General features: G+C 40.5%; 53 protein-coding genes and 1 riboswitch (1 of these 54 running past the window's edge). Of the genes, 32 read left to right on the forward strand and 21 right to left on the reverse strand.

Annotated elements, in window-relative coordinates:
* The first annotated feature begins 92 nt into the window (after positions 1 to 92).
* Positions 93 to 1,331, forward strand: a complete 1,239-nt coding sequence (locus ACNQGS_RS15230) for a serpin family protein (protein WP_491488061.1) — start codon at positions 93 to 95, stop codon at positions 1,329 to 1,331.
* Positions 1,332 to 1,420: 89 nt separating this feature from the next.
* On the opposite strand, the gene ACNQGS_RS15235 is transcribed toward ACNQGS_RS15230, so the two are convergent.
* The gene (locus ACNQGS_RS15235; protein ID WP_491488062.1) at positions 1,421 to 1,642 is read right to left on the reverse strand and encodes a hypothetical protein; all 222 of its coding nucleotides are present in this window, start codon (positions 1,640 to 1,642) and stop codon (positions 1,421 to 1,423) included.
* Positions 1,643 to 1,826: 184 nt separating this feature from the next.
* Between ACNQGS_RS15235 and ACNQGS_RS15240 the strand changes: the two genes are divergently transcribed.
* The 7 genes from ACNQGS_RS15240 (at position 1,827) to ACNQGS_RS15270 (ending at position 9,584) form a co-directional block, all read left to right on the forward strand.
* Entirely contained in the window at positions 1,827 to 2,015 is a 189-nt protein-coding gene (locus tag ACNQGS_RS15240) for a hypothetical protein (RefSeq protein ID WP_491488063.1), read from the forward strand.
* Positions 2,016 to 2,239: 224 nt separating this feature from the next.
* Complete coding sequence (locus tag ACNQGS_RS15245) at positions 2,240 to 2,524, forward strand: iron-sulfur cluster biosynthesis family protein (RefSeq protein ID WP_491488064.1); 285 nt, start codon at positions 2,240 to 2,242, stop codon at positions 2,522 to 2,524.
* A gap of 190 nt (positions 2,525 to 2,714) precedes the next feature.
* Positions 2,715 to 3,491, forward strand: a complete 777-nt coding sequence (locus ACNQGS_RS15250; protein ID WP_423801232.1) for an IclR family transcriptional regulator — start codon at positions 2,715 to 2,717, stop codon at positions 3,489 to 3,491.
* 92 nt (positions 3,492 to 3,583) lie between these two features.
* Positions 3,584 to 4,468: an acetaldehyde dehydrogenase (acetylating) gene (locus ACNQGS_RS15255; protein ID WP_491488065.1), complete on the forward strand. Its 885-nt coding sequence runs from the start codon at positions 3,584 to 3,586 to the stop codon at positions 4,466 to 4,468.
* A 19-nt stretch (positions 4,469 to 4,487) separates the two neighbouring features.
* Positions 4,488 to 5,501 carry a 4-hydroxy-2-oxovalerate aldolase gene (gene dmpG, locus ACNQGS_RS15260; RefSeq protein ID WP_423801234.1) on the forward strand — a complete coding sequence of 338 codons (1,014 nt, stop codon included), beginning with the start codon at positions 4,488 to 4,490 and terminating at the stop codon, positions 5,499 to 5,501.
* Positions 5,502 to 5,584: 83 nt separating this feature from the next.
* The gene (locus ACNQGS_RS15265) at positions 5,585 to 6,994 is read left to right on the forward strand and encodes a GntP family permease (RefSeq protein ID WP_423801235.1); all 1,410 of its coding nucleotides are present in this window, start codon (positions 5,585 to 5,587) and stop codon (positions 6,992 to 6,994) included.
* A 232-nt stretch (positions 6,995 to 7,226) separates the two neighbouring features.
* Positions 7,227 to 9,584 carry a polyprenyl synthetase family protein gene (locus tag ACNQGS_RS15270; protein ID WP_491488066.1) on the forward strand — a complete coding sequence of 786 codons (2,358 nt, stop codon included), beginning with the start codon at positions 7,227 to 7,229 and terminating at the stop codon, positions 9,582 to 9,584.
* A gap of 57 nt (positions 9,585 to 9,641) precedes the next feature.
* Here the strand turns inward: ACNQGS_RS15270 and ACNQGS_RS15275 are convergent, their stop codons facing one another.
* Positions 9,642 to 11,090 carry a L,D-transpeptidase family protein gene (locus tag ACNQGS_RS15275; protein ID WP_491488067.1) on the reverse strand — a complete coding sequence of 483 codons (1,449 nt, stop codon included), beginning with the start codon at positions 11,088 to 11,090 and terminating at the stop codon, positions 9,642 to 9,644.
* A 239-nt stretch (positions 11,091 to 11,329) separates the two neighbouring features.
* On the opposite strand from ACNQGS_RS15275, the gene ACNQGS_RS15280 reads away from it, so the two are divergent.
* Positions 11,330 to 12,793 carry a protein adenylyltransferase SelO gene (locus ACNQGS_RS15280; protein WP_491488068.1) on the forward strand — a complete coding sequence of 488 codons (1,464 nt, stop codon included), beginning with the start codon at positions 11,330 to 11,332 and terminating at the stop codon, positions 12,791 to 12,793.
* 227 nt (positions 12,794 to 13,020) lie between these two features.
* On the opposite strand, the gene ACNQGS_RS15285 is transcribed toward ACNQGS_RS15280, so the two are convergent.
* The gene (locus ACNQGS_RS15285) at positions 13,021 to 14,661 is read right to left on the reverse strand and encodes a M4 family metallopeptidase (protein WP_491488069.1); all 1,641 of its coding nucleotides are present in this window, start codon (positions 14,659 to 14,661) and stop codon (positions 13,021 to 13,023) included.
* Between the two features lie 248 nt (positions 14,662 to 14,909).
* On the opposite strand from ACNQGS_RS15285, the gene ACNQGS_RS15290 reads away from it, so the two are divergent.
* A complete protein-coding gene (locus ACNQGS_RS15290) occupies positions 14,910 to 15,233 on the forward strand; it encodes a BC1872 family protein (RefSeq protein ID WP_423801240.1) in 324 nt (107 codons plus the stop codon).
* Between the two features lie 48 nt (positions 15,234 to 15,281).
* Here the strand turns inward: ACNQGS_RS15290 and ACNQGS_RS15295 are convergent, their stop codons facing one another.
* The gene (locus ACNQGS_RS15295; RefSeq protein ID WP_491488070.1) at positions 15,282 to 15,497 is read right to left on the reverse strand and encodes a hypothetical protein; all 216 of its coding nucleotides are present in this window, start codon (positions 15,495 to 15,497) and stop codon (positions 15,282 to 15,284) included.
* A gap of 237 nt (positions 15,498 to 15,734) precedes the next feature.
* Here ACNQGS_RS15295 and mgsA point away from each other — a divergent pair, with 237 nt between their 5' ends.
* Positions 15,735 to 16,145 (forward strand): methylglyoxal synthase, encoded by a 411-nt coding sequence (gene mgsA, locus ACNQGS_RS15300; protein WP_491488071.1) that lies wholly within the window; start codon positions 15,735 to 15,737, stop codon positions 16,143 to 16,145.
* A gap of 21 nt (positions 16,146 to 16,166) precedes the next feature.
* Here mgsA and ACNQGS_RS15305 read toward each other — a convergent pair whose 3' ends face one another.
* Genes ACNQGS_RS15305 through ACNQGS_RS15315 form a run of 3 tightly spaced genes read right to left on the reverse strand, consistent with a single transcriptional unit; the run spans position 16,167 to position 19,980 of the window.
* Positions 16,167 to 17,291 carry a GerAB/ArcD/ProY family transporter gene (locus tag ACNQGS_RS15305; protein WP_491488072.1) on the reverse strand — a complete coding sequence of 375 codons (1,125 nt, stop codon included), beginning with the start codon at positions 17,289 to 17,291 and terminating at the stop codon, positions 16,167 to 16,169.
* 19 nt (positions 17,292 to 17,310) lie between these two features.
* Positions 17,311 to 18,399, reverse strand: coding sequence for a Ger(x)C family spore germination protein (locus ACNQGS_RS15310; RefSeq protein WP_491488073.1), 1,089 nt, complete (start codon positions 18,397 to 18,399; stop codon positions 17,311 to 17,313).
* A 57-nt stretch (positions 18,400 to 18,456) separates the two neighbouring features.
* The gene (locus ACNQGS_RS15315) at positions 18,457 to 19,980 is read right to left on the reverse strand and encodes a spore germination protein (RefSeq protein WP_491488074.1); all 1,524 of its coding nucleotides are present in this window, start codon (positions 19,978 to 19,980) and stop codon (positions 18,457 to 18,459) included.
* Positions 19,981 to 20,163: 183 nt separating this feature from the next.
* Between ACNQGS_RS15315 and ACNQGS_RS15320 the strand changes: the two genes are divergently transcribed.
* Positions 20,164 to 20,925, forward strand: a complete 762-nt coding sequence (locus ACNQGS_RS15320) for a TerC family protein (protein ID WP_213146645.1) — start codon at positions 20,164 to 20,166, stop codon at positions 20,923 to 20,925.
* Positions 20,926 to 20,976: 51 nt separating this feature from the next.
* Here the strand turns inward: ACNQGS_RS15320 and ACNQGS_RS15325 are convergent, their stop codons facing one another.
* On the reverse strand, positions 20,977 to 21,456 hold the full coding sequence (locus ACNQGS_RS15325; RefSeq protein ID WP_491488075.1) for a hypothetical protein: 480 nt from the start codon (positions 21,454 to 21,456) through the stop codon (positions 20,977 to 20,979).
* A gap of 95 nt (positions 21,457 to 21,551) precedes the next feature.
* Here ACNQGS_RS15325 and ACNQGS_RS15330 point away from each other — a divergent pair, with 95 nt between their 5' ends.
* From ACNQGS_RS15330 to ACNQGS_RS15355, 6 genes are all read left to right on the forward strand, one after another.
* Entirely contained in the window at positions 21,552 to 22,148 is a 597-nt protein-coding gene (locus ACNQGS_RS15330) for a vWA domain-containing protein (RefSeq protein WP_491488076.1), read from the forward strand.
* Positions 22,149 to 22,229: 81 nt separating this feature from the next.
* On the forward strand, positions 22,230 to 23,345 hold the full coding sequence (locus tag ACNQGS_RS15335) for an NAD(P)/FAD-dependent oxidoreductase (RefSeq protein WP_491488077.1): 1,116 nt from the start codon (positions 22,230 to 22,232) through the stop codon (positions 23,343 to 23,345).
* Positions 23,346 to 23,537: 192 nt separating this feature from the next.
* A riboswitch (SAM riboswitch) is annotated at positions 23,538 to 23,647 on the forward strand.
* Between the two features lie 98 nt (positions 23,648 to 23,745).
* Complete coding sequence (locus tag ACNQGS_RS15340) at positions 23,746 to 24,759, forward strand: methionine ABC transporter ATP-binding protein (RefSeq protein WP_491488078.1); 1,014 nt, start codon at positions 23,746 to 23,748, stop codon at positions 24,757 to 24,759.
* Positions 24,749 to 25,423 carry a methionine ABC transporter permease gene (locus ACNQGS_RS15345; protein WP_491488079.1) on the forward strand — a complete coding sequence of 225 codons (675 nt, stop codon included), beginning with the start codon at positions 24,749 to 24,751 and terminating at the stop codon, positions 25,421 to 25,423. The genes ACNQGS_RS15340 and ACNQGS_RS15345 overlap by 11 nt, the downstream gene beginning before the upstream one ends.
* Before the next feature lie 19 nt (positions 25,424 to 25,442).
* On the forward strand, positions 25,443 to 26,282 hold the full coding sequence (locus ACNQGS_RS15350; RefSeq protein WP_491488080.1) for a MetQ/NlpA family ABC transporter substrate-binding protein: 840 nt from the start codon (positions 25,443 to 25,445) through the stop codon (positions 26,280 to 26,282).
* A 98-nt stretch (positions 26,283 to 26,380) separates the two neighbouring features.
* Positions 26,381 to 26,599 (forward strand): hypothetical protein, encoded by a 219-nt coding sequence (locus ACNQGS_RS15355; protein WP_423801257.1) that lies wholly within the window; start codon positions 26,381 to 26,383, stop codon positions 26,597 to 26,599.
* Between the two features lie 162 nt (positions 26,600 to 26,761).
* Here ACNQGS_RS15355 and narI read toward each other — a convergent pair whose 3' ends face one another.
* From narI to ACNQGS_RS15395, 8 genes are read right to left on the reverse strand one after another with little or no spacing between them, the layout of a single operon-like run.
* Positions 26,762 to 27,457, reverse strand: a complete 696-nt coding sequence (gene narI, locus ACNQGS_RS15360; RefSeq protein WP_491488081.1) for a respiratory nitrate reductase subunit gamma — start codon at positions 27,455 to 27,457, stop codon at positions 26,762 to 26,764.
* A 14-nt stretch (positions 27,458 to 27,471) separates the two neighbouring features.
* Positions 27,472 to 28,071 carry a nitrate reductase molybdenum cofactor assembly chaperone gene (gene narJ, locus ACNQGS_RS15365; protein WP_491488082.1) on the reverse strand — a complete coding sequence of 200 codons (600 nt, stop codon included), beginning with the start codon at positions 28,069 to 28,071 and terminating at the stop codon, positions 27,472 to 27,474.
* Positions 28,071 to 29,573 (reverse strand): nitrate reductase subunit beta, encoded by a 1,503-nt coding sequence (gene narH, locus ACNQGS_RS15370; protein WP_491488083.1) that lies wholly within the window; start codon positions 29,571 to 29,573, stop codon positions 28,071 to 28,073. The genes narJ and narH overlap by 1 nt, the downstream gene beginning before the upstream one ends.
* Positions 29,563 to 33,228, reverse strand: a complete 3,666-nt coding sequence (locus ACNQGS_RS15375; protein ID WP_213146654.1) for a nitrate reductase subunit alpha — start codon at positions 33,226 to 33,228, stop codon at positions 29,563 to 29,565. Before ACNQGS_RS15375 ends, narH begins: the two co-directional genes overlap by 11 nt.
* Entirely contained in the window at positions 33,215 to 33,502 is a 288-nt protein-coding gene (locus ACNQGS_RS15380) for a hypothetical protein (protein WP_491488084.1), read from the reverse strand. Before ACNQGS_RS15380 ends, ACNQGS_RS15375 begins: the two co-directional genes overlap by 14 nt.
* A gap of 16 nt (positions 33,503 to 33,518) precedes the next feature.
* Positions 33,519 to 33,821 (reverse strand): hypothetical protein, encoded by a 303-nt coding sequence (locus ACNQGS_RS15385; RefSeq protein WP_491488085.1) that lies wholly within the window; start codon positions 33,819 to 33,821, stop codon positions 33,519 to 33,521.
* Positions 33,808 to 34,407: a hemerythrin domain-containing protein gene (locus ACNQGS_RS15390; protein WP_491488086.1), complete on the reverse strand. Its 600-nt coding sequence runs from the start codon at positions 34,405 to 34,407 to the stop codon at positions 33,808 to 33,810. The genes ACNQGS_RS15385 and ACNQGS_RS15390 overlap by 14 nt, the downstream gene beginning before the upstream one ends.
* Positions 34,408 to 34,415: 8 nt before the next feature.
* Complete coding sequence (locus ACNQGS_RS15395; RefSeq protein ID WP_491488087.1) at positions 34,416 to 35,903, reverse strand: nitrate/nitrite transporter; 1,488 nt, start codon at positions 35,901 to 35,903, stop codon at positions 34,416 to 34,418.
* Positions 35,904 to 36,706: 803 nt separating this feature from the next.
* Between ACNQGS_RS15395 and ACNQGS_RS15400 the strand changes: the two genes are divergently transcribed.
* From ACNQGS_RS15400 to ACNQGS_RS15410, 3 genes are all read left to right on the forward strand, one after another.
* The gene (locus ACNQGS_RS15400; RefSeq protein ID WP_491488088.1) at positions 36,707 to 38,248 is read left to right on the forward strand and encodes an NAD(P)H-hydrate dehydratase; all 1,542 of its coding nucleotides are present in this window, start codon (positions 36,707 to 36,709) and stop codon (positions 38,246 to 38,248) included.
* A 197-nt stretch (positions 38,249 to 38,445) separates the two neighbouring features.
* The gene (locus tag ACNQGS_RS15405; RefSeq protein WP_491488089.1) at positions 38,446 to 40,008 is read left to right on the forward strand and encodes an ATP-binding protein; all 1,563 of its coding nucleotides are present in this window, start codon (positions 38,446 to 38,448) and stop codon (positions 40,006 to 40,008) included.
* Between the two features lie 144 nt (positions 40,009 to 40,152).
* Positions 40,153 to 40,482 (forward strand): nitrous oxide-stimulated promoter family protein, encoded by a 330-nt coding sequence (locus ACNQGS_RS15410; RefSeq protein WP_491488090.1) that lies wholly within the window; start codon positions 40,153 to 40,155, stop codon positions 40,480 to 40,482.
* Between the two features lie 59 nt (positions 40,483 to 40,541).
* Here ACNQGS_RS15410 and ACNQGS_RS15415 read toward each other — a convergent pair whose 3' ends face one another.
* From ACNQGS_RS15415 to ACNQGS_RS15435, 5 genes are all read right to left on the reverse strand, one after another.
* Positions 40,542 to 41,957 (reverse strand): peptide MFS transporter, encoded by a 1,416-nt coding sequence (locus ACNQGS_RS15415; RefSeq protein WP_491488091.1) that lies wholly within the window; start codon positions 41,955 to 41,957, stop codon positions 40,542 to 40,544.
* 274 nt (positions 41,958 to 42,231) lie between these two features.
* Complete coding sequence (locus ACNQGS_RS15420; RefSeq protein ID WP_491488092.1) at positions 42,232 to 43,722, reverse strand: peptide MFS transporter; 1,491 nt, start codon at positions 43,720 to 43,722, stop codon at positions 42,232 to 42,234.
* Positions 43,723 to 43,950: 228 nt separating this feature from the next.
* Positions 43,951 to 45,021 (reverse strand): GIY-YIG nuclease family protein, encoded by a 1,071-nt coding sequence (locus tag ACNQGS_RS15425; RefSeq protein ID WP_491488093.1) that lies wholly within the window; start codon positions 45,019 to 45,021, stop codon positions 43,951 to 43,953.
* A gap of 122 nt (positions 45,022 to 45,143) precedes the next feature.
* Positions 45,144 to 45,506: a DoxX family protein gene (locus ACNQGS_RS15430; RefSeq protein WP_423801275.1), complete on the reverse strand. Its 363-nt coding sequence runs from the start codon at positions 45,504 to 45,506 to the stop codon at positions 45,144 to 45,146.
* A gap of 118 nt (positions 45,507 to 45,624) precedes the next feature.
* Complete coding sequence (locus ACNQGS_RS15435) at positions 45,625 to 45,927, reverse strand: EthD family reductase (protein WP_423801276.1); 303 nt, start codon at positions 45,925 to 45,927, stop codon at positions 45,625 to 45,627.
* 188 nt (positions 45,928 to 46,115) lie between these two features.
* Between ACNQGS_RS15435 and ACNQGS_RS15440 the strand changes: the two genes are divergently transcribed.
* The 11 genes from ACNQGS_RS15440 to argB all read left to right on the forward strand — a co-directional run.
* Positions 46,116 to 46,883, forward strand: coding sequence for a MerR family transcriptional regulator (locus ACNQGS_RS15440; protein WP_491488094.1), 768 nt, complete (start codon positions 46,116 to 46,118; stop codon positions 46,881 to 46,883).
* Between the two features lie 281 nt (positions 46,884 to 47,164).
* A complete protein-coding gene (locus tag ACNQGS_RS15445) occupies positions 47,165 to 48,178 on the forward strand; it encodes an ABC transporter ATP-binding protein (RefSeq protein ID WP_491488095.1) in 1,014 nt (337 codons plus the stop codon).
* Positions 48,159 to 49,127, forward strand: a complete 969-nt coding sequence (locus ACNQGS_RS15450) for an ABC transporter ATP-binding protein (RefSeq protein WP_491488096.1) — start codon at positions 48,159 to 48,161, stop codon at positions 49,125 to 49,127. Before ACNQGS_RS15445 ends, ACNQGS_RS15450 begins: the two co-directional genes overlap by 20 nt.
* A gap of 51 nt (positions 49,128 to 49,178) precedes the next feature.
* On the forward strand, positions 49,179 to 50,795 hold the full coding sequence (locus ACNQGS_RS15455) for an ABC transporter substrate-binding protein (protein WP_491488097.1): 1,617 nt from the start codon (positions 49,179 to 49,181) through the stop codon (positions 50,793 to 50,795).
* Positions 50,796 to 51,045: 250 nt separating this feature from the next.
* Complete coding sequence (locus ACNQGS_RS15460) at positions 51,046 to 52,053, forward strand: ABC transporter permease (RefSeq protein ID WP_491488098.1); 1,008 nt, start codon at positions 51,046 to 51,048, stop codon at positions 52,051 to 52,053.
* An 11-nt stretch (positions 52,054 to 52,064) separates the two neighbouring features.
* Complete coding sequence (gene nikC / locus ACNQGS_RS15465; protein ID WP_491488099.1) at positions 52,065 to 52,964, forward strand: nickel transporter permease; 900 nt, start codon at positions 52,065 to 52,067, stop codon at positions 52,962 to 52,964.
* 386 nt (positions 52,965 to 53,350) lie between these two features.
* Positions 53,351 to 53,869, forward strand: a complete 519-nt coding sequence (locus ACNQGS_RS15470; RefSeq protein ID WP_491488129.1) for a shikimate kinase — start codon at positions 53,351 to 53,353, stop codon at positions 53,867 to 53,869.
* Positions 53,870 to 53,872: 3 nt separating this feature from the next.
* On the forward strand, positions 53,873 to 54,625 hold the full coding sequence (aroD, locus tag ACNQGS_RS15475) for a type I 3-dehydroquinate dehydratase (RefSeq protein ID WP_491488100.1): 753 nt from the start codon (positions 53,873 to 53,875) through the stop codon (positions 54,623 to 54,625).
* A 212-nt stretch (positions 54,626 to 54,837) separates the two neighbouring features.
* The gene (argC, locus tag ACNQGS_RS15480) at positions 54,838 to 55,875 is read left to right on the forward strand and encodes an N-acetyl-gamma-glutamyl-phosphate reductase (RefSeq protein WP_491488102.1); all 1,038 of its coding nucleotides are present in this window, start codon (positions 54,838 to 54,840) and stop codon (positions 55,873 to 55,875) included.
* Between the two features lie 57 nt (positions 55,876 to 55,932).
* Entirely contained in the window at positions 55,933 to 57,168 is a 1,236-nt protein-coding gene (gene argJ, locus ACNQGS_RS15485) for a bifunctional ornithine acetyltransferase/N-acetylglutamate synthase (protein WP_491488103.1), read from the forward strand.
* 15 nt (positions 57,169 to 57,183) lie between these two features.
* Positions 57,184 to 57,671, forward strand: the 5' portion of a protein-coding gene (argB, locus tag ACNQGS_RS15490) for an acetylglutamate kinase (protein WP_491488104.1). 310 nt of this gene lie beyond the right edge of the window; only the first 488 of its 798 coding nucleotides appear in the window; it begins with the start codon at positions 57,184 to 57,186; its stop codon lies off the right edge, out of view.

The raw sequence follows: 57,671 nt of genomic DNA on the forward strand, positions 1-57,671 counted from the left end.
TGTGCTTCAATTTGAAGCACAAGAACCGTCCCTTTGCGTTGAAACTTTTATTTAAGGTAGGCAGTCTAATCTGGTAAAGGGTGGTGGTGTGGATGAAGAAATTCATTTTTCCACTTTTTCTAGTGGTTTTCTTTATTGTAATGGTGTGGGGGATGGGAACGAAACCAACCGGAAATTTGGCTCCATCCATTAACGCTATTTTTGGAAAGGAAGATTATACGAAAATTGTTTCCGCTAATAATCAATTGGGGATGACACTGTTAGCAGAGATAGGAGCAGGAAACAGCGGCAATACGTTTATTTCTCCGACAAGTTTATTCATGGCGTTGTCAATGGTCTACAACGGGACAGATGGGGTAACAAAGGAAGAGATGGCGAAGGTTTTGCAAACAGCCGGAATGGATGCCAATGAATTAAGTCAAGCGAACGCCTCAATGATGTCGATGTTACATAAGCATTCGAAGCAAATTCAGCTCAATATCGCGAATTCCATTTGGTTAAACAAAGACTTCCACTTTCAGGACGATTTTGCTAAGAACAACAGAGATTATTTTAATGCTGAAATAAAGAAGATTGATATCAATGATAGCCAATCGGTTCCATTGATTAATAACTGGGTGAAGAAATCGACGAATGGTAAGATTAAGGAAATTATCGAAGCTCCTTTAGACCCAGATTTAATTGCGGTTCTGATTAACGCGATTTATTTTAAAGGGAAATGGAAATATGAATTTGACAAAGAACAAACAGAGAAAAGAGATTTTTATTTGGCAGATGGGGTTACAAAAAAGGTGCCGCTCATGATCCTAAATGAAAAATTAGCTTATTTGCAAACCGAAGACTTTCAGGCGGTTTCGCTTCCATATGGTGATGGTCAAATGAGCATGAAGATATTTCTTCCAAGGGAAAGTTCTAATTTAGCAGCATTCCAAAAGATGCTGACAACGGAAAACTGGGAGAAGTGGAACTCTGAATTTACCGAAAAAAAAGGAACCGTTCTGCTGCCAAAATTTCAATTGGAGTATGAATTGATATTGAATGACCCATTAAAGAATATGGGGATGGAGACCGTTTTTGACAGCCGAGCTAATTTTTCAAAAATGGTTAAAGAGACGGATCCCCTTATGATCAGTGAAGTGAAACAAAAAACATTTATCGATGTGAATGAGGCCGGGACGGAAGCGGCAGCGGCAACCTCTGTCCAAATGGTAAAGGAGTCGGCCAGCCTAGATAATCCCTTCCTTATAGAAGTTAATCGGCCATTTTTCATGTCAATTACCGAAGAAGAAAGCGGAACAATTTTATTTATGGGGTTGATATCAGACCCTTAGGGTGACTCGAAAATAGCTTCATTTTTTGAATAAATAGGGACGGTTCTTATGTTTCAATTTTTGAAGCATAAGAACCGTCCCTGTGTTTCCTATCTCTTTTTCTTCTTAGAATTATCGACAACTGCCACTTTACCTTTTTTGATTTCTTCTAAAACCACTTTCACATGTATCGTTTTTTCGTCAATATGCTCGACGTTTGAAACCTTGGCTTTGCGGCCTTTAATGGTTACATCCTCTCCAACGGTTGGAATACGTTTTAACAGCTGAGTTAATAAAACATTTTTGTTTTCAAGAAAATGAACTGCAAACATGAGCTGGCCACACCTTTCATTATTAATGGGTTGTCTCTCTACAAAAGTATTTAATGAAAGGTGGTTTTAGACCAAAAACGCTTACATAAAAACTTGAAATTATAATTAAATCAACTGTTTCATTCTCCGTCTCTCTCGTATCCCGTTTATGAACATGGTATAATGTCGCCGGGAGGTGAAAAAAATGACGGATAGAGAACTTTTAGAAGGAATCTTTTCAGAGTTAAAAGAAGTTAGGAAGGATGTTGATGTGCTCAAGAAGGATGTTGACAGTATTAAGAAGGATGTTGAACGTATTGATAAAAAGTTAGAAGTACAAAACGATATCCTTAGGACGTTCAAGTATGACATAGATTTCATAACAGAAAAATAAGCAAAGCAGGAATTAAAAATAAACAGGATAAGTAAACAACTAGAAGTGTAAACACCCACATTTCATTACAATTAAGGTCTCTATAGTTGGAAGCCTCTTCTTTCAATCATTGGGTTTTCTACATACAAAATGGCCTTACTACGCTGAAAACCGCTTAAATGCCACAATCTTTATTCTACTCTTTCACAAATCAAGTAAGTTATAATCAATTAGAGAACCCTAAATTGAAAAAACGGGATGATTATATGTTTATTTTAACGGAAGCAGCAAAAACAGAATTAAAAAACCGATTGCAAAATTCAAACCAATTGATCCGCTTGCAAATGCGGAAAAGTTGTTTTATGAAAGCAAAACTGACCTTCGAAAATGCCATGCAGGCAAATGACGAAAAAATAACATTGGATGGACTGCAGTTTATCATTGATAAAGCCGAGTGCCATTATTTCAGGAGCAAAACATTGGATTTTATCCCAGACACCACTGGTTTTAAACAATTTGAGATCATCTAATTTTTCAAAGAGCCTGTTCCGTAAGGATAAGGTTCTTTTTTTGCTTTTAACCACCCATTTCAAGCAGCTTCACTTAAAATTTATGAATTCTAAAAATATTGACACAATAAAAAATGCGAGATAATATAAATTTGTAGGTTGGTATTGTCGAACGTTATTCGACATTATCGAACGTATTGGAGGATTAATAATGTCAGAACGTTTAATTCAATCGATTGAAAGAGCAGCGGATGTCCTTGAAATTTTTTTAACTACAAATTCAGAGTTAAGCGTCAAGGAAATTAGCGAGAAGGTAAATCTATCAAAAAGTACTGTCCATGGGATTATCAAGACTTTGGAACACAGAGGATATCTTCAGCAAAACCCGGATGACCTCAAATACCGTTTAGGTATAAAGCTTTTTGAACTAGGTAATTTTGTCGGCAAACATTTGGACATAAGAAGCATTGCTCGGCCAATTATCAAGGATTTAGTCAATGAACTAAATGAAACCGTTCACTTAGTTTTATTGAACCGCAACGAAATTATTTATATCGAAAAGGAAGATGGACCGAGAACCCTGACGATGTACTCGCATATTGGAAAAAGAGCCCCGGTACATTGCACAGGTGTCGGCAAAGCAATTCTGGCTTACTTAAGTGATCAAGAGGTAGACCGCCTGCTGTCAATCCAAAATTTGCAGCCGTTTACGGAGTTCACGATAACGGATAAACAGGCAATTAAAAATCATTTACAATCTGTCCGTGAGTGTGGCTATGCGGTTGACGATGAAGAGATTGAATTAGGGCTGAAATGTATCGCTGCTCCGATCTTTAACCATCAGGGGAATGTAATCGCTTCAATAAGCTGTGCCGCCCCTAAAATCAGGCTTGATGAAGAACGTCTTCCAAAGGTCATCGCCGGAATCCAGAAAGCTGCATCAGAGATTTCAAAGGCATTGGGTTACAAAGGTGTAATGCAACGATAAAGACTGATTTGACATCTATTTTGGAATAGGGATTGAATAAAATGGACACGAGAAACGTCCCCGTGAACTAATTTTTTAGGAGGAGAAATGAAGTGGAAAAAGTAAAAGTTGCCATTCTTGGCTCAGGAAATATTGGGACAGATTTAATGATTAAGCTTGGCCGCTCTGAAATTTTGGAATTAACCACTGTGATTGGGATTGACCCAAATTCGGATGGACTGCGCCGTGCCAAGGAATTAGGATATACAGCTATCAGCGATGGTATTGATGGATTTTTGAAAACACCAGAATTGGCTGACATCATTTTTGATGCGACCTCTGCGAAAGCCCATCTCTACAATGCAAAAGTGTTAAAAGAGGCAGGTAAAAAAGTAATTGATATGACTCCTGCTGCGGTTGGACCATATGTATGTGCTGCCGTGAACATTCAAGAGCATTTAGAGAAAGATAATATCAATTTGATTACTTGCGGAGGTCAAGCGACCATCCCAATGGTGCATGCGGTCAATCGTGTTTGCCCGGTAGAATATGCAGAAATTGTCGCAACCATTTCAAGCCGCAGTGCCGGACCAGGGACTCGCGCCAATATCGATGAATTTACTGAAACGACATCCCGTGCGATTGAAGTAGTTGGGGGAGCGAAAAAAGGAAAGGCCATCATTATCCTGAATCCTGCGGAACCGCCGATCCTAATGCGTGACACCGTTTATACGCTTGTCGACGAAGGAAAGATGAACGAGGAAGCCATCAGACAATCAATTGCAGAAATGACTAAGGTTGTTCAATCCTATGTTCCGGGGTATCGTCTACGTACCGAACCGATTTTTGATGGAAATAAGGTAACCATTTTCTTAGAGGTAGAAGGAGCCGGGGATTATCTGCCAAAATACTCTGGAAACCTAGATATCATGACTGCAGCAGGCGTTAAAATTGCTGAAGAATTTGCAAAAAACTTATTAAAGAAACAAACCGTTTAAGAAAGGGGCCGAAAAAACAATGGAAAACAACAGGGATATTCTCATTACCGAAGTAGCATTACGGGACGGCAGCCATGCGGTGGCACATCAATATACAGTCGAGCAAGTATTGAAAGTTGCAAAAGCATTGAATGATGCCAATGTACCATTTATTGAAGTATCACACGGCGACGGACTTGCAGGGTCTTCTTTACAATATGGGCTGTCAAAAACAAATGAGATGGAATTAATCGAAGCAGCTGTTTCTGTAGCAGATAAATCAAAAATTGCCGTTTTATTATTACCGGGTATCGGTACACTGCATGAGCTAAAGGAAGCTGCCAATTTAGGAGCAAAAATGGCTCGTATCGCTACACACGTAACCGAAGCAGATGTGGCGCCGCAGCATATTGCTTATGCAAAAGAACTCGGCATGGAAACAGTTGGATTCTTAATGATGAACCACATGGCACCAGTAGACAAACTTGTTGAACAGGCTAAATTAATGGAAAGCTACGGTGCTGATACGGTTTATGTGGTTGATTCAGCAGGTTATCTTCTTCCGGAACAAGTACGTGAACGGATTCGTGCCCTTAAACAATCAGTAGGCATTAATATCGGCTTCCATGGTCATAACAATCTCTCTCTTGCCATGGCCAATACACTTGTAGCTATTGAAGAAGGTGCGACCCGTATTGACGGCAGTGTTCGCTGCTTAGGCGCTGGTGCCGGTAATACGCAGACAGAAGTATTAGTTGCCGTTTGTGAACGGATGGGAATTAAGACAGGCGTCGATTTATATAAAATGATGGATTTAGCTGAAGATATCGTTGCACCGATTCTGCAAGTACCTCAGGAAATTACAAGAGACAGTCTGACACTAGGATATGCAGGGGTTTATTCAAGCTTTGCCCTTCATGCGAAACGTGCTGCAACTAAATTTGGCATCGATTCACGTGACATTTTAATAGAGTTAGGGAAACGTAAAGTTGTCGGCGGTCAAGAGGATATGATCGTGGATGTAGCAGCGGAAATTGCTAAAAACAAAAACTAAGCCTTTTTGGACATCTTAGAATACGCACAATTAACATTTTTTCAGCAAAGGGTTAAATCATCTAGGGGTAGAGGAGAAATTTTATGGAACTAGTTATTATTCTCTTAGCGCTGGGTTTGTTAATGTTTATCGCCTATCGCGGATTTTCAGTCATCATTTTTGCTCCGGTATGTGCATTATTTGCGGTATTATTAACAAATCCAGATTATGTTCTCCCGTTTTATTCGAATGTCTTTATGGGAAAAATGGTGGAATATATAAAATTATATTTTCCTATTTTCTTGCTGGGAGCTATTTTTGGTAAAGTAGTAGAAATGTCCGGCTTAGCACGTTCCATCGCCACCACCTTGATTCAATTGGTGGGACGCAAGCGTGCCATGTTAGTCATTGTTTTATTGTGCGCAATTCTTACCTACAGCGGCGTAAGCTTAGTCGTTGTGGCATTTGCGGTATATCCGTTTGCAGCCAATTTGTTCAGACAATCCAATATTCCGAAACGGTTAATTCCGGGAACGATTGCCCTAGGGTCTTTTACCTTTACAATGGATGCGCTGCCAGGTTCCCCACAGGTGCAAAACGTTATTCCGACAACATTTTTTAAAACAAACCTTTATGCCGCACCGACACTTGGAATTATCGGGGCCATTTTCATCTTTACAGTCGGTATGCTGTATTTAGATTCTCGCCGGAAAAAAGCGGAAAAAGCCGGTGAAGGCTATGATAGCTTTGGAACGATTACTGAAGAGGAAATTAAAATCGACTTGGATGTAAAAGAAAGCGTCGGCCGCAAAATATTTGCCTTTGTTCCGGTTGTCCTAGTTGGTGTGTTAAACAAGGTGTTAACCACAGTGATTCCAAAATGGTATCCAAATGGTTTTGATTTTTCGAAGATCGGTTTAACGAATTTCCCAAACATTGAAACGGCACAAGTCGTTGGTATTTGGTCAGTTGAAATTGCTCTTCTGGCAGGGATTTTTGCCACTATTTTGTATAATCGAAAACCTGTTCTGACGAATTTCAAGGTTGGCATGAATGTCGGGATTGGCGGAGCACTGCTGGCAATCATGAACTCGGCTACTGAATATGGTTTTGGTGCGGTTATTTCAAATTTGCCTGGATTTGCGATTGCGAGAGACGGCATTTCCAAAGCGTTTGAAAATCCTTTATTAAACGGAGCCGTAACGACAAACGTTCTGTCTGCTATTTCAGGTTCTGCATCGGCTGGTATTGCCATTTCATTAGGTATTATGAGTAAAACCTATATTGAACTGGCTAATCAATTTGATATTCCGCTAGAAGTTATGCACCGTGTTATTTCCATGGCATCGGGAGGGATGGATACACTTCCACATAACGGAGCTGTTATTACATTACTCGCGATCACTGGTCTGACACATAAGCAATCCTATCGCGATATATTTGCCATTACCATTATCAAAACAATCGCTGCATTCTTTGTAATTGGTGTTTATATGTTAACTGGAATTGTTTAAAAATTTATAAAGTACTAGTTGTGAAAAAAAAGGCAAGTAGACGATGTCCAAATGTGGACAAGTTTACTTGCTTTTTTGCACTTAATAAGCTTTCCGGTAATAAAGTTATTTTTTTCGCACTATATTTAAATATAATTTGCTAGTTTTTAAGAAAACATGAAGGGGATTGTGGTAATCTCAATTTAATGAGTATTGCAAAAATAAAAAACCTTAAGCAGAGGTTGTGCTTCAAATGATTGAAGAGTTATTAATAAATGCCGATGAGTGTTATAAGCTGGGTGAGGAGAAGGCTGCTGAATATTTTCGGAGGCTTTACAAACTGGTCACAGAAAAAAGCTATGTCACTGCTTTGACAAGGGATTTCCAAGAGTGGAAACACAACCATATTCGTCATCCTCTATTAACCTTCCTATTTCGAAGAAGGCAAAGGCCGGATATTCGGGGATACCACCAATACATACAATGGCTCGACTATACCGGTAAACTGGACCATTATCTGGACCGAAGCATTTCCTATCTATACATGCGGGACCTCGGCAAATCTCTGGAGTCACCGGAGACTCAGGCTAGGATACGGAGTGTTGTGTCCAATTTAAAAGATAACCTGACAAGCCGTGATGACAAAACTGATTTTTTCAGCATGGCCGGATTGTACCGCTGGGCACAGAAGGAAGGGATTGAATCCGCCTTTATTTGGCTGATGAATAGGCTGAAAAACGTATCCGACAACATTCCGGAGGGAATGGATCCCGAGCATGCCAAACGAAAATTGATTAAAATCATTGCGGGGGTCATCCTGCATGTAAATGAAGAGATGGCTGATGAAACTGCCCAAGAAGAACGAAGCCGGAGGCTTGATGAAGCTATCAGGCTGGGCTATGCCTACGGTCTGACCTATCCCTTTATTGACGATCTACTTGATGCTCATGTTTTATCCGATAAAGAAAAAGAGGAATACTCCAGTTTAATCCGGACCACCCTTGTTACAGGATCTGTTCCTGATTTAGGCAACTGGACAGGACCTAATGCCAGTCTCATTCGTTATATTCATTCCGAACTCCGCGATGCCTTTGGCTATATTAAGTCCCATCAGCATCCGGATACGAGAAAGCATTTTTTCGAGCAGGCCTATATCTTTTTTAATTCTCAAGAAGTGGACCGCGTTAAAAGTTTATCCAACCCCAATTACACCAATGAAGAACTGTACATACCGATTATTTTAAAAGCGTCTTCGTCCCGATTGATTGCCCGTTCTGTCATCAGTGCTCCTGAGGATGAGGGGTTTGACAGCCGAACCTTCTATTACGGCATTTATAATCAACTGGCCGATGATTTTGCCGATATGTTCGATGACCTAAAGGACGGTGCCGTCACGCCGTATACCTACTATATAAAATACCACAACCAGCGCGATGACCTTATCAACCCATTTGAGTTGTACTGGGCGGTTATTGCTAATTTGATTCACAATGTCTTTCACTCCGATCCAAAGACTTGCGAGGTCATACTGGACCGCGCCATAAACGGATTGAAGCGATTTAAAGTGCGGATGGGAACGCAAAAATACAACGAAATAATGGGGCTTTTTACCTCAGGAATGCCGCAATTCAATCGTGTGATTCAAAAAATGGTCCAGAAAGCAGACGATGTGGATTTCTTTGATAAGCTGCTGCGCGACCATATTATTACCAATTTAAAAAATGACCGTATGGAGCAGGACGACTTTTTAGATACAATCGAAACGGTGCGCGACCAAATTAACAGGACCTTGAAAATTGAAGATGTGCCATTAGGGAATGACCCCATTATCGATGCCGCCAATTACAGTCTTGAGGGTGACGGGAAGCGGCTTCGTCCCATTATGACGTGGGTTATGGGTGTTGATGGATATGGATTGGATGGTTCCTCCATTACCCCGCTTTTACGGTCATTAGAATACATGCATACGGCATCACTTATTTTTGATGACCTTCCATCTCAGGACAATGCTGCAATCCGCAGGGGGCGGCCAACTCTGCATAAGACCTATAACATCGCCATTGCTGAACTAACTGCGCTTTTTTTAACCCAAAAGGCGATCGAGGAACAGACTTCGCTTACCCGGTTCAATACAGAAACAGTGCTTCGCTTGATTCAATATTCAGCCCAGGTAACAGAGGATATGTGTAAGGGGCAGGCAATGGACCTGGAATCTAAAGGCAAGCCATTAACACTGGATCAACTGAATGTCATGTGCTTTTATAAAACCGGAATTGCTTTCGAAGCGGCTTTAATCATGCCGGCGATTCTTGCACAAGCACACGCGTCCGAACTGTCCGTCTTGAAAAAATTCGCCAGGCATGCCGGCATTGCCTTTCAGATTAAGGATGATCTTCTAGATTTGGAAGGGGATCAGAACGTATTAGGGAAACCCGCAGGTAAGGATGCTGCTAACAACAGCTCAACGTTTGTATCCATCCTGGGCGCAGAAGATGCGAAAAAAGCGCTGTGGGACCATTATTGTCTGGCGATGGACACACTAGAGGAAGTGCCGCGCAACACGACTTTTTTGAAGCATTTGCTGAACTATATTGTTAATAGGGATCATTAAAAAGAGGGGACGGTTCTTTTGCTTCATTTTTTGAAGCAAAAGAACCGTCCCCATGTTTCAGTATATAACGACCGGTTCGTAGGTGCTGAGATTTTCGTAGACGATTTTCATATCGTCTGGTTGTGTGTTGACGCAGCCGTGCGAGCCATCGTTAAGATAGGCATTGCTTGCCCAGTTTTTCCGCCAGCTGGCATCGTGGAACCCTTGTCCATCGTTCGTAAAAGGAGCCCAATAATTTACCTGTACTTGATAACTTGGTTTTCCACCGAGTTCCCTGCCTGTTAGAATGGAAGGTGATCGTTTATAGAGAACATACCAAACTCCTGTTGATGTATCATGACCGGTGCTGTGTTTCCCGGTAACGACATTTGTTGTGATGACCAATTTACCATCTTTGTAAATCCAAATTCGCTGTTCGGCAAGGGATACTTCAGCATACGTGCCGCCAATTCCGTTGTTCGCGGTTGTATCGTAACCGTAGCCTTCACCCTTCCATCCGTGTCCAATAACATTGGATGCAGAAATGGAACTCTCTCCCTTTTCAAAAGCAGCTTGAATTTGAGCTGTTTCTTTGTCAACATCTAATGCCCAACCGTAGCCTTTTCCTTTTACAGATATGACCGAACCTGAGTGGGTCTTAAAGGAGAAGTCTTTATTTAATGTAGATTTTGTATCATTTATTTCCGCAACTTTGTTTTTAATGTCATTCGGGTCAATTGTTATTTTCATATCCTTAGTCACAGAGGCATTTGTAATTACTTCACTAGCTTTTAAAGAAAAGACTTGATCCTGAACCTTATACTCAACAGTCCTCCCAAGAAGTTCTTGCAGCTTTTTCTGTTCATTTTTTACAATTGAGCTATTTTCTTTGATTGGCTGTATGTATAAAGGACTAAGATGAATGTCACTCTTATAATGCTGCTTGTCGTATTCCTTCAATAGGCTTGAGACGTCATATTGTTCTCCATCCTTGCTTTTGGTGATAATAATGCTGCCCTGCGTAAGCTTCGCCGCTGCATCTTGGGGTGCTTTTAAACTTTTATTCATTGATAAGAGCTTTTCTTCGACAAGCTTTTTCATTGTTTCGGTTCGGAATTGGTCTGCCTTTTCAGGTATCAGATGATAACTTTTTGCCTTTGTTGATGGAAAAAATGTCCACTGGCTTTTTAGTATTTTCTTAACCTCAGGCAAATCCTGCTCAGCAAAACCCATCTTTGTATCGTTTTCATCTAAAATTTGCTGCTGTCCAACAAAGACCCTATTTTGTAAGACAGTGGTTTGTAATTTTTTCAATGCCTGATCAGCCGTCATCCCACCGACATTTATGTCATTAATCGTAGTCTGCGAATTGAATCGGGTTGCCTGGTAATAACTAATGCCTGCAATTAAGAGTACGATAATAGAGGCGCTGCTTGCTGCAACAAACTTCCAATTTCGATTGCCTTTGACTGATTTGCCTCGTCTGGTAGGTATTTCTCCAACCAAATTCATTTCTGCGTTATTCATAAATCTTCCCCCATAAATGCCTAATAACCTCGGTATCAAGTCCACCGACTATAATCCCATAACTCATTCTAAGTCTACAACAATATTCTTAATTTATCATTAATAATTTACTAGATTTTCATAGTATAAAATAAGTGCTAATTTAAACTCACTTAGGATAAACTGAATATAAATTAGATCATGGGGACGGTTCTTTTGCTTCAGAATCCCCATGCTTCAAAGAAGGGATAAAAGAAAATATGAGTAATCCAGGCTGGAATTTTGATAATAGTTATACCCGACTTCCGCAGGCTTTTTTTACTGATACGAATCCTGCGCCAGTTGCTTCACCGAACTTGGTTATTCTTAATGGTCATTTGGCATCTGCTTTGGGGTTGAATCCAGAGGCTCTTCAGGGAGAAGAAGCTGTTGCGGTGTTTGCTGGGAACAAAATACCCGAAGGTGCTGCGCCGCTTGCGCAAGCCTATGCCGGGCATCAATTTGGCCATTTTACAATGCTGGGGGACGGTCGGGCAGTGCTGCTGGGGGAGCAAATCACTCCGGACGGAAAACGGTATGATATTCAACTGAAGGGTTCAGGCAGAACACCATTTTCCCGCGGAGGGGATGGCCGGGCGGCGCTTGGACCGATGCTTCGAGAATATATCATTAGTGAAGCGATGCATGCGCTAGGTATTCCGACTACCCGCAGTCTGGCCGTGGTGACTACAGGGGACGCCATTTATCGTGAAACCGAGCTTCCCGGTGCGATTCTGACACGCGTTGCATCCAGCCATATTAGGGTTGGAACCTTTCAATATGCTGCTGGGAAAGGTAATGTGGATGAATTAAGGATTCTGGCTGACTATACAATAAAACGCCATTATCCAGAAGTCACAGCTGATACTGATAATAACAAGTACCTTTCATTTCTTAAGGAAGTTATAAAACGTCAGGCCTCACTAATTGCCAAATGGCAGCTCGTCGGTTTTATTCACGGGGTCATGAATACGGACAATATGACTATTAGCGGAGAGACCATCGATTATGGCCCCTGTGCCTTTATGGACACCTACGATCGGGCAACCGTATTCAGTTCTATCGACAGGGAGGGACGTTATGCCTATGGCAATCAGCCGTTTATTGGCGGGTGGAATCTGGCCCGATTTGCGGAAAGCTTATTGCCGCTGCTTCATGAAAACGAGGAGGAAGCAGTTAAATTGGCGCAAGAGGCTATTTCAGAATATGACGGGTTATACCGCAAAAATTGGCTTGCCGGAATGCGGGCAAAGCTTGGTCTTATTAATGAAGAGGCAGAAGATGAATCGCTTGCGGAAGACCTGCTTAGTCTAATGCAAAAACATCGTGCTGACTACACCAACACCTTCCGAGCTTTAACATTGGGTCAGTTGGAGGGAGCGGAGCTGTTTAAAGCACCGGAATTTTCCGAATGGCAGAAGCGTTGGCAGGAAAGACTCGGCAGGCCGCAGGAAGCAACAGCGGAATCCCAACAGTTAATGCGGAATTCCAATCCCGCAGTCATCCCGCGCAACCACCGAGTGGAGGAAGCGCTTGATGCAGCAGTCAGTCAAAGCGACTTCAGCGTCATGATGAAGCTGCTAAGTGCTCTGTCGAACCCTTATGACTATACACCAGAACAGGAAGAATACTGTACAATTCCTGCAGCTGCGAACAGACCATACAGAACCTATTGCGGTACATGATTAGGAAAGGAAAACTTCGTTGGTTTCCGTTTTATTCCAAAGTTTGTCGTGAGACTCCTGAATTTTGTAGTTAGGGAGCAAAATTATGTCGTAAGACTCCTGAATTTTGTAGTGAAGAATCAAAATCATGTTGTGAGTTCCTATTTTTATGTAATGAGCGCAGTGAAATTTAAATTGAAAAAGAAGCTCCAACCCATGCTGGAGCTTCTTTTTATTTTATAAAAAATTTAATATACGCCAACCGCATCAAACGATTTATTGACTGCGGTAACCTCCGCGGAGCCAGCCCCATAAAGGTCCGCAGCAGCTTGTACCAGAGCAGCGCGGGCCTGGCTGAAGGTAGAGGAGGCTGTTAAGTAGACGGTATTTGCTCGATAATAGATTGCCCCCAGTTTATCATTGCCGATTCCTTGAACCGTGACACCATAATGAGTTCCGCCGGCAGCCAGCAGGTAGGCAGCTTTATTGATAATGCCGCTGTTCGTATGGACGCCGCCGTTGTCACTAGTTCCGGTATAACGTTTTGAATAGTGGTCTGGATCTCCATATTTCGTCGGATCACTCATCGAACGAAGGGCATCGTTTGCCTTTGCTGGAGTATAAACGTCCTCGCCAATCTCATAATCTGGATTTTTCCCATTATAAAATTCAACAAGTGTACCAAATATATCAGAAATGGCTTCATTTAATGCTCCGGACTCATTTTGGTAGACCAAATCGGAACTAGTGTCTGTAACCGCATGGGTCAGCTCGTGGGCAACAACATCAATACCACCTGATAACGGGATAAAGGTAGTTCCGTCTCCGTCCCCATACACCATTTGGGTGCCATTCCAGAAGGCGTTATTGTAGTTTCGGCCATAGTGGACCGTAGACTTTAAGGCTCCGCCGTTATTATCATAGGAATTCCGTCCAAAGACATTTTTATAATAATCATAGGTTTTACCTGCATAATAGTGTGCATCAACTGCAGGGCTCTCATACGAGCTATTTAGGAGGTTGTCAACACTTGTCCAAAGTGACCCCGGCGTACGGGAACGGTTGGATGCATCGTATGTGATAACACCGTTTCCTCTTGTATTGTCCTGCAGATAATAAGTTGAACTGGATAAAAGCATGTTTAAGGCCTTCGTATCTCCTAAAACACCAACTCCGCTGCCCGTTGTATTTGTACCTGTTACGCCTGGGCCGGTTTTTGCTTCATGAAGATCATTGTATTTATTTAAAATTTCCCCAGTGGATGCATCAATAAAATATTTATAGTTTCCTGGCTTTGGTTCGAGGAAATTTAAGTTTACTAGATATGCATAGTCAGCATCATCACCGTGTGTGAAAACAACTAGGTCGGCAGATGGCTTTTTCTCGTAATCAGGAGAAATCCCAAGATCGGCTTCCGCAATTTTTATTGCTTGATTGGCATTGACCTTTTTCTCTTTTTTCAGCCCCTTTTTCGTTTCCAGGTCCGGAGTGACTGTTCCGGAGAAAACTTTCAGAGTTCCATCCTCCGCGACAAATGCTGCCTGTGCAGCGCCCCAAACAGGAACACCGTTGTACAATTGTTGGAGTCTCAGCGCCGTTCCGCCAAGCTTGTCTTTATTGCTGGAGGTGATTTTGAACGATTCCAGTGCGGATTTGGAACCAAGTTTAAATTTGTCTTTGTTAGCGTTTACATATTCAAGAACAATGGCTTCTGCACTTTTACCTGATGGGTTTGTAAGCTTGCCTGAAATAAACTCTGGGGATCCAACTAGCTCATTGTATTTGTAGTTGGACAGAACATTTTTTTGTGCGGCAAATGATGATGCTGGGGCAATGGCACTGGCGGCAAGACCTATTGACAATCCGAAAGCTAAAACCTTTTTCTTCACTAAAACTCCTCCTTGGAAAACCTATTAATTTTTAAAACTATCATATTACCTCGAAAGGTCGTGAATTCATTTTACTATCAAAAAAAGTACTGGAAAAGAAAAGGTTTTCATTTTGATGTTGGGAAAAAAATCAAAAAAGTACAGAAAATTTTTAAAAAAGACAGTGGCAATTTAAAAAATACTGTTATATAATTCTTTATAAATACTTAAGTTGTTATATAACAATGTGAATGAAAGGGGAAAAAATGATGAACAAGGTAGATTCAATTGCACGGAGAATTCTAGGTTGGAAGTTAAATAGGTGGGATCGTTGGTACGATTATGAAAAGGGAATGTTCATCCATGATGCAGACTTTCAACCGGAGCACAACCTGGATCATGCGATGATCATTGTTGACAGATTAGAGAATTTAGGATTTACCTATACAAACAAAGGGCCATCAGAGGTTTGCTTCAATGATGTAACGGGAACTGGGGAAACATTGGCCCAGGCAATCACCAATGCAGCCTACTCCATCATCGAAAGAAGCACAGAAGCTGTCAGCAGCAGACTATGGTCAAAGCTTTGCTAAATTAACTCAAAAAAAATGGACCGTCTTCGATAGACGATCCATTTTTAATTACTTCGCACCTGCCGGCTTTAAGTTTTTCCTTTCAAGCCATGTCACACCAATATATAATACGGCCATTGTTACCCCAGTCCCAACCGCAAATCCACCGCCATGCACAAGAACGGCGGCAATCCACAGAATACTAAGAACAAAGTGAGCCGAGCGAATCGGTTTTTTCTTCTTCCGGTCCAGTACATATCCGTATATAGCCAAACAAAGCAGCAATAAAAAGGCAGAAGCGGCCGTTAAATATCTGTTTTGGTGAATTCCTTAATTAAATAGTATCCGCCATCTTAAAATTATTATTTCCTCCATTCTAAAGGACCAATCTTAAATTTTTCTTAAAAACAACTTAATATTCAAAAAAAACAAGCGGGGAATCACATGAATTATCGACTTTAAGGTAGGAAAAGGTTTAAGATATTAAATAGAGTGAATTGAAATAAGAACGGGGTGTATGTTTTGAAAATTGCTTTTATAGCACATGACCAAAAGAAAAATGACATAGTGAATTTTGCAGTCGCATATGAGCCGATTTTTTGTAAGCATGAATTATATTCCACAGGTACGACAGGCAGCAGAATTATGGATAAAACAGATTTAAAAATTACACGTTTTAAATCGGGGCCGCTGGGTGGAGATCAGGAGATTGGTTCTTTAATTGCAAAAAACCAAATGGATATTGTTTTCTTTTTCCGGGATCCATTAACTGCCCAGCCGCATGAGCCGGATATTTCAGCGCTTATCCGCCTTTGTGATGTGTATTCCATTCCGTTGGCCACCAATATGGGAACTGCGGAAATACTAATCCGTGGCTTGGAGCGCGGAGACTTGGAGTGGCGGAATCTTGTGCATGAGCTGCAAGGTGAATAAAGTATTAAAACTGGGAAAGCATCATTCATAATCAACGGTTATGTCTGATGCTTTTTTGTTTTTTATCTTGGTCTTGATAAAAGCGATGATAAATAAAAGCGGTATATAGCCATAAAGAAATATAAACCCGCTATAGCTGAAAAACTTAGTCAATACTTGTGTGAAGTACATATCAACTAAAATGCTATCGTACAAAAAATAACAGAGAAGAAAAAAGAATAGGGCCCATGTGGGTTTAATCTTAATAAAGGTCAATTTAATCGTCCGAATAGAAGCCCATAAATAAAGACAAATGGGTGGAATAATGACCAGAAGCCAGGTGAAAAGAAAAATAAACTCAAATCGCTCCAAAAAAGGAAATGAGATAATTTTAATCATGGTAAGGGTGGGCCAGGTTAATAGTTTTAGTTTTCCTTGGGTGAAGAATGAAAAGGTTGTGATTGTGACGACAAGGTAAAGAATCGTTGTGTATAATAATCCGAAATGACCCCATTTGCTAGATTTTCCCCCATTTTTAATAAACGGAAAATAAACGAGCATGGTCTCAAATCCTAAATATAACTGTCCCGATTCCTTTGCTGAGAGGATGTAATCCTTTATTCCATGATTAAAGAACGGCATAAGGTATGAATATTCACTGTAACTAAGTAAATAAAATAATGAAAGAAGCAAGCCGCTTGGAATAATGACTCCCCAAAAGGCAATCCCCGTTATAACTCGAAACCCTCCGGCAATTAAATAATAAGTGATGATACAAAGGAGAAGGGAAAATTCCCAGGCATTAATCCCTTCAAACACCCAGATTTGCAAAATATCTATATAAGAATGCATCACTAATAATCCTGCTAATAAAAAGTAACAAACCATCATCATATTTAGCATTCCACCCATAAATTTTCCAAACGTACCCGTATGGAAAGAAATAATGTCCTTTTCGCTTGCGTGTTTGAGGATATAGATCATCATTAGGAAAACCAGGTGCATGCTTAGTCCAATCAAAAGGACGGAGACCCATGCATCCTGACCGGCCCCTGTTATAATTTTTGATTGGTATTTTAATACAGTGATTCCCGTCTGGGAGGAATGAATCAAGTAAAACAGGAAATAAGGTGAAACCATCATATTTTCTTTAACCCTAGTTTGCATTTTCATTCCTCCTCACTTATCATTTTTCAAGGCCGGTATGGATGATTTCCAAATTCACCTTCACATGGATAGGTAGGTTGGGATATTTTTTGTAAAAGGCAGTCTCATCCCAATTCTTGTCTCGTGCACGAACGATGTTTCCTATTCCTAGCGGGTCGACTTTATTTTCTTTTAAGGTAGTTAATAATTGTTCCACTTTTTTTTTGACTTCCTCTTCAATCATAGTTTTTAGCCGTTTGAGGTCCCTTTTATTTGAAAGGTCCAACCAGTCTGGATATTTAAAAACGGTCCACTCAAGGTTCATAGTAAGGTTCAACTTGGGCTTGCTTTGGTTCTTTATTAAATCCCAATTTTTCTTGCTCCTGAACCCACGGACAATAATAATTCCCTGTTGGCCATTGTCCTCCACTTTAAATCGATGCCACCCTTGAGTTTTTACCGTTTCTAAGATGGAAAAGAAAAAGCTCTGCTCTTCGTTTAACTGCAACTTAAACTTGTCACCCTTAAAGATTCCGACTCCGCCAACGTCAATACCGTTATTTCTGTTTAAGGAAACAATCGGTACATAGGCATCCATTCCGTCACCAAAGAAATGGTTTAAAAAAACATGAAGGTTCATATCCGGAAGATTTTGTGTCAGCATATTTTGTTTTAATCTGTCTGCTAAGGTAAGGTCTCCTTCCTCTTTTATAGCCTTCAATGTTTCTTGTGCTGATTTTTCGGTAACCACAATTTGAATATTTGTACCAAGCTCCGGGGTAGTGATGAAGCGTTTTACGATACCACTAAGACTTGTCTTGGCAAATTTTTTACTAAAGACTATTACCCTGATTTTGGACAGCTTTATAGGGGTACTGGTGTACTTGTCCATTTTTTCATAGATCACCGAGTTGGGGGGCGCATGTTCAGTTAAATATTGAATATTTGGGTTGCCCCTGCTTTTTGTATAGTTAGGATACAATACTGTCCCGACCATTTGCCCATCTTTAGAGACATCAAATCCATACACATGAACAATGCTTAGTTGGTCGATGATGTTCATTCTTGCACAACCGATAAGAAGGACGAAACAAAGGATGACTAAGAACAATGTTTTCCATTTTTTCATTCGAATCGCATCCTACCTTAATTTATCATTCGAAATAAGGACGAGAAAGTGGATAGTTTATTCGGAATTAAGCCCATCTTCCGAATCTTGATTATCCTTAGGATTGAAACTGGTTCGGCTTAGCGGCCGTAAATAGGGCGAAATTTTTTTTTGGTGAATAAAGTTAAGCCGTGTAAAAGAAGTGGAAAACCCGCCTTTCCTATAGGGGAAAAGTGGCAGCATATAAGGAACGCCGAAAGATTTAAGGCGCAGTAAATGCCCAATTAAAAAAACAATCCCTACATAAATCCCTAAACCACCCCAGATCGCCGCCAGCAGGATAAACGGATACCGTAATAGCCTGACCGCATTGGACATTTTATAAATCGGGGTGGTAAAGGAGGACAAGGCTGCCAATGCAACAAGAATCAATAAAATATTACTGGTTAATGCCGCCTCAACAGTTGCCTGGCCAATCACGATTCCTCCAACAATTCCGAGCGTCTGTCCGATTTTCGTCGGCAGTCTCGCCCCTGCCTCTCTAAGTAATTCAATGACGATCTCCAGGAATAACACCTCGACCACAGGAGGGAAAGGCACATTGGCTCTTGAAAAGATAATCGGTCCTAATAAGTCCTTTGGGACTACCTCAAAATGAAAAGTTAAAATGGCTACATAAAATGGCGTAACAAAAATGGAAAATAAGATGCCAATAATCCGGATTAATCTAAAAAATGTTGCCACTACCCAAGGTAAGTAGTAATCCTCAGGCGTTGCAAAAAAATTCATTAACGTCGTTGGTCCTGTGATGGCATAGCAGGATTTATCACTTAAAATGGCAATACTCCCGGATATCAAGGTACCAACGGTCCTATCTACTCTTTCCGTAGTGAGATACAACGGAAATATGGTTGAGGAGTGGTCGGAAATTAACTGTTCTAATTGTGTGTTATCATAAATGACTTCTATATCAAGGTCTTGGATCCGCTGTTTAACAGTTTGAACGTATTGCGGATTTGTCACTCCCGCCAAATGGGCGACAATCACTTTTGTTTTCGACCTTGTCCCTACTTCAAATTCTTCGAAGATAAGGTCGGATGTCACTAAATGGCTTCGCAATAAATGAAGGTTTGTAGTTAAATCTTCAATGAATCCAACTTTCGGGCCAATCACGCTAAACTCATTTTCGCCTTCATTAGTTTCCCGCATGCCAAGCCGGGAGTTTTCTAGACTAATGAGGGCATATTCCCGATTGTCATTACGTAAATGGACCAAGGCGGCTCCTTTAAAGAGCCCTTTTTCAATTTCTTTTGCATCTCGGGTGATCTGAAAGTTTTCTAATGGAATAATCCTTTTTAAATCAGATAGTGTGGTGATGACGGTAGAATTCTCCTTAATCTTTTGAAGCAGTGAGCGATGAAGTAAATCGTAATCAATTAACGTGCTATAGTAATTTACTATTATGAAATCATCTTTCGATGGAGAAGATATCGTCGAAAAATCACTGGATTGATTGGCTTTATCCAATACTTCACTGATGGTTTTTTCTTGCGTTTCATAATGTGTAACCGTTTTTTGTTTAGGCCTCTTTTTAAAAAACATTTGTCCACCACCAGACTACTAATGACCATGTTAAGTTAGTATTTAACAGCAAAAATGGAATTATGTACTAATAGAGGGACACGACATAAAATAGCTAACTAAACGATATTGCAGCAAAATAATTTTATAAAAATCTTGACAAGTAGTAATATTAGATAGAGAACAACAAAGGAGTAATGTTGAATGGTAGATAATATTTTAGCCACCTATGTCTCGATGCTTGACTGGCATATGTGGGCAGAGGTATTAACTTCGCCTAAGGCTTGGGGATTAATTCTCTCACTGGCTGTACTGGAATGTATCTTATCGGCGGATAATGCGCTGGTGTTGTCGGCGTTCGTAAAACCTTTACCGAAAAAGCAGCAAAAGAAAGCATTGGTATACGGTCTTTGGGGAGCGTACGTATTTCGCTTTATTTTCATCGGACTGGGAACGTTTTTGATCAAGCTTTGGTTTATTAAATTAATTGGTGCGTTGTATTTACTTTGGCTTGCTGTTAAGTTCTTTATTGACAGATTTAAGAGCAGTGAGGATGGAGAAGAGGAAAAAGCACGGGAGCCAAAAGGCTGGTTAACGAAAACATTTGGAGTCTTCTGGGCAACTGTTATCAGCGTTGAGCTCATGGATTTGGCTTTTTCAGTGGATAGTATCCTTACCGCGCTGGCGGTTTCCGATGAGGTCTGGGTCATTCTGCTGGGCGGAATGATTGGAATTCTTATGATGCGGGGCGTTGCCACGTTTTTCATCGGCTTAATGAACCGAGTGCCGGAGCTTGAAACAACGGCTTATGTGCTAATTACCTTTATTGCTGTAAAAATGGGATTGACACTTATTGATATTCATATTGCAAATGAGATCTTTATCGTTGTCCTTGTCTTGGCGTTCCTAGTTACCTTTATCATTCATGGGATTCGTTCCAGAAGAGGAGAAAAAGTATCACATTAAATATTAGGTAAACCCAGTCCTTTGGACTGGGTGTTTTTTTGTTTCAGTGAATTACTCTAGGCCCCCTATTAATGGCTTCAGGCTAAAATAGTCCAGCGCCTGATTGACATGGTGGACATCATATATTTTTTTCTCCAGACAGAATTGGATGACCAAGTCAAAGGTTTCACTGTCGGACAATGAAAAACCGGCCGAACTTAACAGTTTGTCGGTTTCTTTTTTGTTTAATTCAAGGGCAAGCGCCAAGGCCACTACTGTATTTTTTCGTGGGCGGTATTCTGGATTCGAGCGGATCTTAGAAAAATGCCTGCGATCCAATCCGGCTTTTTTGTAGGTTTCTGTGTCGCCAGCTCCTTTTTTATCTATCAATTTGAATAGAGTTTCGTTGAAGGTCGGCTGGCGCTTATTTTTAATAAAATCTTCTATTTCGAGACTATGTATTTCATTAGACTCCATCATTGAGTAAGTAAGGATGTTTAAGTTTCTTTCAACATATTCCTGCAATTCTACTAGCAAGTGTTTATCCAGCATAATTCTACCCCCAAAAATGTCGCTTGAGAGGCGACCATTTCCTAGATTTAATACCCTATTATTATTTTATAAACAATATTGAAAGGATGATAGAGATGAACACGAATATGACTGAAATTATTTTCTTGCTTGACCGAAGCGGGTCAATGGCTGGACTTGAAAGTGATACGATTGGCGGGTTTAACGGATTTATTGAGAAACAGAGGAAGTTGGAAGGGGAGACACGGGTTACAACTGTTTTATTTGACGATCAATACGAAATCCTATGGAATGGGGTTAATGCAAGGCAGATTAACCTCACTGATCAGGAGTATTATGTAAGAGGTATGACGGCAATGTTGGATGCAGTGGGGAAAACCATTCTTGACGTAGGATATCGATTATCCAAAACAGATGAGGATAAGCGGCCAGGCAAGGTGATTTTTGTTATTACCACAGATGGATTAGAAAATGCTAGCTCCGAATTTACCTATGAAAAAGTGAGAGAATTAATCAATCACCAGCAGAAGAAATATAATTGGGAGTTTATCTTTTTGGGGGCAAACATCGATGCTAAGCAAGAAGCGGGCTGTCTTGGGATTGATGTTGAAAATGCCTTTAACTTCGAAGCATCTGAAAAGGGTGTTGAGATTATGTATAATATGGTGTGTGAGCAAGTAATGGAGAGAAGGCAGCGCACAAGGAAACTTTAAAGCAGTATTGTATTTGTTGTAATATATATATTATCTACTTTGCTCAGTCTATAAGACTGAGTTTTTGTTTTGAGGTGAGTTATGCAAAAGGTAATTGTAATTGGGGCAGGAATACTCGGAGCATCCACTGCTTATCACCTTGCAAAATGGGGGGCCGAGGTTATCATAGTGGACCGGCATGTCCCCGGTCAAGCCACTGACGCGGCTGCGGGGATTGTTTGCCCATGGTTGTCCCAACGTCGTAATAAAGCCTGGTACCAGTTGGTTAAAGGTGGAGCCCGGTATTATCCAGAATTAATAGTTCAGTTAGAAGCAGATGGGGAAAAAGATACGGGTTATAAACGAGTTGGGGCATTAAGTATTCACACTGATCCAGCAAAGTTGGAAAAGATGGCAGAACGGGCACGGACCCGTTGGGAGGATGCTCCCGAAATCGGCGAAATAACAATTTTATCACCAACTGAAACGAATCGACTTTTTCCGCCGTTGTCCGATGAATTTGGGGCAGTTTATGTTAGTGGCGGGGCACGTGTAAATGGCCGGGCTTTACGTAATGCACTAGTTAACGCTGCAGTAAAGCATGGAGCCCAAGTTGTTAAAGGGGATGCCTCATTAATCAGTAGTGGCAATAAAGTCCAAGGGGTAAAAGTGGATGAAAAAACATTTTCTGCTGATCAAGTTATTGTTACAGCAGGGGCTTGGGCAAAGGAATTTTTGTCTCCATTAGGAGTTGAATTTTTGGTAAGGCCACAGAAGGCGCAAATAATTCATTTACAAATGCAAGACATCGATACAAATTCGTGGCCGGTGGTCATGCCGCCATCCGATCAATACATTCTATCCTTTGAAGGTGGACGTGTTGTCATTGGAGCAACACACGAAAATGATGCTGGATTTGATAATCGGGTAACGGCTGGAGGTGTCCAAGAAATCTTAAATAAAGCTTTGGCAGTCGCTCCTGGACTTGCCAGTGGAATGATATTGGAAACTAGGGTAGGGTTTCGTCCTTTTACTCCCGGTTTTCTTCCTATTATTGGAGCTATTCCGAATTATGAAGGAATCTTATTAGCGAATGGTCTAGGATCATCAGGATTAACCAGCGGACCATATTTAGGGGCAGAACTCGCTAAACTAGCACTCGGAAAACAATTGGAAATTGATATTCATAACTATGATGTTGCTGGTGCTTTAGCCTAATGTTATGCACAAAGAGCTTTTCATGCGAAAAGCTCTTTTCTAATCGAACAAAAAAATTTTTTATTTAATAATAAGTTGATATGACAATATTGAAAACGCTATCGGGTAAATTGCGCTATAATTTAGATGATTGACAAAACAAAAATAGATTTGTACTATCTTAATATAACTTAATTATTTGTTAATTTAATTTTCTTATCCAGAGCGACCGAGGGACATGGCCCGATGACGTCCGGCAACCCCCGATTGGGAAGGTGCCAATTCCTGCAGAATGACTGTACTTTCATTCTGAAAGATAAGCCGAAATTCTATTTAATTTCGACGCCCCTTTCAGAATGAATGGGGCTTTTTGTTTGGGTATAAAGTCTAGTTTAGATATCGGAAAAATGAGGTAATCAGTATGATTGATATAAAGAACCTTAGCAAAATTTATAAGACAAAAAAGGGTGAAGTAAAAGGTGTTGATAATGTTTCACTAACCGTTCAGGAAGGTGAAATCTTTGGAATCGTCGGGTACTCTGGTGCCGGAAAAAGCTCACTGCTTCGCTGTATCAATCTGTTAGAGAGGCCAACCTCTGGCAGTATAACGGTCGATGGCACTGACTTGACATCCCTAAGAGGCGAGCAATTACGATCTTCACGTTTAAAAATAGGCATGATTTTTCAACACTTTTACCTAATCAGCCAAAAAACAGTCTATGAAAATATTGCTTTTTCCTTAAAAGCCGCCAACTATCCTAAGGATCAAGTAAGGAAACGCGTGGAGGAACTTCTGGAAATGGTCGCCCTATCCGATAAGCGTGATGTCTACCCATCACAGCTCAGCGGTGGTCAGAAACAACGAGTCGGTATTGCAAGGGCTCTCGCAAATAATCCGAAGGTGCTTTTATGTGACGAAGCAACATCAGCACTTGACCCTACGACAACAAAGTCGATACTAAATCTATTGAAAAAAATCAATAAAGAACTCAACATCACCATTGTATTGATCACTCACGAGATGGATGTTGTTAAAGAAATCTGCAGCCGGATGGCAATTATGCAGGATGGACGAGTTGTGGAAGAAGGTTCGGTATATGACATTTTTGCCAACCCGCATACAGCACTTACAAAAGAATTTATAGAAAGTGTTGTAACTCTTGAAATCCCGGAAGTTATTCTAAAAAGCTGCCAGGGTCCAATTGTGAAAGTGACCTTCAAAGGAAAAGTCGCTGGAGAGGGGGTCATTTCTGATACTCTTCAACAATTTAACGTAAAAGGTAATTTTCTGCATGGTTCAATAGAATATATTCAAGAGCAACCGCTTGGTATTTTCATAATGGAGCTAAAAGGACAAAAAGAGGAAATAGAAAAAGCCCTAAATTATATTGAAAACCGGGCAGCACAGGTGGAGGTGTTACACAATGGGCTTTGATTTTGCACATCTGATGGAGCTTATTCCGGATATCAATAAAGCATTTTTTCAAACCATCTATATGATTGCGATTTCGTTGGTCGTATCGACGATAATCGGATTGCCGGTTGGGATATTGCTTTACATAACCGATAAAGGATTGTTTATGGAAAATCGAGCCGTCCAGAATGTCCTGGGTTTTATTGTCAATATGGTCCGGTCGATTCCTTTCATTATATTATTGGTGGCATTGCTCCCACTGACAAACTTACTCGTCGGGACTACCATAGGCCCAACTGCCGCCAGTGTTTCGCTATCGGTTGCGGCAATTCCGTTTTTTGCAAGGATTGTTGAAAATGCACTGAGAGAAATTGACAAAGGCGTAATCGAAGCAGCTATTGCTGCCGGGGCAACCCCGTGGATGATTATAAAAGATGTCCTATTACTTGAAGCCAGATCCGGTATCATCTCAGGTGTCACGTTAACACTCATTAGTTTAGTTGGTTTCTCGGCCATGGCCGGTACAGTCGGCGGCGGCGGTATTGGAGACTTGGCGATTCGCTTCGGTTATTATCGATACGACAATACCATCATGATTTCAACAGTTTTAATCTTAATTATTTTAGTTCAGGTCATTCAGCTTCTTGGTGACTATATCGCCAAAGTTGTAGATAAAAGAAGATAAATAAAGGGGAGAAATTATTATGAAAAAATGGTTAACAAGCATTTTATTACTTTGTGTAGTCTTTGCATTAGCAGCATGCGGAAACTCCGAGGACAAAACAGCAAGCGGCAAGGAAAAAGCAACAGAATCAAAAGAAATTAAAATAGGCGCGACTGCAGGCCCATATAGCGACATGGTAACAAAAGCGATTAAACCAGGCCTAGAGAAAAAAGGCTACAAAGTTGAAATTGTTGAATTCAGTGACTATATCCAGCCAAACAAAGCATTAAACAATGGCGATATCGATGCCAACCTGTTCCAGCACACGATTTACCTTCAAAATTTCGCGAAAGAAAACAACATGGATTTAACAGCACTTATTTCTGTGCCAACTGCACCAATGGGGATTTATTCAAACACAATAAAATCGATTAAAGATGTAAAAGAAGGGGCAACTGTTACACTTCCAAACGACCCGACAAATGCAGCACGTGCATTAAACACACTTCGTGATGCAGGGCTTATCACTATCAAAGCAGATGCAGATCCACTAAAAGTATCTGAAAAAGACATCGCTGAAAACAAGAAAAACCTAAAGTTCCAGCCTATCGAAGCAGGCCAGCTTCCACGTTCAGTTGAAAGTGCAGATTTAGCTGCAGTACCAGGAAACTTTGCTCTTGCAGCAAAAATGAATCTTCTTGATGCCTTAACGCTTGAAAACATGGCAGACAATTACCGCAATATTGTGGCAGTTAAAACAAGCAACAAAGATTCACAGTTATCAAAAGATCTGAAAGCTGTTGTTGAATCAGCAGATTTCGAAAAAGTCATCGATGATCAGTTTAAAGGTTTTGGAAAACCAAGCTGGATGAAAAAGTAATTTTTAAATCAAAAGGGTATGGACGAGATCCATATCCTTTTTTCATTGGATACGCCAATAAAGATTGGAGAATCCTAAAGGAAAAAGGAGGATTTTAAATGAGTTTTTTCAAAGGAAATGAAGAAAAGGAAAATCTTGAAGCGGTTCTTAAAGATTCTATAGAAATAGAAGAAGATTTGATGCGTACATATTTAATTACCGCCGAACGGGTTCATGACGACGATGAGCTAAAAGAACGTCTAGAAAACTTTGCGGAAGGGAATGCGAAGAGGACAAAACAGCTAATTGATGAATTAAATGAAACAAAAGAGAAGTAAGATTTACAAATTTATTAAATGAAAGAGTCCTATCATAACAGGGCTTTATCAAGTAGATAAATTAACATGGAAAAGCAGTGCAGTTTTCAGTTGTGAAATGCACTGCTTTTATTGTTGTATTGTTAATTCTTAAAAAAGATCGGTATAAGGCAAAACCTTTTTCTACCTGCTATTCTTATTATAACCATTTCTTGACCGGTACTGTTGCGGAGCCCGTGAAGGATACCTTAATGGAAAACTGAACATATGGACTAGAGCTGTAAATGGGATGGCAGCAAATAAAATAAATGCCACAATGATATGAATTTTAAAGAGCAAAGGCACCCCAAGCATTAAATCTGACCTTGGATGGAATGTGAATAAACTTCTGAACCAAGGCCCAATTGATAAACGGTATTCATATGCCCCTACGGTTGTATTATAGACGATCGTCATATATGCCCCTAGCCCTGCAACCAATATAAGCCATATGATGGTGAAATAACTTGTCCCGGTAGTATGGGCACGAACCCTTGGTGAATTGAATTTTCGAATCAGCATCAAAACTAACCCAATTACCACCATGAGACCCGCAAGACCACCTCCTGCTATGGCAAAGAAATGATAAATATGGTCTTTGACTCCGAGTGCATTGTATACACTTAGTGGAATTAATACGCCCATTATGTGTCCAACAAAAGCAAAGATAATCCCATAGTGAAATAGGACAGATGCAATTCCCAATCCTTTTTTTTCAAAAATTTCTGTTGAAGGTGCAGTCCAACTTTTGCCACGGAAAACAAAACGATAAAATGTTGCAATAATTAGGATTGTTCCGCAAATATAAGGAAAAATTGTCCACCAAAATACAACTTCCATAATGCCCCTCCTTTTTAGCGATACATCAATGGATATGGCAACTCATCCAAGTCAGCATCTTCCCGCAGTCTTTCTAAAGCAGAGATCTCTTCAGCATCCGGAGTTTCAAAAACATACATCATCCCTAATTCAAGCACTTTCTTGTAAGGATTATCCTCAGGAAGATTTGTTAAGATCCGGTCAACGGCATAAGCAATTCTTCTTGAAAGTTTGTTGATTTTTTCCTCTTCGGGTACAACCGCCAAAAGTTCTAACAACATAGGGATATAATCTGCCATATCATGTCCGATGTATTCAAGTCCGGCTTCAGATATGAGTTTTTGTAATTGGATAAGAGCAAAACCGCGGTTTCTGCTGTCTCCTAGTTCATGTGCAGTTAAATAGAGATTGGTCCCTTCCTTATAATCAAAGGTCTCTACATATAGCTGCTCCAATTGCACCGATGGCATTTGATAGAAGGGATAAATTCTATTCAATACTTCCTTTTGAATATCCTCTGATGTGATAGATTCGCAAATAAAGCTTATGATTGTTTCTTGATCTTCAAAAAAAGAAGTATCCGGATAATCCAAGAGACGCGATAAAAGCATTAAAATCGCTTTTTCTTCATTCATTATGCATTTTCACTTCTTTCAAATGGATAGGTCATCATACCTTCAGGAGGAGCTAAATCTTCAATGCTGCAAGCTCCCTGTTTGTAATATAAGTCATCATTCATTTCACGACGGCCAGTCGGAATGACAAATCGTTCATTGTATTTTGCGACTGCAAGTAACCGAGCCATCTCTTCTAATTCTTCATTATGGGTACCTGCTTCATCCATTAATTTAGTTAACTTTTGTTTGTCCACTCCACCAACGGTTTTTGACCTCATATAAACCCTCATCGCTGCCATTTTTAATAAGACCTTACGAATAACAGATGTATCATCAGCAGTTAAAATTGAAGCCAAATACTCCATTGGAATTCTCATTTGATCTACTGCTGGAATATAGCCTTCCGCGCTTAAATCTTGTTCGTTAGTAATGTGGTTCATAATCGGGCTAAGCGGCGGTACATACCATACCATTGGAAACGTCCGGTATTCTGGGTGAAGCGGAAGTGCAATCTTCCACTTTATTGCCATCTTATAGATGGGAGATTCTTGTGCACTTAAAATCCAACTATGATTGATTCCTTGTTTTTCTGCTTCCGCAATGACTTCAGGGTCAAATGGGTCTAAAAATACAGAGAGTTGGGATTCATATAAATCTTTAGGATCTTTAACGGATGCAGCCTCTTTCACCCGATCTGCATCATACAAGACCACACCAATATATCGAATTCGACCTACACAAGTTTCTGAACAAATGGTTGGTAAACCGGCTTCAGTTCTTGGATAACAGAAATTACATTTTTCCGCTTTGTGTGTATTCCAGTTATAGTACACCTTATGATATGGACATCCATTCATACAAAACCGCCATCCCCGACAAGCATCCTGGTCTACTAATACAATTCCATCTTCGTCCCTTTTATATAAAGCACCAGAAGGGCAAGAGGCAACACAGGAAGGATTTAAGCAATGCTCGCATATCCTTGGCAGGTACATCATAAAGGTCTTTTCATATTCCGTTTTAACGTGTTCCTGAAGTTTTCGTACATTAGGGTCATTTGGAACAGATTCGCTCCCTCCCGCCAAATCATCATCCCAGTTTGGACCCCATACCGGTTTATCGATATAGTTTCCTGTAATCATGGAACGAGGACGGGCTACAGGTAAACTATCTCCTTTATCCCGTTTGTGAAGATGCTGAAAATCATACGTCCATGGCTCATAAAAATCATTTAGATCTGCCATATTGGGATTGTAAAAAATATTCGCCAATTTTGTAAGAGGTCCACCGGCTCTTAAATGCAATTTACCGTTTCGCAAAACCCAACCGCCTTTATAGCGGTTGGTGTTTTCCCATTCCTTTGGATATCCTACCCCAGGTCGTGTTTCAACGTTATTGAACCACACATACTCCATTCCAGGTCGGTTGGTCCATACATTTTTACAAGTAACAGAACAAGTATGGCAACCAATACACTTATCAAGGTGCATGACCATTGCAACTTGTGCCTTAATCCTCAAGCCAATCGACCTCCTTCAGCGGTCTAATAATCGCCATTGTGTCCCTCTGACTACCAGTCGGTCCATAATAATTAAATCCATAACTTAATTGAGAATAACCGCCAATCATATGTGTGGCTTTTGGATAAATTCTGGTCACACTGTTATGGGTTCCACCACGTACTTTGTTAATGTTATTCCCTGGAACCCCCATATGCCTGTCTTGAGCGTGGTACATATAAACTGCACCTCTTGGCATACGGTACGTTAAAACAGCTCTAGCAACAACAGCGCCATTGCGGTTATATACTTCAATCCAATCGTTATCTTTAATGCCAATAGAGGCTGCATCTTCTTCATTCATCCAAACGACTTGCCAGCCACGGAACAATTGAGCCATGTTATTCGTATCTGTAAACATGGTATGAATGCCCCATTTTTGGTGTGGAGTCATGTAACGCAATGAAATGGATTTTCCTTGATTTTCGACTTCTTTTTCTCCTTTCACAAAAGCGCCTCTTGTAATCGGAGGAATATATAAAGGAAGCCCTTCGCCAAAATCAAGCATCACTTCATGGTCAAGATAAAAGCTTTGTCTTCCAGTAAGTGTATGCCACGGTATATTAAATTCTTTGTTAATCGTAAACGGAGAGTACCGTCGATTATCCTTTTCGAGCCCACTCCATACTGGGGAAGAAAGGGTTGGTCTTGGTTGAATGGTTAAGGCGTCTAACGTATAATCTTCTTCCGCACGTTCCTCGGAAATATGAGTCAGTTTTTTACCTGTCTTTTCCTCCACGGATTTCCAACCTTCAACCGCTCGTTTGCCATTTGTAGCACCGGACATTAACAAAATGGCATTAATGGCTTTTTTATCGGTATAAAGGTCAGGATAACCTTTTCCAATACCTATATGTTTGGATGGTCCTAAGCGGTCAAGTAAATCCTTGTAAACTTGGTCACCAGGAATTTTAACCCCTTTTGTTCCATATCCATTTTTTATATTTGGCCCAACGGTAATCCACATATCGTATACATTTGGATAATCACGTTTGACAAAATTAAAGTTTGGTAAGGTTTTTCCCGGTATTGCTTCCACTTCACCTTTTCGCCAGTCTTTGACTTTTCCGAAAGGCTGAGCAATTTCATTGATGGTATCATGTGCAAGTGGCGACAAAACAAGGTCCTCTTGAGCAGGAAGATGGTTTTTAGCAAGTTCAGAAAAACTTTTGGCAATTTCCCTAAATGCATCCCAATCGCTTCTTGTCTCCCAAGGAGGAGAAATGGCTGCATTAAACGGATGGACAAATGGATGCATATCCGTGGTGCTAATATCGTATTTTTCATACCACGTAGCAGCTGGAAAAATAATATCGGAGAAAAGTCCTGAACTAGTCATTCGAAAATCCATGCTGACGAAAAGATCTGTTTTCCCTTCAGGTGGCTTATCAGACAAGTTCACATCCTCGGGTTGCCAAGAATTTTCATAATCACCTAATACAGAATCTTGTCCTCCAATTAAATGCTTCACGAAATATTCATGTCCCTTTCCGCTATCTCCTAATAAATTTGAACGCCAGTTGAAAAAGACTCGCGGAAAATTACGTGGATCGTTTGGATTCTCAATGGCAAAGTCAAGCTTTCCTTCCACTAGTTGTTTTGTGATATCTTCGATAACCGCTTGATCATTTTTGTTTCTTGAGCGTGCTTCTCTTACTACATCTAAAGAATTTTTTGAAAGTTGTGGAAAGCTTGGTAACCATCCTAACCTTGCCGAAAGGGCATTAAAATCAGCTGGATGCATGCTGGAATATTTGCTTCCCCACTCTGATTCTTCTTCTTTTTTTTCATATTCATAGCGGAATTGCTCTGTTGCAAAATAAAAGAAGGAAGTACCGTTCATAAACCTTGGAGCCTTCACCCAATCATTAGCAAATGCAATTTGGGAGAATCCTTCAAGCGGACGTACTTTCTCTTGACCTACGTAATGCGCCCAACCCCCGCCATTTACACCTTGTGAACCGGTTAAAAGAATGAGATTTAAAATACAGCGATAAATTTGGTCACTATGATACCAGTGGTTTGTTCCACCACCCATTGCAATCATTGATTTACCCTTTGTCAATGCTGCATTTTCCGCAAATTCTCTTGCCACTTGAATGACATGAGCTTTGTTAACACCTGTGATACTTTCTTGCCAAGCAGGAGTATAGGGACTTTTATCGTCATTATAGTCCTTTGGATAGTCACCCTTTAGACCTCTGTTAATTCCGGTATGTGCCAACATTAAATCATAGATAGTAGTAATGAGTAATTCATTTCCGGATTTATCTTTTATTTTTTTTACTGGAACTTCACGCTTAATCAAACCGCCATCCTTTTGGCCAAAGTAAGGGAATTCGACCATAGCAGTATCATCTGAATCATCTAAAAAGCTCATTTTGGGATTAATATTATATAAATCTAAGTTCCACTGATTTCCGTTATCCCAGCGAAAACCTTGGCTGCCGTTAGGAATGGCAAAGTTATCAGTTGTTTCATCCCAAACCACAGTTTTCCATTCACCTAATTCTTCTTGGTCAGAAAGATCTGATGCACGTAAGAAACAATCAGAACGGTAATTATCATTTTTCTTTTTTAATGTGATTAAAAATGGCAAATCCGTATATTGTTTTGCATATTCCATAAAATATGGCGTTTCTTTATCTACATAGAATTCCTTTAAAATCACATGTGTCATCGCCATGGCAAGCGCTCCATCTGTCCCAGCTTTGGCAGGCAGCCACATGTCAGCAAATTTTTCGTACTCTGCGTAATCTGGGCTGACCCCGACTACTTTTGTCCCGTTGTATCTTGATTCCACCATAAAGTGGGCATCTGGCGTTCTCGTTTGTGGAATATTGGTTCCCCAAATAATAAAATATTTAGTGTTATACCAATCTGCACTTTCCGGAACATCTGTCTGATCACCCCAAACTTGCGGTGAAGCCGGTGGCAGGTCTGCATACCAATCATAGAAACTTAATATTGTTCCTCCGATTAAGGACAAAAATCTTGTGCCGCCACAATAGCTGACCATTGACATTGCAGGAATAGGGCTAAATCCAACGATACGATCTGGTCCATATTTTTTTATCGTATATATACTGGCGGCAGCAATCATTTCACAAAGGTCATTCCAATTCCCCCGAACAAAACCGCCTTTTCCTCTTGCTTTAACATAACGTTCACGCTTTTTAGGGTCAGTAACGATATTTTCCCATGCCTGAACTGGGTTATTGGCTTTTTCCAATTCCTCTTTCCATAATGAATAGAGTTCTCCACGAACATATGGATATTTTACACGGGTTGGACTGTATGTGTACCATGAAAAGCTGGCACCACGAGGGCACCCTCTGGGTTCATATTCCGGAAAGTCGTCCCCAGTAGAAGGATAATCTGTTTGCTGTGTTTCCCAAGTGATAATCCCATCTTTTACGTGGATTTTCCAACTGCAAGAACCCGTACAGTTTACTCCATGAGTGGATCGTACGACTTTATCGTGTCCCCAACGATTACGGTAGGCTGACTCCCAATCCCGTGGACGCGGACTTTCTTCTGTCCAACCATCATTAATTCGGTCTCCTCGAACGAGATGTTTAAGAGAATGGAACAAATTATTCTTATGCTCCTCCATCGCACACCTCTCCTTCCATTAAATCTCTTAGTGGGTTAAAGTTATCTCCCAATAATCGATAGGAATCTTTACTGACATTAAAATCTTCTACAAAAACATCCCAATTTGCCGAATTAGCAGCAGATAAGATGAGACGCTGCAATGTATTCATATCATTAATTTCATAAATTTTTTGGATCATTTCCCCCGGTAAAGTGCCGAATCTCATTTGTAAAACGGCAATCAAATCTTCTCGGTCATCAACCAAAAGTGCATCTTCTTGAAATGAAAACAAAGCGTTTCAACTCCTTTCACACTTTCATCATTTTGTAGTAATCAGCAATTAATATAGACTTGCATTTTTCTGCAGATTCTTGAAAAAAGCTTGTCACTTCTTCATCAGGATGCTCCATTTGTTCAATAGTGAATTGACGGGTTACTGATTGAGAAAAATCAGCAGAAAATTTCAATGAAACTTCAAATTTGTCCTCGACTTTTAATACTGTGGATTGAACATCATATGGATGAATATGGAAATTTGAGAAAATCTCAACCATCTTGTCATATAAGGCGGGTGCTCCATAGCGTAATATTCTTTCCTCAAGCAATTTCATCACTCTCTTCCATAATTTCCAACTTATAGAATTCGTTATGTCCTAGAAGTTTATTCATTTCATCGTCATTATGTAGAGAGTCAACAATAATTAAGGAATCCATTAAAGATACTAATTTTTCATCAATCTCATTATTTATTAACAGAGCCTTCATTTGTTCTACCATTTTACGCATAAGGTCATGGTCACGAGTCAACTGTATGACAAGCGTTTTTAGATGGGGTTTTTCAGTTACCATTTCCGTATATAAACCTTCTTCCTCTGAACTTGCATGCTGCAATGTCCTAGATTCCCAATGTTCAATTGATACTTCTGCTACTTTAATGGCTTTTTCCTTTTGACCATCTTCCACGCATTTTTGTAATAACATCCTTAATTCTTTCGCCTCGTTTAATGCAGATTCATGTATTAAGTCATGTGCATCTTGTTTTTTTAAGCTAGGTCCTGACAATCTAAAACATCCTTTCATCTTGGCACTTATTTTTCTTTTTTTTGGATTTTCCAAGTATCCCCTTACTATTTCCGAAAAAAGGTAAATTATTATAAAAATAAAAAAAGAGTTGAATTTCTCAACTCTTTTGGACATTTAGATCGCTAACGAAGCTCATTAAACATTCCCACATAATTTAGCGGGTTATCATTTTCATCCTTAATGGTGCTGATGGTTAACAACTCCAAATAAATTTGCCCATCCTTCTTTTTGTTCCAAATTTCACCTTGCCATGATCCGTTTTTACGGATATCCTCCCACATTTTTGTATAAAAAGCTTCATCATGTTTTCCGGAGCGAAGGATAACGGGTGTATTGCCAATGGCCTCATCTTTCGAATACCCAGTGACTGCAGTAAACGCAGGATTAATCCGTTGAATAACCCCCTTTAAATCTGTCACCATGATACCTTCTGCGGTGCTTTCAATAACCTGGTTAGAAATCTGTAATTTATCAAGGAAGTATAGAGCCGTCACAATAATCGCAGCAGCAAGTGCAAATTCGGAAAGAGCCATAAAGCCAATCGCATAATGGCCGGTCATATTAAATAGAATCGTTAACACGATTGGAGGGAAAAATCCGCCCAGGCCCCCCATGGCAGCTACAATACCGTTTACAATGCCGGCCTGTTTTGAAAAATATAAAGGCACAAGCTTGAAAATGGTGCCATTCCCGATTCCAGCACAAAAGGCAACTAAAATGCAGCCCACGGTGTAAATAGGCAATGACGGAGTAAACGATAACAGAAATCCGGCAAAAGTAATCGCATTAAAGATCACAATCAAGATGAGATAAGGGTTAAATTTATCAGCAAGAAAGCCCCCGATCGGACGCATGATGGTGGCAATGACAATAAACCCGGCAGTTCGGAACCCAGCATCCACCTTCGTTAAATGAAAATGGTTTACAAGGAAGGCAGGTAAATAAACAGTAAAGGCAACAAATGAACCGAAAGTTATAAAATAGAACAAGCATAAAAACCAGAGCCGATAGTTTTTATAAACACTTTTAATTTGACCGGTTAAGGAGACCCTTACCGTTTGTTCTTTTTTGTCACCAAAGATAAATGTCAGAACCGCGAATATCACGATTAAAATTAAAAATAATTGAACAGTGCTTCTCCAGCCGATGGAATTGGCCAAAAGCGGGGCCGAAAAGGAAGTAAAGGCTGTACCAATGTTACCGGCCCCGTAGATGCCGTTTACAAACCCATGACGTTCTTTTGGATAATATTTCGGCAGAGAGGTGACCCCAATTGAAAACAACGCCCCTCCGACTCCAAGGGCTAAACCGCCGATGATTAAATCGGTGAAGGAATCCGCCAGGCTGATATAGTAAACAGGCAGAATCAGAAATAGCAGACCAATTGTAAATAGCCATCTTGCGCCGTAGCGGTTAGTCCAAAAGCCGATTGGAACCCTTAAAATAGATCCGAGAATGACCGGAATGGCTGTTACGGTCGATAACTGACCGGGTGTGAGCTTAATATCAGTTTGAATAAAAGATATTAAAGAAGAAATGATGACCCAAATCATGAATCCTAAAACTAAGTTAACTGTTTGTAAAACCAGTTGAAAATTGGCTTTCCCCATTCATTAAACACCTCTTATAAATTTCTTATAATCATAGGATGAGCAAAAACAAATAAAAACATTTTTCCTAAATTTACCCTATATACCCAAAAATGTGAAATATTATTTAAAATAGGATGTGCAAATCCTGAGCTATGCTTTATTGTTAAATTAAGGAAACTTAGAAAGGATTCAGGATGTATTTTCCGCAAGAGATTTGTTTTTTTGGTTGGACACTTAATAAAAGCTCTGAGGAAGAAGCGGCATCAAAGCCCCAACGAATTAACTTCCTTTCATAGGCGGAGAATTTCCGGCTAATGTATGTAGGGGGAAGTTTAAGAAGCTGATATAAGCGGAGATATTCCGATTAAATGCTCTAAATTAGTCAAAATCCAAAGATTTGGATAATATAAACGGAAAAACTTCCCTTATTATTAAGGAAATACGGGTATTTCCCAATTTAGCCGGAATTTTACCGCTTATTTTTCATACGCAGTGAAATCACAATTCAGCTATGATAGAGCCTAAACAATTATTCTATATATAAATTTGTAAGTACAAATGTTGTGTATTTTGCAACGGTACACTGTCCTATTGTACCCCCACATTTTAATATACAAATTGCACTACATTTTCTCACAAAATAATTATCGAAATCCCTGTAAAATAGACCTCCATATTACCATACAACTTGAAGTTCATATTGCATTACTTTTTTAATGTTTGCGATAGTTAACGGAACCCTGTTAGAATCAATTGGGCTCTTTTTTGAGGAAAAGATGTAAAATGAAACTAGAAATATTCGAAGAGGAGGTTGGTTTGACATGTTTGCGGCGGGGCAAAGGGACATGCAGCGGATGGATCAGTATACGATGGAAAGGATTGGTTTACCTGGCGTGGTCCTAATGGAAAATGCCGGAGCAAGAGTAGCTGAGGAAATTCTAGCGGACTTACCTTGCCCAAATCCAAGGGTCATCGTTCTTGCTGGCGGGGGGAATAACGGCGGCGACGGTTTTGTTATTGCTCGCAGGCTGATCGATGCGGGAGTCAGGACTCTTGTTTGTCTGCTGGTCGATCCTGACCGTTTAAAGGGAGATGCAAAAGTCCACTTTGATGTGTATGTGAATCGTGGGCTGCCTGTCTTTTACCTTCAAGAACATTCACTTAAGGGTTTAAAAAATGAATTGAGCACGGCGGATGTGGTTGTCGATGCCATTTTGGGGACTGGGGTAAATGGCCCTGTCAGGGAACCCTTCAGCAATGTGATTTCCATGGTCAACGAATATACCGGAAAGAAATTGATCTTGTCTGTTGATATCCCTTCAGGTGTCAGCAGCGATACCGGGAAGGTTGTAGGAGAAGCAATTAAGGCTGATAAGACGATAACATTTGTTTTTCCGAAAAAAGGCTTCTTTTTGCTGGACGGACCAAAATATATAGGTGACTGGAAGGCGGTTGATATTTCTGTACCGCCTTCTGCCGCGGCAGATTTAGGGCTGGACATGCCAAAGGTGATAACAGGGCCTCTTGTGCGGGAGGTGCTTCCAAAACGGCCAAGGCATGGTCATAAAGGGACATTCGGTCATGCCCTGATAGTCGGCGGCTCACGCCCATATGTAGGTGCCCCGATATTCTCAGCGAGGGCAGCCTTACATTCTGGGGCAGGTCTGGTAACGCTGGCCGTTCCGGAAGGGATTTATCCGATGGCGGCGGCGCAAAATCCGGAATCATTATTTTTGCCTTTATCTGATGAGCATGGTCATTTTGCTGCCAGGGCAGTTCATGAGATTATTCCGCAGCTTCAGCAGTTTGACTGTGTAGCCGTTGGTCCCGGGATGGGGCGGTTTGATGGCGGAGAGGAGTGGCTCAAATTACTAATTGGGTCAATGAACGGTCAGGCTTTGATCATTGATGCGGATGGCCTTTATTTCATACGAGGCTTGATGGACTTGGTCCGCCAGTATAAGGGGCCAGTCATTTTCACTCCACATCCAGGTGAAATGGCGAGGTTAGTCAACAGGACTGTCAAAGAGGTGGAGGAAAACCGCATTGAAATTGCCAGGGAATATGCGAAGGAGGGCCATGTGTTTTTGCTTTTGAAGGGACACCGGTCCATTGTTGTCTCACCGGATGGACAGGTCTATATAAACCCGCTCGGTCATGACGCACTCGGAAAAGGAGGCAGCGGGGACGTTCTTACTGGTCTGATTGCCTCATTTCTTGTCCAAGGTGCCGAACCTTTACACGCCATGATAGCCGCAAGTTACCTACATGCAAGGGCCGGGCAAGAAAAAGCAAAAGTTCTCTCGCATTATGGAGTCATGCCAATGGATATCATCGAAGGAATAAAAGGACAGTTAAAATAACGAGTCTTTCTTCCTAGAAAGGCTTTTTATTTTATGGGTATTACGACTTTTTCACTATATGAAGTGGAAAAGAATGCATATTTCTTAGTATTTACCTAGAATATTTTTCTAGTAAACTAATATTTAGGGAGTAGAAATATTCGAACTATTAAAATAAATCCTTTTGTACCTTTTGATGGAAAGGAGTTTTATCAAAGATGAACACCGAAGAAAAGAGTTACACTGAGAATGGAATGCCGAATCATTTAAGCCAACTGGCGTCGATTGGGCAAATTGCTGCAGGAATCGCACATGAGGTACGTAATCCATTAACCGCGGTCAAGGGCTTTTTGCAGCTTATGCAGCAGGACCAAAATAATGAATACATTGAGATTGCCCATTCCGAACTGGATAACGCACTAAAGACATTGAATAATCTCTTGCAAGTTTCCAAGCCTGATTTAGAAGACGAAGAATTCCAAACTATTTATCTGTCAGTGGAACTGGAATCCATCATTAACCTATTCCAGGATAAAATGTACGAAGTTTCTATTCAAACAGACTTTCGAGATACTGATGCCGCTATTTATGGCAGGAAAAATCAATTTAAAAAGGCTTTTTTCAATTTGGTGAAAAATGCGATTGAAGCAATAAATGGGGTAGGTTCGATTACTCTTACCCACTACACTTCGAATAATGAAGTCATTGTTAAAATTCAAGATACTGGGGTCGGCATTCCGGAAGAGAAGCTTTCGCTACTGGGCACCCCCTTTTTTACAACAAAGGAACAGGGGACAGGAATGGGACTTGCCCAGGTGTTCTCGGTTATTTATCAGCACGGCGGCAAGATCATAGTGGACAGCCATGAAAATCAAGGCACGGTTTTCACAATCAAGATTCCGCAACAGCAGCAAATTACAAAGCGTGGAGTGAGAAATTTGAATGTCATATTCGATGATAAGTACTCAATAAAGGAATACTTCTTGGAAAATCAAAAATTATTTGAGGACCGTTTGCTGGCTGAGGCGACTAATGTAAGTGACAAAATTGATGATATACATAATGTCGGAATTAATTTACTTAACAATGCCCATAAGTTAGTTCTATATGTTGTTGAAGGTCGGGAACATGAACTAATTTCATTTGCCAAGCAGGAGGGGATGGCTTGGGCGAAGCATTCCTTGACTCTTGCGTTCAAGTTGGAATGGATTCAGGCGATCCGCCGAACACTTTGGGATTTTCTCTATAACTTTGATGCTTTCAATAAATTGGAGACTGATAGAATTACATTTTTTTCAATGGAAAAAAGTATAAATGAATTAATTGATCAGTTCCTGACACACTTTTTTATTACGTACACGAAATATAAGGATGAATTGCTGGAGGACCAAAGAAAGCTTGACGAAAACCTATCTGTTCCAATTATTCCAATTAATAAAGAGATTTGCATTTTGCCCTTAATTGGAACACTTGATGATCTGCGTATTTCAACGATTCAAAATAAAGTGCTGACTGAAATTGAGTATCGGCAAATTCAAAATTTAATTATCGACCTTTCAGGTGTGGCCTCGATGGAAAAAGAAGCCGCACGGAACTTTGTCCAAATCATCCAAGGCTTTTCGATGATGGGCTGTAAAACGATTCTCACCGGTATGCGGGCCGAAATTGTCAAAAGTCTGATTGCCTCGGGAGTTGATATCAGTCATAAGGCAGAGTTTAAAGGAACGCTGCAATTAGCCTTGAACGATATTGTTTTTCACAAGGATTTGCAAGAGGTATAAAATTATCTAAAAAAGTACTCGCGGGAGTACTTTTTTTAGCTTCTTTTAAATGTGCGGAATTTGTAAAAAGTTTTCCATCTGTAAACTAGATTTCGTGGTATGTTAAAAGTAAGAGATGTATTTAAAGGTAGGAGGTTTTTAAAAATGGGAGCGCGTTTAATAGAACCAAACACTGGTCCAGTTATCCAAAAGGAAAAAGAAATCGTCAAGCAAATGATTGAGATTTATTGCCGCCGCAAGCATAAACATCCCAATGGTTTGTGCAATGAATGTCAGGAGTTGAAAAACTACTGTATGTTAAGGCTCTCCTTCTGCCGTTTTGGTGAGGAGAAATCATCCTGCTCCCATTGTAAAGTTCACTGTTATAAACCTTCCTACCGACAAAAAATCAAAGCCGTCATGCATTACTCCGGCCCGTGGATGCTGTTGTATCACCCTATTTATGGAGTAAAACATTTGATTAATAAAAAATAAAAAAGAACGAAGGCTTTTATCAGAGCCTTCGTTCTTTTTTAATTAGCAGCTTTAAAAGATTATGCAGCTTGCTTTGCTTCCTTTGTTTCCTCTTCACCCAGCATTTTCACAAGCTTTTTGGAAAGTGTAAGGAGAATCAGACCAAGGATAATTACAGCGATACCGATGACAGAGAATACTTCAAAGTATCCCATTGTTTCAGTAAAGGCACCTAATTGGCCGGCAAGAAGGTTTGCCACAAAAGAGCTGGCCATCCAAACTGCCATTAATAAAGAGGCGAATTTCACAGGTGCATACTTACTTACAAAGGATAGTCCAACTGGCGATAAGAACAGCTCACCAATTGTATGGAGCAGATACGTGAAAACGATAAACAGGATGTTAGCTTTTGTTGTAATATGGTTATCATCACTGCCTGTTTGCATGATGGCAAATAATAAAACAATAAAGCCTGCTCCTAAAAGAATCATACCAAATGCCATCTTTGTTGGTACCGGTAAATCTCCCCGTTTGCTGTTTGAAAGTTTTACCCATAACATTGAAACAACAGGTGCTAAAAGTATGATAAATAACGGGTTAACAGATTGGAACCATGAGGTTGGAATCTCCCAACCAAAAAGGGTGCGGTCTACGAACTTATCTGTATAGATACTTAATGCGCCGCCAGCCTGTTCGAATCCAGCCCAGAAAAAGACGACAAAAGCAGCTAAAATGAAAATCACGATTGTTCTGTTTTTTTCTACCTTCGTCATTTTTTGAGTTTGTGTAGTGCCAGATTTTGAAGCCTGTGGTTTTCCAACTGGCTTTTTGCCAATTTCGCCTAAGAACCGGTTGCCTAAAGCATTAAATAGAATTTGACCTATAATCATTCCGATGGCAGATGCAAGGAATCCATATTTATATCCATATTCAATTACGCCATGTACATGTACCGCAAACCACTTATCAGTAATAAAACCAATGATTAATGGAGCGAAGAATGCACCTGTGTTAATGCCCATATAGAAAATCGTAAACGCAGCATCGCGGCGTTTGTCTTTAGCGTCATAAAGCTCACCAACAATAGTAGAGATATTCGGTTTGAAGAAGCCGTTACCAATAATTAATAATCCTAAACCAATATAAACGGCAGTGAAACTTTGATTAGAGAACAATACGATGTTACCAAGGGCCATTGTAATACCGCCAATCGTAACAGCAAACCTTTGGCCTAAAAACCTGTCAGATAAATAGCCGCCAATTAACGGTGTGAAATAAACTGCACCGGTAAAAAATCCGTATAACATTAAAGCGGTGCTTTCTTTCATACCCAATCCGCCGCTGACCAATGATTTAGTCAGATAAAGAACAAGAATAGCTCTCATGCCGTAATAACTAAAACGTTCCCACATTTCTGTCATAAATAAGAGGTATAGTCCAGGGGGGTGCTTCTTTGATTGCTTGGAATTCAGTTGACGATCCATTGTAGCATCCATATAATTTCCTCCGTTGATATATTATTATTTTAATATAATTATCTTAATTTAATAATAATTAAATCGTCAATAAAATATATGAAAAAAGCAAAATTAGAAAGATTGCCAATTAAGTATATAGTGCAATAAAAGTGATCGAACTAAGTGCTTATCGGTTTTCTATTTTGAAGATTGGAAATCTAATTACATGTTAACCAACAATTACTATTTTAATAAAGCATCGAAAAATAAAAAAAGGTATCTGCACCATTTTTAGGGCAGACACCTTTTTTTGTTATCGAATTCCCTTCATAAATCCCTGAATTTTAGGCGCGAGCATTAAGAGGATGAAACCTAATACTAGTGACGCCCCTCCAACCGTACCAAAGTAGACCATTTCTGTTTCAGGGGTGTAGAATTTTACGATTTGCGCGTTAATCGCTTGAGCAGCAGCACTTGATAAGAACCATAGGCTCATTGTCTGGGCTGTGAACGCAGCAGGCGCCAGCTTCGTTGTAGCTGACAATCCAACTGGTGATAGACACAATTCACCAAGCACGCATATTAAATAGCTGAGCACTAACCATAATGGGTTTACCAAAGAATCTGTACCGCCAAAGTAGGCAGGAAGCAAGATCACGATAAATGATAAACCGGAGAGTAATAATGCTAATGAAAACTTCTGTGGAATATTTGGTTCTCTTTTTCCAAGCTTCACCCAAAGCCATGCAAAAACTGGAGCTAAGGTGATAATGAATAATGGATTTAAGGATTGGAACCATGCAGGAGAAATATGAAATCCTGCAAAATCAAGCTGGGTACGCTTGTCCGCATAGTTTGCTAAAATCGTTGAACCTTGCTCTTGAATCGCCCAGAACATAACAGATGCGATAAATAATGGAATATAAGCGATTAAACGAGAGCGTTCCACTGATGTTGTTTTTTTGCTGCGGTACATGACGATAAAGTATAAAGTAGGAATTAAGATACCCAAAATACCAATTAGGTTAACAAAGGTTTCAAATGTTAAATACCCATTAGGAATAGCAATGGCGCAAATTACCGCAATGACGGCTACACCTAATCCAATAGTAGTAAAGACTTTTTTTCGATCAGCAGGTGACAGCGGGTTTGCAACTGTAGTACCAGCTAATCCAAGGTTTTTCTTCTTTGTTAAAACAAACATTACTAATCCTACGAACATACCAATAGCTGCGATACCAAATCCTAAATGGAAGCTGACACTCATGAGGGATCCAACGATTAATGGTGAAATGAAGGCTCCAAGGTTAATCCCCATATAGAATATACTGAAACCTGCATCACGGCGATTGTCGTTCTCTGCATACATATCACCAACCACGGTAGAAACGTTTGGTTTAAGCAGCCCTGTACCAAGAACAATCAATACCATCGAAACAAAGAATAAAGTAATATTTCCCGGAATGGCTAGCGCAATATGACCAAACATGATTAAAATACCGCCATAGAACACTGCTTTTGATGTACCGAAAATCCGGTCAGCCAGCCAGCCGCCAATGATTCCGGACATGTAAACTAACGATCCGTAAATGGACATGATAGACAATGCCAGGGTTTGGTCCATTCCAAGGCCGCCCTTAGAAACTTCATAGTACATATAGTATACAAGAATTGCTCTCATTCCATAATAAGAAAAGCGTTCCCAAAACTCTGTGAAAAACAGTGTGAATAAGCCTTTAGGGTGACCGAAAAAACCCTTCTGAGGTACACTGTCCACAATTTTCTGTTTATTTATGTTTGACATAAATCTACCTCCTTTTATTATTTTATAATACTTTTATAGTTTAGAATCGTCAAAAATTTAACTTTGGGATTATATTTACAATTCGGCTTAAAACCTTGACTTTATCGTGTTTTTAGGAATTTTTTCATATAAAAAGAAAGTTTTTTTAAAATAGTTATTATTTTCGAATAAATAATATTCTTACCCTTGTCAGGGAATTTATCCATAATAAAAAAGCCCTCGAGATTTCTAGGGCTTTGATAGCAATTTTAGAATTGTCTCATCCATGAGAGTGTGATCCTGCTTCGTAAGCCAAGCATCAGGAATTAGGACGTACCTGCTATTATTACCGGTTAAATAGTTATAAATAATTTGCGCTTCATCAAGGTCTTCTTTGTGGACAATAAGGGGAGTTTCATCCCTGGCACCTTTGAAAAAGGTCAAGATATTCGACTTTACCGTTGCATCGACATCCGTTCCCTCCAGCAAATACTTCTCAGAAAACAACACCCTGTTACCTTTGATTAAAAAGAGTTTAAAAGTGCCGTCATCCAAAAATTCAATCGTGACGATATTTTGATTGGCCTCCGCAAAATCAATGACATCCTCTTTATAATGAAGAAAACTGATTGCCTCCAAATACCCTTTATACTTTGCGGCCAGTTCAAAATCCAATTGCTCCGCAGCAGCAGCCATTTTTTCCTCCATTTCCGCAAATGGGCTTAAGTCATTTCCTTTGATCAAAGCAATAATGCGGTTTAAAATCTTATCATATTTTTCTCTCGAGACTTTCCCAATGCATAAACCGATGCAGAGACCAAGAGAATGATTCAAACAGGGAGAACCTCCTGAGGAACGGCTGCTGCAGCTAATAAAAAAAAATTCCTTGATCCCTTGGACCGCTTTTTCCACTGCAAATTTACTGATAAACGGTCCGAAATAAAGATTTTCGTCATTTTCAATGTAAACATTCGTTACTTCAAGTGAGGGATAACGCTCGCCCATTTTCACAACGATATAGGAATAGTTCTGCGGGTTTTTCATCTTCCAGTTGAAAAAAGGTTTGATTTCTTTGATTAACTGGCATTCCAGCAGAAAAGCTTCAAACTCTGTGTCGGTCAGGATATAGTCAAAATCCTTTAAGGTCGAAACAAGTTTTTGCGTTTTTTTGGAATGAGCCTTGGAATGCTGGAAATAGGAGCGAACGCGATTCTTCAGATTTTTGGCTTTTCCAACATAGATGATTTGGCCGGCAGAATCCTTCATCAGATAAACCCCGGGTGTAAGGGGGAGATTTTTTACCTTTTCTTTTAAATCCATGTCTATTTCCTTCCCGAACCATATTGTTTCTATAATTTTATCATAGGATATATATCGTGGATTCTGTCTAATATTTCCTATAAATAAAAAACCAGATTGCCTTAACAATCTGGTAAACCCTATCATGGATTTCGTTTGTATAAAGCGATTAATAGAACTAACATGACGATGTCTAAGCGGGCGTTGAAAGCGAATTGCAAAAGCCCTGTGTTAAGGGTAGGCAGCTTCGTTAATAAAATTGCGGCTATCATAATTGCGATTAAGGGGATGACGGCATTTTTTACAGCTTTACCCGCTAGGATTAAAGCCCCGCAGCCAATTTCTAGAAGGATGACAAGCTTCAACATGAGCTGAGGATATGGCAGGCCCAGGCTCAAAAAATAGTTGGCTAAATCAGTGTTAAGCAGTTTCATTAAACCCGAGATGATAAACACGTATGCGACCGAATACCGCAGTAAATTCATAGTTGAAAATGAAGTATGCATGTTTGTCCGCCTCCTTTGTAATACATATGCAATAATGGGGACAAACAATGACTATTGTTTCTCTGGAATGAAAAAACAGCAGGCACTGGTGCCTGCTGTTTGCTAATATCCCTATTAATTAATCCACGATTAAAACAACTGGGGGCTTATTCAGAAATTGCATCATGTTGGCCACGTCTGCAGTGACTTCACGGCCCTCAGGGGATGCTAATGACTGAGCTAGAATGGCTGGGTTTTCAAAATGAAGTTCTGCAAGAAGGTATTGGTTATCGCTCGTGTTTTGCTTTTGCAAAACGCGGTGAACCTCCGCACCTGTGATATTAGGCAGTTTTTCTGCTAAAGGAATATGAACATTGAAATAATAGTTTTCGAAACCTTCTTGATCCTTCGGTTGATCATAAATAACAACTAATTTAGCCATCTTTGCTTTCCCCTTTCAACCTCTAAAAATAGTACAATCACCCTCTCATTATAAAGGGAAAAAGAACCAATTATTATTAAAACTACTCGACAATTTGTGCAAAGAAATTTTTAAAAAATATAGGCATACTAGTGATTGACATTGACGTTGCGTTAAGGTGTATCGTTGTTGGTGAGGAGGTGAGAGGAATGGAATATACGGTGCAAAAGCTTGCGAGTTTGGCAGGGATTAGCACCCGGACGCTAAGGTATTATGATGAAATAGGGATTCTTAAGCCGGCACGAATCAATTCATCAGGCTACCGAATTTACGGGCAGGCAGAAGTGGATCGGCTTCAGCAAATTCTGTTTTACCGGGAGTTAGGTGTTAGTCTCGACCAAATCAAGGAGATTGTAACCGACCCTTCCTTCGATGGTGCCGCAGCACTCATGGAACATCGCCAAAAGCTCCTCGAAAAGCGGGAACAATTAGACTTGTTAATCGCGAATGTTGAAAAGACAATCGCAATGACAGAAGGGAGATTCAAGATGTCTAATAAAGAAAAATTCGAAGGCTTCAAGAAGAAAATGATAGATGAAAATGAGAAAAAATATGGTAAGGAAGTTCGCTCCAAGTATGGCGATGATGCGGTCAATCAATCGAATGCCAAGGTCATGAAGATGACCGAGGAGCAGTATCAAGAGGTCACCGCGTTAGGCGAGGAAATTAAAACCACCTTAGCGGAGGCTATGAAAACTGGCAATCCGGCAGGAGAGTTGGCACAGAAAGCAGCAGACCTCCACAAGCGCTGGCTCAGCTTTTACTGGAAGGAATACAGTAAAGAAGCCCATGCGGGATTGGCGCAAATGTACGTCGACGATGAAAGATTCAAAGCCTACTATGATAAAGACCAGCCGGGAACGGCCGAGTTTCTAAGAGATGCTATTCAAATCTATACTGGTATAAAAAATAACTAACCATTGAGGTCAGGCCAACACTGCGTAAGCTAAGAGAACGCAAGGGCCTGGCCTCTTTACGTTAACGGATTAAATTGCCCTTTTCTGCGTTTTTTGCCACTTTAACGCTTTAAAGTATTATCCCTATTTTTTCCTCATTTAAAAAATTTTCCCCTAAATGACATTTTTAGATAGCGCTTACAGGGTGATTTATGTCATAATAATTTTAAAATTTATTATATTATAATATTTCAGAACACTATTCATTTGAAAATAATAGTCTAGTCAGGCAGGTGTTTAGTATGGATCAAAATTCTATTCTTCGAATAAACGATTTAAAAGTATCCTTCCAATCCGGAAAAAAGCTCTTACCTGCAGTGGATGGGATTAGTTTTGAACTTAAGGAAGGCGAAGTCCTAGGAATTGTAGGGGAATCCGGCAGCGGTAAAAGTGTCACCTCCTTAGCAACGATGGGCTTAATTCCATCACCGCCAGGAAAAATTGAAAAGGGCGAAATTATTTTTAATGGAACTGATTTAACGAATTTAACAGAAAAAGAGTGGCGGAAAATCCGCGGCAACCAAATCTCGATGATTTTTCAGGAGCCGATGACGTCTTTAAACCCACTGTTTACCATCGGGAATCAGCTGATGGAAGCCATTCGTTTACATACGGACCTCTCTAAGGCAGAGGCAAGAGTCCGAAGCATTGAATTACTTAAGCTAGTTGGAATACCAAGAGCGGAAGGAATTTTAAAAGAGCATCCGCATCAATTATCAGGCGGCATGCGGCAGAGGGTGATGATTGCCATGGCGATGGCCTGCAACCCAAGAGTCCTGATTGCGGACGAGCCGACAACGGCACTTGACGTCACCATTCAGGCACAAATCCTTGCCTTAATGAAAGATTTAAATGAAAAAACGAAAACATCCATCATCCTTATTACTCATGATTTAGGCGTAGTCGCAGAAATATGTGAACGTGTCGTCGTCATGTATGCCGGACAAATCGTTGAGCAGGGCGATGTCAGAAGAATTTTAAAAGACCCGCAGCATCCCTACACCAAAGGATTATTGAAATCGGTCCCAGACTTGAGAGGAAAGAAAGAACGACTCTACAGCATTCCAGGAACGGTTCCGGTCCCAGGCACTGTTACCAATGGCTGCCGCTTCGCCGCCAGATGTGCTGAAGCGTTTGAACAATGCCATACCGATTCTCCACCATTATTTAAATCGGAAAAAGACGGACATGAAGTACGCTGTTTCCTACATACATTGAAAGAGGAGAGTGACAAACATGTCGGAGTTACTTCTTGAGGTTAATGGTTTAAAAAAGTACTTTCCAATCACCGGCGGACTTTTTGGAAAAAAACAAGGGGAAGTAAAGGCCGTTGATGATGTTTCTTTTTATGTAAAAAAAGGTGAAACTTTAGGCATCGTAGGCGAATCCGGCTGTGGCAAATCAACGACCGGCCGCTTACTTATGCGCTTAATTGAAGCTAGTGATGGAAAAATTGTTTTTGAAGATAAAGAGATTACAAGTATGTCGAAATCGGAATTAAGAAAGGTTCGCCGAGATATCCAGATGGTTTTCCAGGATCCCTATGCTTCATTAAACCCTCGGCATTCGGTAGAGCAAATTCTTGAAGAGCCTTTAATTGTGCAAGGAATTGGAACAAAAACGGAGCGCCAAAAACGTGTTAAGGAAATGCTTGAGGTTGTAGGCTTGAGTAGCTATCATGCGAAACGCTATCCGCATCAATTCAGCGGCGGGCAGCGCCAGCGGATTGGCATCGCCAGAGCATTGATGACAAAGCCAAAGCTGATTATTGCCGACGAACCGGTATCCGCACTCGATGTTTCGATTCAAGCACAGGTCCTGAACCTGATGAAGGACATCCAAAAAGAGTTCCAGTTAACCTATATATTTATCGCTCATGACCTAGGTGTGGTTCGCCATATCAGCGACCGCGTTGGCGTGATGTATTTAGGAAGATTGATAGAGTTAGCTGATAGTGAGGAACTCTATGAAAATCCAAAGCATCCCTATACGAAAGCACTGCTGTCCGCAGTCCCGATTCCGGACCCGGATGTCAAAAAGAAGACTATTTTAATAGAAGGTGAACTGCCAAGCCCGGCAAATCCGCCATCAGGCTGTGCTTTCCACACAAGATGCGGGGAGTGCATGGATATTTGTAAAACTACTAGACCAACAGAACACAATCTTAATGGTCATTTTGTTGCCTGTCATTTGTATAACAAGTAATAGGCGGCATTTATGATAAATAAAAAAGCTTTAGGGGGTAAAAAAACGCTTATGAGCAAAAAGTCAATTAAATTGCTGTTGATTTCCTTATTGGCCCTCAGCATGTTCTTGGCAGGCTGCGGCGGTGAAACGACCAAAGAAACAGGCGGCAAGAAAGAGCCTGCTACTAGCGGCGGTTCAGCAAAGGATACGCTAGTCTATGGCCGTGGCGGTGACTCCACATCCTTAGACCCAATCACTACAACTGAAGGGGAAGCCTTCAAAGTGACTGAGAATATTTTTGAAACACTTTTGCAGTATGGTGACCAAGATACGACTCTACATCCTGGTCTTGCTAAAGAATGGAAGGTTTCCGATGATGGATTAACTTATACATTCAAGCTGCAAGAAGGCGTTAAATTCCACGATGGAACTGACTTCAATGCAGACGCTGTTGTCTTCAACTTTGACCGCTGGATGAACGGGAACGAAGATAAATTCCCATACTACACAATGTTTGGCGGCTATAAAGCTGACGAAGGGCACGTCATTAAAGAAGTGAAAGCAGTTGACGAGCACACAGTACAATTTGTTTTAAAAAGACCACAAGCTCCATTCTTAAAGAACCTGGCTATGTCTCCATTCGGTATCGCCAGCCCAACGGCTGTGAAAAAATATGGCGACGACTTTAGAAAAAATCCGGTTGGAACAGGTCCATTCAAATTCGTAGAGTGGAAGCAAAACGATACGATTACACTTGAAAAGAATCCTGACTACTGGCAAAAAGGTCTTCCTAAGTTAAACAAAGTAGTCTTCCGTGTTATTCCGGAAAACACTGCACGTCTAAACGCTCTTGCTAATGGCGAAATCGATGTTATGGATGGCTTGAACAATTCTGACGAAGCAACAGTTAAAGGAAATGACAAGCTTCAAGTAATTGAGCGTCCATCTATGAACGTTGGTTACCTTGGCTTAACAACTACTCGTAAGCCATTTGATAACAAGCTTGTCCGTCAAGCAATCAACCATGCTGTTAATAAGAAGGATATTATCAAAGCATTCTACGGCGGAAAGGCTCTTGCAGCGAAGAACCCTATGCCTCCTTCCATTGAAGGCTATAACGATAGCATCAAGGATTATGATTACGATTTAGAAAAAGCAAAAGCATTATTGAAAGAAGCAGGCTATGAGAAAGGCTTTGAAATCGACCTATGGGCAATGCCTGTAGCACGTCCTTATATGCCTGAAGCACAAAAAGTGGCAGAGGTTATCCAAGCAGACTTAGCGAAAATCAATGTTAAAGCGAAGATTCAATCTGTTGACTGGGCTACTTACCTAGATAAGGCCGCTAAGGGTGAGTTTGACATGTTCATGCTCGGCTGGACTGGTGACAATGGTGACCCTGATAACTTCTTATACACATTGCTTGATAAAGACAGCATCGGCAGTAACAACTACTCTCAATACAGCAATGACGAGCTTCATGATGTATTGATTGCAGCGCAGACCGAAACAGAACAAGCTAAGCGTAACGAGCTTTACAAGAAAGCACAGGAAATCATTCATGATGACGCACCGTGGGTACCGCTTGTTCACTCAACACCGCTGTTAGCAGCAGCTAAAGATGTAGCAGACTATCTGCCGCACCCAACTGGTTCTGAAGCTCTGACAAAAGTGTACTTTAAATAATCCATCTTGAATGGGGGAGGGAGTTTTTTTCCTCCCCTTTTATCAACAAAAGGTACAGTTTGCCGTATTTAAGGGATCGAAAAAGGTGTAAAACTACACTCTATTAGCGAATTTTTGAGCTCTATTAGCGGATTTCAACGTTCTATTAGCGAATTAATGCATTTTATTAGCGAATTTGGAGGTTCTATTAGCGAATTAACGAAACAGCAATCTTTTAGAAAAGAACTTTTGAAAAAAAGAGGTGAAACAAATGTTTACTTACACCGTTCGCCGAATTCTTTCCTTAATCCCTGTTTTATTCGGGATGACGCTTGTAGTGTTTGCGATTATCCATGCAATTCCAGGGAATCCCGCCCAGGTCATCCTTGGACAAAGGGCTACCGCCGAAGCGATTGCAACGTTAACAAGGGAATTAGGGTTGGACAGGCCTTGGTACATACAATATTTCGATTATATTGGCCAGCTTTTTCAAGGGGATTTAGGTACCTCTTTGAGAACTAGAGGACCAATCAACGTGGAGATTTGGCCTTATCTAGCGGCAACATTTGAATTGACTCTGGTTGCGATGATTATCGCTGTCGTTGTCGGTGTCAATGCAGGGATCATCAGTGCCTGGTTCTCTAAATCATGGTTTGATTATGTGGCGATGGTTCTTGCCCTAGTCGGTGTTTCAATGCCAATTTTCTGGCTCGGTCTGATGGAGCAATGGGCTTTTTCTATTGAGTTAGGGTGGCTGCCTACTACTGGCAGGGAGAATGTCAGAGATCCCATCACAGCAATTACGAATCTTTATTTAATCGATACCTTGCTGCAGGGGAGATTCGATCAATTTTGGACTGTTGTTCAGCATCTAATTCTGCCGAGTTTAGCGCTGGCAACCATTCCAATGGCAATCATTGCCCGGATGACGCGGGCCACGATGCTAGAGGTCATGCGCTCGGATTACGTCCGTACAGCACGTGCGAAAGGCTTAAGGATGTTCTGGGTAGTTTACAAACATTCTTTAAAAAATGCGATTATACCTGTTTTAACGGTGATCGGTCTGCAAACAGGGCTTCTCTTAGGAGGAGCAATTCTAACAGAAACAATCTTTGGCTGGCCGGGAATCGGACGATACCTATATGACGCAATTGCGTATCGAGATTATCCAGTTATCCAGTCAGGCATTTTGCTTATCGCCGCCATTTTCGTATTAATTAACTTGATTGTGGATTTACTGTATGTCTTTGTTGATCCACGGATTAAATATAATAAGTAGGAGGGAGTAATGTGGCTGAACTTGCTAAAAATACAGCAGATATCCCGGTGGTACCTGCTGAAGAAAAGCTGACACCTCCATGGAAGGAAGCACTGCAATCTTTCTATAAAAATAAACTGGCCGTTGTTGGCTTGGGTATCGTGCTATTTTTTATTGTTATTGCGTTTATTGCTCCTTGGGTGGCACCATACGGGTTCAAAGAACAAGTTTTGGCCGACCGGATGCAGGCACCGTCAAGTAAGCATTGGTTTGGCACGGATGACTTTGGCCGGGACATCTTTTCAAGGATTTTATATGGTGCGCGAATTTCTTTATGGGTTGGATTCTTTTCCGTATTAGGATCTGTAGTAGTTGGAACGCTACTTGGAATCGTTGCCGGTTATTACGGCCGCTGGGTGGATGCCATCATTTCAAGGGTTTTTGATGTTATGCTGGCGTTTCCTAGTATTCTATTAGCGATTGCAGTAGTATCTATTTTGGGACCGTCTTTACGAAATGCTCTTATCGCGATTGCGGTAATCAACATCCCAAACTTTGGCCGACTAGTTCGTTCGAGGGTGTTGAGCGTAAAGCAGGAAGAATATATTATGGCTGCCAGGGCCATCGGGATGAGGGATTCCCGGATTCTGTTGAGGCATATTTTGCCGAACAGTATTTCCCCGGTTATTGTCCAAGCGACATTGGCGATTGCAACTGCGATTATTGAAGCGGCTGCTCTTGGTTTCCTAGGGCTAGGCGCCCAACCGCCAGAGCCTGAATGGGGGAAAATGCTCGCCGATTCTAAGAACTATATTACCCAAGCGCCGTGGACCTTGTTCTTCCCAGGTATGGCGATTATGCTGACTGTATTAGGTTTTAACCTGATGGGGGACGGGTTACGAGATGTGCTTGATCCGAAGATGAAACAATAACGTGAGAGACTCCTAGAGGGGTCTCTTTTCTGTTGGGGTGCTAGTTTATGAGTTTGCAGAATATTTAAGTTTCTTGTGGTGTTTTGGTAAAATATCTTTCATAATAGGATGAAAGGCTAAGACGAGTAATTCGATTTGAAATATCCTTCATAGAGACGATGAAGGACAAAATCGGGATAGAACGAGCTGAAAATGTCCTTCATAAGTATAGACTCCTAAAAAGGTATTATGTTAAGGAGAGATGTGGATTGAAGTACCTAGCGGTACCGGCTTTATTAATCAGTTATGGGATCTCGTCATTCCAATCACAATCTCAGCCTCACAGTGGCTGTTTGTTACAATAAAAAATCGATTATACGCATCTAAGATAGGAGTTGAAAATTTTGATGGTACGCCAAAAAACAGAAAATAAAAACATCATTTTTATCGGATTTATGGGAGCAGGAAAAACAACTGTAGGAAAACTTGTTGCTGAGAAACTCAATCGGCAATTTATCGATACAGATGAATTAATTGAAGAGGAATTCAAAATGCCACCTTCGCAAATATTTAAAGTATATGGCGAAAAGGTTTTTAGAGAAAAGGAAAAAAGTCTAATCACTAGCTTAAATGAAGAAAAGAACTTAGTTCTCTCGTTAGGCGGCGGTGCCTTTCTTCAAGAAGATATACGCACGGTCTGTTTATCCAAGGCAACAGTCATTTTACTTGATATTTCTTTTGAATGCTGGAAAGAACGGTTAGACCTTATCATTGACAGCCGCCCAGTCCTGCATGGAAAAACAATCGAAGAAATGGAACAACTTTATAATAATAGAAGAAAAATTTATTCTAATCATCAAATAAAAATTAGTACTGATAACAAATCTCCTGAGCAAATTGCCGACGAAATTTTAGAGAAGGTGTAAGTAATGAAAAGAACAATTAAAGTTAAGGGGTTAACGTTAGGTGAAGGTGCACCCAAAATATGTGTACCAATGGTAGGGAAAACAATACCCCAATTAATGGAAGAAGCCAGACTGCTAAAGACATTAGACCTTGACCTTGTAGAATGGCGGGTTGACTATTTCGAGCAGGTAAAGAACATCTTGCATGTAAAAGAGGCACTTGACAATATTCGTAGTATATTAACGGACACCCCCTTAATCTTTACTTTCCGTAGTGCGAAGGAAGGTGGAGAAAGGGAAATCAGCCCCCCAGATTACATCAAGTTAAATATGGAAATCTCGCAGACTGGCAAGGTTGATTTGGTTGATGTGGAGTTATTTAATGAAGAAAGGGATATTAAAACACTAATTGAAGTAGCTCATTCACATAATGTCTTCGTGATTGTTTCCAACCATGATTTTGATAAAACACCGCCGAAGGAAGAAATTGTATCACGCTTACGCAGGGCACAGGAACTTGGAGGGGACCTCCCGAAAATTGCCGTAATGCCTAAAACAAATGAAGATGTACTTACATTGTTGGATGCAACAAACACAATGTATGAAAAATATGCAGACAGACCAATCATAACTATTTCAATGGGACAAAAAGGGGCAATCAGCAGGGTAGCCGGATTTGGTTCGGCGCTGACATTCGGTGCGGCAAAGGTTGGTTCTGCACCCGGACAGATTGCAGTTAATGAATTAAGAACTATGTTAAACACGTTGAATCAATAATAAGAATACATAGTAAGCAGGCCCTTTTTGGGCTTTTTTTTAGCTAATTGCATAAATAGTTGTATATTTATTTAAGAAAAATTGAAAGCGTTTACACGGATTTATACCTGAAAATAGAATTAAATCTGAAAAATATGTGATTTTTGCATTGAATAATTATATATATGGATGTATAATAATTCATTATTAATGGTACTTAGGAGTTGAAAGAATTGAAAGCAGCGATTATTGGTGGAACAGGATATGGAGCAATCGAGCTAATTAGATTAATCCAAAAGCATCCATATTTGGAGGTTGGTTCAGTTATTTCTAACTCTCAAGCAGGAAGTAACTTTAGTGAAAGCTATCCGCATTTGTCGGAGATTATAGAACAACCTTTGGAAAAGTTTGATGTTCAAAATATTGCTAAAGAAAATGAGATTGTATTTTTAGCTACGCCATCCGGTGTCAGCAGTGACCTTGTCCCTCAATTGATGGAGACAGGTATAAAATGTATCGACCTATCTGGAGATTTCAGGTTGAGGTCGCCGGAAGTATATGAAACTTGGTATAAACATTCACCGGCACCTGAAATTTATTTGAATGAAGCGGTATATGGCTTAAGTGAAATTTATGGAGAAAATATTAAAAATGCGAACCTAATTTCGAATCCAGGCTGCTATCCAACAGCATCTACCCTTGGATTAATACCTGTCTTGAAATCAAACCTTGCAGACTGCGATTCTATCATAATTGACGCAAAGTCTGGTGTAAGCGGAGCAGGACGGGGACTTTCTCTCACCAGCCATTACGCCGAAATTAATGAAAACCTAAAGGCATATAAACTAGGCGCACATCAGCACATTCCGGAGATCGAACAGGTCCTTACAGACGAAAGCGGCCAACCAATAACGATTTCTTTTACAACACATTTGGTGCCAATGACTCGGGGAATTATGTGTTCCACTTATTTGAAACTAAAAGAAAAGGTTACTACCGAAGATGTTCATCAAATATATGATGAATTTTATAAAAATAAACCATTTGTAAGGGTAAGGCCGGTCGGAAAAGTGCCAGCAACTAAAGAAGTTTGGGGAAGCAACTATTGCGATATCGGCCTGCATGTTGACCCACGGACAAACCGCCTGACCATCATATCCGTTATTGACAACTTAGTAAAAGGGGCGGCAGGGCAAGCAATCCAAAATGCAAATATAATGAACGGCTGGGATGAGCGAGCAGGTCTCCAAGATATCCCGATGTATCCATAATAAATTGATAGTTAACTAGTTTGATTGAATACGAACAAGGGAACCATAAAGGGGGAAATGACATTGACACAAGCAACATCAACCAACGAAATCGTTGTTTTAGAAAATGCAGGAATAACATTACCACAGGGATACAAAGCAGGCGGAATGCACTGCGGAGTGAAAAGAAAAAAACTTGATTTGGCCTATATTGTGTCAGAGGTTCCCGCTGATGTGGCTGGAGTATATACAACCAACTTATTCCAAGCGGCTCCATTATTAGTAACACAAGAAAGCATCGCAAAAGAAAATAAGACTCAAGCAATCATTGTCAATTCTGGTAACGCCAACGCCTGCACAGGGGAGCAGGGGATTCAAGACGCTTACCAGATGCAAAAGGAGTTTGCAGGTCAATTAAATATTCAAGAGCACCTAGTCTCCGTCACTTCAACAGGAGTGATTGGCGAATTACTGCCAATGGATAAGATAACGACAGGAATTAGCCAAATCCTTCAACCCGAGTTTGAAGCAGAGGAGAACTTCCTGCAAGCAATCCTAACTACCGACACTTGTGCAAAACACATAGCCGTTCAGTTCACAATTGACGGCAAAACTGTCAGCATCGGCGGGGCAGCAAAAGGCTCCGGGATGATCCATCCAAACATGGCAACAATGCTTGGCTTTGTTACAACGGATGCAAACATTGCCCATGAAGACCTTTTATCAGCACTTAGGGAAGTTACCAACCAAACTTTCAATATGATTACAGTTGATGGCGATACAAGTACGAATGACATGGTTCTGGTCATGGCAAATGGATTAGCTGGAAATGACCAGCTTACCAAAGACCATCCAGATTGGGATGTGTTCGTAAATGGATTAAAAGTTGTCAGTGAAACCCTTGCCAAAAAAATTGCCCGTGACGGTGAAGGGGCAACAAAGCTTGTTGAGGTTCAAGTAAATGGTGCTTTGAAGGCAGAAGATGCGAGAGCAGTTGGAAAATCCATTATCTCTTCAAACCTTGTAAAAACAGCGATCTACGGAACAGATGCCAACTGGGGAAGAATTGTGACGGCAATTGGGTACAGCGGTGTCCCTGTTGAACCAAACTTAGTAAAGGTTTCATTAGGCTCCATTCCTGTATTTGAAAATGGTCTGCCTTGTCCGTTTGACGAAGCGGAAGCAAAGAGTTACCTAGAACAAGAAACAGTACAAATTTTTGTAGAGTTAAACCAAGGAAATAGCAGTGCAACCGCCTGGGGATGCGACTTAACTTATGATTATGTGAAAATCAACGCATCCTACCGCACTTAAGGAGGCTTTTTGAAAATGAAATATTTAGTCATTAAGTGTGGCGGAAGTGTGTTAGAAAATCTGCCAAGGTCGTTTTATGAAGATATTGTAAAAATGAAGGAAGCAGGCGAATGGACTCCGGTTATTGTCCATGGCGGCGGCCCATTAATCAATCAACTATTAAAAAGTTTAAATATAGAAACTGAATTTGTGAACGGACTTCGAGTAACCAACCATGATGTCCTTGACATCGTGGAAATGGTATTAAGCGGCATGGTCAATAAGCAGGTTGTTAGAAATATCGCCGAAGTCGGCGGCACCGCATTTGGGGTCAGCGGCGTAGATGGCAGCTTGTTAAAAGCTGAACCAACAGCAGACGCCCAAACCCTCGGATTTGTAGGGGAAGTTGTTGAAGTAAATAAAAATGTGATTGAGGGGATCGTCAGCCAAGGCTATATCCCAGTCATTTCCCCAATCGGAATTGACGCAAACGGCCAGCGCTACAACATCAACGGCGATATCGC

This window comes from Neobacillus sp. PVCKKU3 (assembly GCF_058323225.1).

Coding starts and splice junctions, on each gene's coding strand:
- ACNQGS_RS15230 (WP_491488061.1), top strand. CDS start 93: ATGAAGAAATTCATTTTTCCACTTTTTCTAGTGGTTTTCTTTATTGTA.
- ACNQGS_RS15235 (WP_491488062.1), bottom strand. CDS start 1,642: ATGTTTGCAGTTCATTTTCTTGAAAACAAAAATGTTTTATTAACTCAG.
- ACNQGS_RS15240 (WP_491488063.1), top strand. CDS start 1,827: ATGACGGATAGAGAACTTTTAGAAGGAATCTTTTCAGAGTTAAAAGAA.
- ACNQGS_RS15250 (WP_423801232.1), top strand. CDS start 2,715: ATGTCAGAACGTTTAATTCAATCGATTGAAAGAGCAGCGGATGTCCTT.
- dmpG (WP_423801234.1), top strand. CDS start 4,488: ATGGAAAACAACAGGGATATTCTCATTACCGAAGTAGCATTACGGGAC.
- ACNQGS_RS15265 (WP_423801235.1), top strand. CDS start 5,585: ATGGAACTAGTTATTATTCTCTTAGCGCTGGGTTTGTTAATGTTTATC.
- ACNQGS_RS15270 (WP_491488066.1), top strand. CDS start 7,227: ATGATTGAAGAGTTATTAATAAATGCCGATGAGTGTTATAAGCTGGGT.
- ACNQGS_RS15275 (WP_491488067.1), bottom strand. CDS start 11,090: ATGAATAACGCAGAAATGAATTTGGTTGGAGAAATACCTACCAGACGA.
- ACNQGS_RS15280 (WP_491488068.1), top strand. CDS start 11,330: ATGAGTAATCCAGGCTGGAATTTTGATAATAGTTATACCCGACTTCCG.
- ACNQGS_RS15290 (WP_423801240.1), top strand. CDS start 14,910: ATGAACAAGGTAGATTCAATTGCACGGAGAATTCTAGGTTGGAAGTTA.
- ACNQGS_RS15305 (WP_491488072.1), bottom strand. CDS start 17,291: ATGCAAACTAGGGTTAAAGAAAATATGATGGTTTCACCTTATTTCCTG.
- ACNQGS_RS15310 (WP_491488073.1), bottom strand. CDS start 18,399: ATGAAAAAATGGAAAACATTGTTCTTAGTCATCCTTTGTTTCGTCCTT.
- ACNQGS_RS15315 (WP_491488074.1), bottom strand. CDS start 19,980: ATGTTTTTTAAAAAGAGGCCTAAACAAAAAACGGTTACACATTATGAA.
- ACNQGS_RS15320 (WP_213146645.1), top strand. CDS start 20,164: ATGGTAGATAATATTTTAGCCACCTATGTCTCGATGCTTGACTGGCAT.
- ACNQGS_RS15325 (WP_491488075.1), bottom strand. CDS start 21,456: ATGCTGGATAAACACTTGCTAGTAGAATTGCAGGAATATGTTGAAAGA.
- ACNQGS_RS15330 (WP_491488076.1), top strand. CDS start 21,552: ATGAACACGAATATGACTGAAATTATTTTCTTGCTTGACCGAAGCGGG.
- ACNQGS_RS15335 (WP_491488077.1), top strand. CDS start 22,230: ATGCAAAAGGTAATTGTAATTGGGGCAGGAATACTCGGAGCATCCACT.
- ACNQGS_RS15340 (WP_491488078.1), top strand. CDS start 23,746: ATGATTGATATAAAGAACCTTAGCAAAATTTATAAGACAAAAAAGGGT.
- ACNQGS_RS15345 (WP_491488079.1), top strand. CDS start 24,749: ATGGGCTTTGATTTTGCACATCTGATGGAGCTTATTCCGGATATCAAT.
- ACNQGS_RS15350 (WP_491488080.1), top strand. CDS start 25,443: ATGAAAAAATGGTTAACAAGCATTTTATTACTTTGTGTAGTCTTTGCA.
- ACNQGS_RS15355 (WP_423801257.1), top strand. CDS start 26,381: ATGAGTTTTTTCAAAGGAAATGAAGAAAAGGAAAATCTTGAAGCGGTT.
- narI (WP_491488081.1), bottom strand. CDS start 27,457: ATGGAAGTTGTATTTTGGTGGACAATTTTTCCTTATATTTGCGGAACA.
- narJ (WP_491488082.1), bottom strand. CDS start 28,071: ATGAATGAAGAAAAAGCGATTTTAATGCTTTTATCGCGTCTCTTGGAT.
- ACNQGS_RS15375 (WP_213146654.1), bottom strand. CDS start 33,228: ATGGAGGAGCATAAGAATAATTTGTTCCATTCTCTTAAACATCTCGTT.
- ACNQGS_RS15385 (WP_491488085.1), bottom strand. CDS start 33,821: ATGAAATTGCTTGAGGAAAGAATATTACGCTATGGAGCACCCGCCTTA.
- ACNQGS_RS15390 (WP_491488086.1), bottom strand. CDS start 34,407: ATGTCCAAAAGAGTTGAGAAATTCAACTCTTTTTTTATTTTTATAATA.
- ACNQGS_RS15395 (WP_491488087.1), bottom strand. CDS start 35,903: ATGGGGAAAGCCAATTTTCAACTGGTTTTACAAACAGTTAACTTAGTT.
- ACNQGS_RS15400 (WP_491488088.1), top strand. CDS start 36,707: ATGTTTGCGGCGGGGCAAAGGGACATGCAGCGGATGGATCAGTATACG.
- ACNQGS_RS15405 (WP_491488089.1), top strand. CDS start 38,446: ATGAACACCGAAGAAAAGAGTTACACTGAGAATGGAATGCCGAATCAT.
- ACNQGS_RS15410 (WP_491488090.1), top strand. CDS start 40,153: ATGGGAGCGCGTTTAATAGAACCAAACACTGGTCCAGTTATCCAAAAG.
- ACNQGS_RS15415 (WP_491488091.1), bottom strand. CDS start 41,957: ATGGATGCTACAATGGATCGTCAACTGAATTCCAAGCAATCAAAGAAG.
- ACNQGS_RS15420 (WP_491488092.1), bottom strand. CDS start 43,722: ATGTCAAACATAAATAAACAGAAAATTGTGGACAGTGTACCTCAGAAG.
- ACNQGS_RS15425 (WP_491488093.1), bottom strand. CDS start 45,021: ATGGATTTAAAAGAAAAGGTAAAAAATCTCCCCCTTACACCCGGGGTT.
- ACNQGS_RS15430 (WP_423801275.1), bottom strand. CDS start 45,506: ATGCATACTTCATTTTCAACTATGAATTTACTGCGGTATTCGGTCGCA.
- ACNQGS_RS15435 (WP_423801276.1), bottom strand. CDS start 45,927: ATGGCTAAATTAGTTGTTATTTATGATCAACCGAAGGATCAAGAAGGT.
- ACNQGS_RS15440 (WP_491488094.1), top strand. CDS start 46,116: ATGGAATATACGGTGCAAAAGCTTGCGAGTTTGGCAGGGATTAGCACC.
- ACNQGS_RS15445 (WP_491488095.1), top strand. CDS start 47,165: ATGGATCAAAATTCTATTCTTCGAATAAACGATTTAAAAGTATCCTTC.
- ACNQGS_RS15450 (WP_491488096.1), top strand. CDS start 48,159: ATGTCGGAGTTACTTCTTGAGGTTAATGGTTTAAAAAAGTACTTTCCA.
- ACNQGS_RS15455 (WP_491488097.1), top strand. CDS start 49,179: ATGAGCAAAAAGTCAATTAAATTGCTGTTGATTTCCTTATTGGCCCTC.
- ACNQGS_RS15460 (WP_491488098.1), top strand. CDS start 51,046: ATGTTTACTTACACCGTTCGCCGAATTCTTTCCTTAATCCCTGTTTTA.
- ACNQGS_RS15470 (WP_491488129.1), top strand. CDS start 53,351: ATGGTACGCCAAAAAACAGAAAATAAAAACATCATTTTTATCGGATTT.
- aroD (WP_491488100.1), top strand. CDS start 53,873: ATGAAAAGAACAATTAAAGTTAAGGGGTTAACGTTAGGTGAAGGTGCA.
- argJ (WP_491488103.1), top strand. CDS start 55,933: ATGACATTGACACAAGCAACATCAACCAACGAAATCGTTGTTTTAGAA.